At 73.4% G+C, this 56,691-nt stretch carries 49 protein-coding genes (1 of these 49 running past the window's edge); 19 read left to right on the top strand and 30 right to left on the bottom strand.

Annotated features, from left to right (window positions below):
* Together AC07FY_RS05500 and AC07FY_RS05495 are read right to left on the bottom strand one after the other, a co-directional pair.
* A protein-coding gene (locus AC07FY_RS05500; RefSeq protein ID WP_479000766.1) for a thiolase family protein crosses the window boundary here: on the bottom strand, positions 1–168 show its beginning. Its footprint begins 1,032 nt before the window's first position; the window shows 168 of its 1,200 coding nt (coding positions 1–168); its start codon is at positions 166–168; its stop codon lies off the left edge, out of view.
* 205 nt (positions 169–373) lie between these two features.
* Positions 374–1,387 (bottom strand): LacI family DNA-binding transcriptional regulator, encoded by a 1,014-nt coding sequence (locus AC07FY_RS05495; protein ID WP_479000764.1) that lies wholly within the window; start codon positions 1,385–1,387, stop codon positions 374–376.
* Positions 1,388–1,803: 416 nt separating this feature from the next.
* On the opposite strand from AC07FY_RS05495, the gene AC07FY_RS05490 reads away from it, so the two are divergent.
* Positions 1,804–3,180 (top strand): amidase, encoded by a 1,377-nt coding sequence (locus AC07FY_RS05490; RefSeq protein ID WP_479001591.1) that lies wholly within the window; start codon positions 1,804–1,806, stop codon positions 3,178–3,180.
* A gap of 73 nt (positions 3,181–3,253) precedes the next feature.
* Positions 3,254–3,718 (top strand): type II toxin-antitoxin system PemK/MazF family toxin, encoded by a 465-nt coding sequence (locus tag AC07FY_RS05485; RefSeq protein ID WP_479000761.1) that lies wholly within the window; start codon positions 3,254–3,256, stop codon positions 3,716–3,718.
* 71 nt (positions 3,719–3,789) lie between these two features.
* Here the strand turns inward: AC07FY_RS05485 and AC07FY_RS05480 are convergent, their stop codons facing one another.
* Positions 3,790–4,653, bottom strand: coding sequence for a TIGR02452 family protein (locus AC07FY_RS05480; protein WP_479000758.1), 864 nt, complete (start codon positions 4,651–4,653; stop codon positions 3,790–3,792).
* A gap of 122 nt (positions 4,654–4,775) precedes the next feature.
* Between AC07FY_RS05480 and egtA the strand changes: the two genes are divergently transcribed.
* The 4 genes from egtA to egtD are packed head-to-tail and all read left to right on the top strand — an operon-like array spanning position 4,776 to position 9,140.
* Positions 4,776–6,092 (top strand): ergothioneine biosynthesis glutamate--cysteine ligase EgtA, encoded by a 1,317-nt coding sequence (gene egtA / locus AC07FY_RS05475; RefSeq protein WP_479000755.1) that lies wholly within the window; start codon positions 4,776–4,778, stop codon positions 6,090–6,092.
* A complete protein-coding gene (egtB, locus tag AC07FY_RS05470) occupies positions 6,089–7,393 on the top strand; it encodes an ergothioneine biosynthesis protein EgtB (RefSeq protein WP_479000753.1) in 1,305 nt (434 codons plus the stop codon). The genes egtA and egtB overlap by 4 nt, the downstream gene beginning before the upstream one ends.
* The gene (gene egtC / locus AC07FY_RS05465; protein WP_479000752.1) at positions 7,393–8,169 is read left to right on the top strand and encodes an ergothioneine biosynthesis protein EgtC; all 777 of its coding nucleotides are present in this window, start codon (positions 7,393–7,395) and stop codon (positions 8,167–8,169) included. Before egtB ends, egtC begins: the two co-directional genes overlap by 1 nt.
* An 11-nt stretch (positions 8,170–8,180) precedes the next feature.
* Positions 8,181–9,140, top strand: a complete 960-nt coding sequence (gene egtD / locus AC07FY_RS05460) for an L-histidine N(alpha)-methyltransferase (RefSeq protein ID WP_479001588.1) — start codon at positions 8,181–8,183, stop codon at positions 9,138–9,140.
* Here egtD and AC07FY_RS05455 read toward each other — a convergent pair.
* The 3 genes from AC07FY_RS05455 to AC07FY_RS05445 all read right to left on the bottom strand — a co-directional run bounded on the left by AC07FY_RS05455 (position 9,023) and on the right by AC07FY_RS05445 (position 12,233).
* A complete protein-coding gene (locus tag AC07FY_RS05455) occupies positions 9,023–9,952 on the bottom strand; it encodes a lysophospholipid acyltransferase family protein (protein ID WP_479000749.1) in 930 nt (309 codons plus the stop codon). The two genes, egtD and AC07FY_RS05455, sit on opposite strands and share 118 nt — an antisense overlap.
* Entirely contained in the window at positions 9,949–10,692 is a 744-nt protein-coding gene (locus AC07FY_RS05450) for a GNAT family N-acetyltransferase (protein ID WP_479001585.1), read from the bottom strand. The genes AC07FY_RS05455 and AC07FY_RS05450 overlap by 4 nt, the downstream gene beginning before the upstream one ends.
* Before the next feature lie 278 nt (positions 10,693–10,970).
* Complete coding sequence (locus AC07FY_RS05445; protein ID WP_479000746.1) at positions 10,971–12,233, bottom strand: extracellular solute-binding protein; 1,263 nt, start codon at positions 12,231–12,233, stop codon at positions 10,971–10,973.
* A gap of 166 nt (positions 12,234–12,399) precedes the next feature.
* Here AC07FY_RS05445 and AC07FY_RS05440 point away from each other — a divergent pair, with 166 nt between their 5' ends.
* Complete coding sequence (locus AC07FY_RS05440) at positions 12,400–12,615, top strand: dodecin (RefSeq protein WP_382648100.1); 216 nt, start codon at positions 12,400–12,402, stop codon at positions 12,613–12,615.
* A gap of 16 nt (positions 12,616–12,631) precedes the next feature.
* Here the strand turns inward: AC07FY_RS05440 and AC07FY_RS05435 are convergent, their stop codons facing one another.
* Positions 12,632–13,123 (bottom strand): phosphatase domain-containing protein, encoded by a 492-nt coding sequence (locus AC07FY_RS05435; protein ID WP_479000742.1) that lies wholly within the window; start codon positions 13,121–13,123, stop codon positions 12,632–12,634.
* A gap of 47 nt (positions 13,124–13,170) precedes the next feature.
* Here AC07FY_RS05435 and AC07FY_RS05430 point away from each other — a divergent pair, with 47 nt between their 5' ends.
* Together AC07FY_RS05430 and AC07FY_RS05425 are read left to right on the top strand one after the other, a co-directional pair.
* Positions 13,171–14,181, top strand: a complete 1,011-nt coding sequence (locus AC07FY_RS05430) for an MsnO8 family LLM class oxidoreductase (RefSeq protein WP_479000739.1) — start codon at positions 13,171–13,173, stop codon at positions 14,179–14,181.
* 52 nt (positions 14,182–14,233) lie between these two features.
* Entirely contained in the window at positions 14,234–16,630 is a 2,397-nt protein-coding gene (locus tag AC07FY_RS05425) for an excinuclease ABC subunit UvrA (RefSeq protein ID WP_479000736.1), read from the top strand.
* Between the two features lie 29 nt (positions 16,631–16,659).
* Here AC07FY_RS05425 and AC07FY_RS05420 read toward each other — a convergent pair whose 3' ends face one another.
* The 4 genes from AC07FY_RS05420 to AC07FY_RS05405 form a co-directional block, all read right to left on the bottom strand.
* Positions 16,660–17,310, bottom strand: a complete 651-nt coding sequence (locus AC07FY_RS05420) for a hypothetical protein (protein ID WP_479000733.1) — start codon at positions 17,308–17,310, stop codon at positions 16,660–16,662.
* 190 nt (positions 17,311–17,500) lie between these two features.
* Positions 17,501–18,241: a succinate dehydrogenase/fumarate reductase iron-sulfur subunit gene (locus AC07FY_RS05415; RefSeq protein ID WP_479000730.1), complete on the bottom strand. Its 741-nt coding sequence runs from the start codon at positions 18,239–18,241 to the stop codon at positions 17,501–17,503.
* Positions 18,238–20,196 carry a fumarate reductase/succinate dehydrogenase flavoprotein subunit gene (locus AC07FY_RS05410; RefSeq protein WP_479000727.1) on the bottom strand — a complete coding sequence of 653 codons (1,959 nt, stop codon included), beginning with the start codon at positions 20,194–20,196 and terminating at the stop codon, positions 18,238–18,240. The genes AC07FY_RS05415 and AC07FY_RS05410 overlap by 4 nt, the downstream gene beginning before the upstream one ends.
* Positions 20,197–20,198: 2 nt before the next feature.
* Positions 20,199–20,903, bottom strand: a complete 705-nt coding sequence (locus tag AC07FY_RS05405; protein ID WP_479000724.1) for a succinate dehydrogenase — start codon at positions 20,901–20,903, stop codon at positions 20,199–20,201.
* 95 nt (positions 20,904–20,998) lie between these two features.
* On the opposite strand from AC07FY_RS05405, the gene AC07FY_RS05400 reads away from it, so the two are divergent.
* A complete protein-coding gene (locus AC07FY_RS05400) occupies positions 20,999–21,883 on the top strand; it encodes a LysR family transcriptional regulator (protein ID WP_479000721.1) in 885 nt (294 codons plus the stop codon).
* 193 nt (positions 21,884–22,076) lie between these two features.
* Here the strand turns inward: AC07FY_RS05400 and AC07FY_RS05395 are convergent, their stop codons facing one another.
* Positions 22,077–22,736, bottom strand: a complete 660-nt coding sequence (locus AC07FY_RS05395) for a TetR/AcrR family transcriptional regulator (RefSeq protein ID WP_479000718.1) — start codon at positions 22,734–22,736, stop codon at positions 22,077–22,079.
* A gap of 124 nt (positions 22,737–22,860) precedes the next feature.
* Here AC07FY_RS05395 and AC07FY_RS05390 point away from each other — a divergent pair, with 124 nt between their 5' ends.
* Positions 22,861–23,931, top strand: a complete 1,071-nt coding sequence (locus AC07FY_RS05390) for an FAD-dependent monooxygenase (RefSeq protein WP_479000715.1) — start codon at positions 22,861–22,863, stop codon at positions 23,929–23,931.
* 376 nt (positions 23,932–24,307) lie between these two features.
* Here AC07FY_RS05390 and AC07FY_RS05385 read toward each other — a convergent pair whose 3' ends face one another.
* Both AC07FY_RS05385 and AC07FY_RS05380 read right to left on the bottom strand, forming a co-directional pair.
* Entirely contained in the window at positions 24,308–26,512 is a 2,205-nt protein-coding gene (locus AC07FY_RS05385) for a putative bifunctional diguanylate cyclase/phosphodiesterase (RefSeq protein ID WP_479001582.1), read from the bottom strand.
* A 74-nt stretch (positions 26,513–26,586) separates the two neighbouring features.
* Positions 26,587–27,417 (bottom strand): SAM-dependent methyltransferase, encoded by an 831-nt coding sequence (locus AC07FY_RS05380; RefSeq protein ID WP_479001579.1) that lies wholly within the window; start codon positions 27,415–27,417, stop codon positions 26,587–26,589.
* A 1,290-nt stretch (positions 27,418–28,707) separates the two neighbouring features.
* Here AC07FY_RS05380 and AC07FY_RS05375 point away from each other — a divergent pair.
* Both AC07FY_RS05375 and AC07FY_RS05370 read left to right on the top strand, forming a co-directional pair.
* A complete protein-coding gene (locus AC07FY_RS05375; RefSeq protein WP_479000712.1) occupies positions 28,708–29,478 on the top strand; it encodes a bestrophin-like domain in 771 nt (256 codons plus the stop codon).
* Between the two features lie 192 nt (positions 29,479–29,670).
* Positions 29,671–30,279: a hypothetical protein gene (locus tag AC07FY_RS05370; protein ID WP_479000709.1), complete on the top strand. Its 609-nt coding sequence runs from the start codon at positions 29,671–29,673 to the stop codon at positions 30,277–30,279.
* Positions 30,280–30,430: 151 nt separating this feature from the next.
* Here AC07FY_RS05370 and AC07FY_RS05365 read toward each other — a convergent pair whose 3' ends face one another.
* Positions 30,431–30,931 (bottom strand): hypothetical protein, encoded by a 501-nt coding sequence (locus AC07FY_RS05365; protein WP_479000706.1) that lies wholly within the window; start codon positions 30,929–30,931, stop codon positions 30,431–30,433.
* A 385-nt stretch (positions 30,932–31,316) separates the two neighbouring features.
* Here AC07FY_RS05365 and AC07FY_RS05360 point away from each other — a divergent pair, with 385 nt between their 5' ends.
* Positions 31,317–31,979 (top strand): class F sortase, encoded by a 663-nt coding sequence (locus tag AC07FY_RS05360; protein ID WP_479000703.1) that lies wholly within the window; start codon positions 31,317–31,319, stop codon positions 31,977–31,979.
* 53 nt (positions 31,980–32,032) lie between these two features.
* Here the strand turns inward: AC07FY_RS05360 and AC07FY_RS05355 are convergent, their stop codons facing one another.
* The 3 genes from AC07FY_RS05355 to AC07FY_RS05345 form a co-directional block, all read right to left on the bottom strand.
* Entirely contained in the window at positions 32,033–32,914 is an 882-nt protein-coding gene (locus tag AC07FY_RS05355) for a polysaccharide deacetylase family protein (RefSeq protein ID WP_479000700.1), read from the bottom strand.
* 70 nt (positions 32,915–32,984) lie between these two features.
* Positions 32,985–36,287, bottom strand: coding sequence for a bifunctional lysylphosphatidylglycerol synthetase/lysine--tRNA ligase LysX (lysX, locus tag AC07FY_RS05350; protein ID WP_479000697.1), 3,303 nt, complete (start codon positions 36,285–36,287; stop codon positions 32,985–32,987).
* Positions 36,288–36,406: 119 nt separating this feature from the next.
* Entirely contained in the window at positions 36,407–37,600 is a 1,194-nt protein-coding gene (locus AC07FY_RS05345; RefSeq protein WP_479000694.1) for a CapA family protein, read from the bottom strand.
* A 291-nt stretch (positions 37,601–37,891) separates the two neighbouring features.
* On the opposite strand from AC07FY_RS05345, the gene AC07FY_RS05340 reads away from it, so the two are divergent.
* Both AC07FY_RS05340 and AC07FY_RS05335 read left to right on the top strand, forming a co-directional pair.
* Positions 37,892–38,431, top strand: a complete 540-nt coding sequence (locus tag AC07FY_RS05340) for a sigma-70 family RNA polymerase sigma factor (protein ID WP_479000691.1) — start codon at positions 37,892–37,894, stop codon at positions 38,429–38,431.
* Positions 38,432–38,666: 235 nt separating this feature from the next.
* Positions 38,667–39,167 (top strand): hypothetical protein, encoded by a 501-nt coding sequence (locus AC07FY_RS05335; protein WP_479000688.1) that lies wholly within the window; start codon positions 38,667–38,669, stop codon positions 39,165–39,167.
* Between the two features lie 12 nt (positions 39,168–39,179).
* Here the strand turns inward: AC07FY_RS05335 and AC07FY_RS05330 are convergent, their stop codons facing one another.
* The 4 genes from AC07FY_RS05330 to AC07FY_RS05315 all read right to left on the bottom strand — a co-directional run bounded on the left by AC07FY_RS05330 (position 39,180) and on the right by AC07FY_RS05315 (position 43,993).
* The gene (locus AC07FY_RS05330) at positions 39,180–39,581 is read right to left on the bottom strand and encodes a hypothetical protein (RefSeq protein ID WP_479000685.1); all 402 of its coding nucleotides are present in this window, start codon (positions 39,579–39,581) and stop codon (positions 39,180–39,182) included.
* Positions 39,582–39,607: 26 nt separating this feature from the next.
* The gene (locus tag AC07FY_RS05325; protein WP_479000682.1) at positions 39,608–40,468 is read right to left on the bottom strand and encodes an Fpg/Nei family DNA glycosylase; all 861 of its coding nucleotides are present in this window, start codon (positions 40,466–40,468) and stop codon (positions 39,608–39,610) included.
* 119 nt (positions 40,469–40,587) lie between these two features.
* Positions 40,588–42,651 carry a SpoIIE family protein phosphatase gene (locus AC07FY_RS05320; protein ID WP_479000679.1) on the bottom strand — a complete coding sequence of 688 codons (2,064 nt, stop codon included), beginning with the start codon at positions 42,649–42,651 and terminating at the stop codon, positions 40,588–40,590.
* A 7-nt stretch (positions 42,652–42,658) separates the two neighbouring features.
* A complete protein-coding gene (locus AC07FY_RS05315) occupies positions 42,659–43,993 on the bottom strand; it encodes a DUF6777 domain-containing protein (protein WP_479000676.1) in 1,335 nt (444 codons plus the stop codon).
* A 152-nt stretch (positions 43,994–44,145) separates the two neighbouring features.
* On the opposite strand from AC07FY_RS05315, the gene AC07FY_RS05310 reads away from it, so the two are divergent.
* The 3 genes from AC07FY_RS05310 to AC07FY_RS05300 are packed head-to-tail and all read left to right on the top strand — an operon-like array spanning position 44,146 to position 46,984.
* Entirely contained in the window at positions 44,146–44,994 is an 849-nt protein-coding gene (locus AC07FY_RS05310) for a YndJ family protein (protein WP_479000673.1), read from the top strand.
* Complete coding sequence (locus tag AC07FY_RS05305; RefSeq protein ID WP_479000670.1) at positions 44,991–45,524, top strand: DUF1990 family protein; 534 nt, start codon at positions 44,991–44,993, stop codon at positions 45,522–45,524. Before AC07FY_RS05310 ends, AC07FY_RS05305 begins: the two co-directional genes overlap by 4 nt.
* 20 nt (positions 45,525–45,544) lie before the next feature.
* Positions 45,545–46,984, top strand: coding sequence for a lipase maturation factor family protein (locus tag AC07FY_RS05300; protein ID WP_479000667.1), 1,440 nt, complete (start codon positions 45,545–45,547; stop codon positions 46,982–46,984).
* On the opposite strand, the gene AC07FY_RS05295 is transcribed toward AC07FY_RS05300, so the two are convergent.
* The 8 genes from AC07FY_RS05295 to AC07FY_RS05260 form a co-directional block, all read right to left on the bottom strand.
* The gene (locus AC07FY_RS05295) at positions 46,970–47,953 is read right to left on the bottom strand and encodes an NAD-dependent epimerase/dehydratase family protein (RefSeq protein WP_479000664.1); all 984 of its coding nucleotides are present in this window, start codon (positions 47,951–47,953) and stop codon (positions 46,970–46,972) included. The two genes, AC07FY_RS05300 and AC07FY_RS05295, sit on opposite strands and share 15 nt — an antisense overlap.
* A 148-nt stretch (positions 47,954–48,101) precedes the next feature.
* Positions 48,102–48,275, bottom strand: coding sequence for a hypothetical protein (locus AC07FY_RS05290; RefSeq protein ID WP_479000662.1), 174 nt, complete (start codon positions 48,273–48,275; stop codon positions 48,102–48,104).
* Between the two features lie 646 nt (positions 48,276–48,921).
* Positions 48,922–50,397 (bottom strand): SDR family NAD(P)-dependent oxidoreductase, encoded by a 1,476-nt coding sequence (locus AC07FY_RS05285; RefSeq protein ID WP_479000659.1) that lies wholly within the window; start codon positions 50,395–50,397, stop codon positions 48,922–48,924.
* A gap of 319 nt (positions 50,398–50,716) precedes the next feature.
* A complete protein-coding gene (locus tag AC07FY_RS05280; RefSeq protein WP_479000656.1) occupies positions 50,717–52,075 on the bottom strand; it encodes a transglycosylase family protein in 1,359 nt (452 codons plus the stop codon).
* Positions 52,076–52,593: 518 nt separating this feature from the next.
* Positions 52,594–53,238, bottom strand: a complete 645-nt coding sequence (locus tag AC07FY_RS05275; RefSeq protein ID WP_479000653.1) for an aspartate/glutamate racemase family protein — start codon at positions 53,236–53,238, stop codon at positions 52,594–52,596.
* On the bottom strand, positions 53,232–53,573 hold the full coding sequence (locus AC07FY_RS05270; protein ID WP_479000650.1) for a GNAT family N-acetyltransferase: 342 nt from the start codon (positions 53,571–53,573) through the stop codon (positions 53,232–53,234). Before AC07FY_RS05270 ends, AC07FY_RS05275 begins: the two co-directional genes overlap by 7 nt.
* A gap of 14 nt (positions 53,574–53,587) precedes the next feature.
* On the bottom strand, positions 53,588–54,007 hold the full coding sequence (panD, locus tag AC07FY_RS05265) for an aspartate 1-decarboxylase (RefSeq protein ID WP_479000647.1): 420 nt from the start codon (positions 54,005–54,007) through the stop codon (positions 53,588–53,590).
* Positions 54,008–54,481: 474 nt separating this feature from the next.
* A complete protein-coding gene (locus AC07FY_RS05260; protein ID WP_479000644.1) occupies positions 54,482–56,545 on the bottom strand; it encodes a SpoIIE family protein phosphatase in 2,064 nt (687 codons plus the stop codon).
* Positions 56,546–56,691 lie beyond the last annotated feature (146 nt).

Below are 56,691 nucleotides of genomic sequence, written 5' to 3'. Positions count from 1 at the left end.
GTCGTCGATGCGCGCCGGGTCGAGGTCGGGCGTACGGTCCACGAGCGCGCGGACCACGTGCGCGGCGAGGTCGTCCGGCCGGACTCCGGCGAAGGCCCCGCCGAACTTGCCGATGGGGGTGCGGACGGCGTCGACGACGTAGACGTCGCGGACGGTGCGGATGCTCATGGGCTCGCTCCTGGGCGGATCCGTACGGGCGGCGGCGCCGTGTGTGCGTGTGGGTACCGCGGACGCCGCCGGGCGCGCCCGGTGGGACGCGCCCGCAGTCTCCGTCCGCAGGTCACCGGCTGTCAACGGCCCCCTGGCGGCCGCGCCGGGAGCGACCGCCGCCGGGGCCGCCGTCCCGGACGGGCCGCGGCCGTTCCGGGGCTGGTCAGGTCGACTCGCGGTGCACGGCCGCGGCCGCCGTGAGGTCGTGCCTCCGCGTCGCGCCGGAGGGCTCGCGCACCGCCCGGTCCACGAGCGAGGCCAGGTGGTCCCCGCCCGGCATCTCGATCCGCACCGTGCTCAGCCGGGGCCGCAGCAGCCGGCCGATGAGCAGGTCGTCGGCGCCGATGACGGCCACGTCACCGGGGACGTCCAGCCCCTCGTCCTGCAGGGCCCGCATCAGCAGCATCGCGTACTCGTCGTTGTACGCGAAGACCGCGTCCAGGCCGAGTGCGCGCCAGCGCGCCGCGAGCGCGGCGGCGGACTCCTCGGTGTAGGCCAGCCGGAGGGCCTCGATCTCCGCTCCCGCGCCTCCCCCGCCTCCGGTCTCCCGGCGGGTCCGGGCGGCCGCCCGCGCCCCCGCCAGCCGGGGCGCGGAGAACAGCTCCAGGCCGTCCTCCTCGGGCACGACCACGCCGATCCGCCTCCGGCCGCGCTCGATCAGATGGGCGGCGGCCCGGGCACCGACCTCCTCCTGGTTCATGACCAGTGCGTGCGCGCCGGGCACGCCGGCGGGACCCATGGTGATCACCGCGCGGGCGCCGGCCCGCTTGAGCGTGGCGATGTTGTGCGCGGAGAGCGTGATCTCGCCGAGCGAGACCACGGCCACGGGCCGCAGCTCCGCCCAGGCGCGGGCGGCCTCGTCACCGCTGAGGCCGAGGCTGGCGTACTGGACGACGGTGTAGTCGAGCCTGCGCAGCGCCCACTGGAGTTCATTGAGAAAGGTGCTGTACAGCGGACCGACCGGCACGTGCGAGGTGGGGAGCAGCACGATCCGGGTGCGGCCCGCCCGCAGGCTCCGGGCGGCGGCGTGGGGCACGTAGCCGAGCTCTTCGGCCGCCTCGCGGACCTTGCGGCGGGTCGGCTCGCTGATGCGCACGGCTTCCGCGTTGTTCAGGACGTACGAGACCGTCGCGCGGGACACGCCCGCGAGCCGGGCCACGTCGGCGCTGGTCGGCACGGGCTGGGGCGGTGCAGGCTGCGGAGGCGGCGGCTCGGCCGGCCCGGAGGCGGCTCTCTTCGGTGGTTCCGGTGGTTTGGATGGTTTCGGCGGCTTCGGCGGTTTCGGTGACTGGGGCATGGCCGTGGCATCCTTCCAGACCGGTCACGGCCCGGGGGCGGCGGATGGCCGGAAAGCCCCGCTCGTCCGGCCGGAGCGGGCGGCGGTGCGCACGTGCCCTGCCACCAGGCCGTCGACGGGTTCGCGGCATGGCCGGAAAGTGGGATCTGGTCATCCCGCGCCGTTCCCCACTACGGTCTCCCTACCGACGGGTAAGGGGAGTGGTCGCGGTGTCCGATCGTTCAGCGCCGACCGTTCCACCGTGCGGTGGCTCCGCCGGCGTCCCGGGTTCCGGCGCGCTCTCGGGTCTCGCGGAGATGGTGGCCGCCCTCAGCGAGGGCAGCGTCAGCGCACGGGAGTTGACCGAACGCTCACTGGAGCGGATCACGGCCGCCCAGCCCCGGCTCAACGCCTTCCGGACCGTGCGCGCCGAGGCGGCCCTCGCGGAGGCGGACGCCGCGGACCGGCGGCTCGCCGCGGGTGAGAGGCTGCCGCTGCTGGGCGTTCCGCTCGCCGTCAAGGACGACATGGACGTGACCGGGGAGCCGACCTCCTTCGGCTGCGCCGGCGACTTCCCCGCCAAGACCGCCGACTGCGAAGCCGTGCACAGGCTTCGGGCGGCCGGCGCGGTCATCGTCGGCAAGACGCAGACGCCGGAGCTGGGCCAGTGGCCGTTCACCGAGGGCGGGGCCTTCGGCGACACGCGCAATCCGTGGAATCCGGCCTACACGCCCGGCGGTTCCTCGGGCGGCTCGGCCGCCGCGGTGGCCGCGGGGCTGGTCCCGGCGGCGCTCGGCTCCGACGGCGCGGGCTCGGTCCGCATCCCCGCCGCGTGGACGCATCTGGTCGGCGTGAAACCGCAGCGCGGGCGCATCTCCACCTGGCCGGACCCGGAGTCCTTCCACGGGCTCACCGTCAACGGGGTCCTGGCCCGCACCGTCGCCGACGCGGCGCTGCTGCTGGACGCCGCCAGCGGCCAGCACCCCGCGGACCTGCACCGTCCGGCGCCCATCTCGGCGACCGAGGCGGTCCGCCGCGCGCCGCGCCGCCTGCGCATCGCGCTGTCGTTCGCGATGCCGTTCACGGCGACGCCCAAGTCCCTGGACCCCGAGGTCCGTTCGGCGGTGGAGCGGCTGGCCGGGCGACTGGAGTCGCTGGGCCACGAGGTGGTTCCCGAGGATCCCCGGTACGGCCCGATCGGCCTGGCCTTCGTGCCCCGGGCGACGAGCGGCGTACGGGACTGGGCGGCGCGGGTCCCGGAGCCCCGCCTGCTGGACCCCCGTACGCACGAGGCGGTCCGGACGGGCCGGATCCTGGGCGGCCTGGCGCTGCGGGCGGCCCGCCGGGCGGAGCCGGTCCTGCGCCGGCGGGTCGGGGAGCTGTTCGGCCGCTTCGACGTGGTCCTGACCCCGACGACGGCCACGGCGCCGCTTCGGATCGGGGCGCTGGCCGGCCTGGGTGCGATGGCCACGGACCGCGCGATGATCGCCGCGTGCCCCTACGCCTGGGCGTGGAACGTCCTGGGCTGGCCGGGTGTCAACGTCCCGGCCGGGTTCACACAGGACGGCCTGCCGATCGGGGCCCAACTGCTGGGCCCGGCGGACTCGGAACCCACCCTGCTGGCCCTCGCGGCGCAGGTGGAGGCGGTGGAGGGGTGGGACCGCAGGTGGCCCGGGCACGTCGAGGGCGGGTAGCCGCGGGCTTGCCCGGCCGTCCGCCCCCACCGGGCGTCGGCGGGCGGATCCCCGAGCCGTTAACCTCACCCGGATGACGGCTCTCTCCCCCCGCGGCGACCACCCCGCCGACCAGCCCGGCCGCGACGGCCGCACCGCCACCACCGAGGCCGATCCGCGGGCCATCGGGCCCGTACGGACCTCTTACGCGCCCGACCCGGACGGCGATCCGGATCCCGGCGAGATCGTCTGGACGTGGGTGCCGTACGAGGAGAACGACGGCCGCGGCAAAGACCGCCCGGTACTGGTCGTGGCCCGGGAGCCGGGCGGGCGCACGCTGCTCGCGGTGCAGTTGTCCAGCAAGCGGCACGACCGGGACCGGGAGTGGGTGCCCATCGGCACCGGCCCGTGGGACGGCGCGGGGCGGGAGTCCTGGGTGGACGTCGACCGGGTCCTGCGGGTGCACGAGGGGGGCATGCGGCGCGAGGCCTGCGCGCTGGACCGCGGCCGCTTCCAGCTGGTGATCGGCCGCTTGCGCGAGCGCTACGGCTGGCATTAGGACCTAGGGCCTGCCCTTCCGCCCCGGCCCGGGCCCGGCGGAGCCGTGCGAGGGAGCCGGGCCGTGCGCGACTACGGGCAGGCGGAGCCGTGCTCTCCGGCGGCCGTCCCGAAGGCCCGCTCGAACGCCTCCCGGGTGTCGGGCTTCCGGTCCAGGATCCCGAACACCACCCGGTCGAACACCCCTGCGAAGCGCCCGTGCAGCAGGCCGCGGAAAGCCTCCGCCACCACCGCCGGGTCGTGTCGGAACACCCCGCACCCCCACGCGCCGAGCACCAGCCCCCGGTAGCGGTGCAGCGCGGCCACCTCCAGGACGAGCCCGGCCCGCCGGACCACGGCCGCGGGGATCTCGGCGGCCCGCTCCGGCTCCTGGCGGCGGATCGTTCCGGCGTTCGGCGCGGGCGAGGTCAGGAAGCCGACCCGGAACGGATCCTCCGACAGCACGCCCCGGTCGTCGCGGAAGACCGGGACCCCGGGCGAGTGAATCACCCGGTCGGTGTAGAAGGTGCTGCGCTCCGCCCGATGGACCTCGTAGTACTCCGGCGCCTCCAGCAAGGTCTCGTACACGGCCGAGGCGCGGCACAGGGCCTCCTCCTGGGCCTTGGCGCCGCGGAGGTAACCGCCCCCGGGATTGCGGGCCGAAGCGAAGTTCAGCACGGCCACCGGGGCGCAGCTCGCCGCGAGCCTGCGGGCCGCGGCCGTACTGCTCTCGCCGGTGACCTCGATGGCGCTGGTGGCCCCGGCGATCCTCCCGCGCCCGACACCGGCGATCACTTCGCCTGGAATGGCCGGGTTTGGTCCATATATTCTGGTTCCGGCCTTGGCTTCCGCCAGGGCGGCGGCAAGGTCGACCCACCGTCCCGACCGCGTCCGGTACCCGCCGGCCGCCACGATCTGCGCGTTCTCCCGCGCCGTCTCACGCAGTCTGCTGCTCACACCCGCATCCTGCGTGCCGAAGGCCCTACGGGTAAAAGGATTTTGCGCCGGCAGGAGGGGTAGGCACGGGTGATGTCACGACCGGCATCGCGACGGATGACTGCAGAAGAGGACCCGGTGTCATGCCCCAGAGCCCACCCGCTCCCCCACCCGATCCGCTCTCGGAGAGCCAGGCCGAGGACCTCGTCCACGGCATCTGTTTCAAGACCGGTCCGCCCCGCATCCTCGGCGCCGAGCTCGAATGGCTCGTGCTGGACGCCGAACGGCCGGACCGGCCGGTGTCACCCGAGCGGCTGCGGGCCGCGCACACCGCCGCGGGCGCCCTCCCCCTGACCTCGCGGGTGACCGTCGAGCCCGGCGGCCAGCTGGAGCTCAGCTCGGCCCCGGCGACCTCCCTCAGCGGTTGCGTGGACGCCCTCCAGGCCGACCTCACCGCCGTACGGGCCGCCCTCGCCGCCCAGGGCCTGCTCCTGGAGGGCCACGGCCACGATCCGCGCGTTCCCCACCGCCGGCTGCTGACCAGCCCGCGCTACGACGCGATGGAGACCTACTTCGACCGCACCGGCCCCGCCGGCCGCACCATGATGTGCGCCTCCGCCTCCGTGCAGGTCTGCGTCGACGCGGGGTACGAAGAGCCCGGCGTGCTCGGCCACAGCCGGCGCTGGCGACTCGCGCACCTGCTCGGCGCCGTCCTGGTGGCCGCTTTTGCCAACTCCCCCGCCCGCGACGGACCTTACGCCGGCTGGCGGTGCGCCCGGCAGGGCAACTGGGCGGACATCGACGGCCGTCGCTCGCTCGCCCCGCCGCTGGACGGCCCGCCGCGCACCGGCTGGACCCGGCAGGCCCTGGACACCGAGGTGATGTGCGTGCGCTCCCTCGGCGGCGAGCCGTGGGCGGTGCCGCGCGGCATGACCTTCCGCGACTGGACGCGCACCGGAGGGGACCCGGTCCACCCCGGGCTGCGGCCGCCCACCGCGGAGGACCTGGAGTACCACCTGACCACGCTCTTCCCCCCGGTGCGGCCGCGCGGACACCTGGAACTGCGGATGATCGACGCGCAGCCCGGCGACGACGGCTGGCTGGTCCCGGTGGCCGTCGTGCACGCGCTCTTCGACGATCCCGAGGCGGCGGAGACCGCGTACCGGGTGACCAAGGCACTCGCCGACACCTACGGCTCCGAGCCCGCGCCCCGCAATCCGCTGTGGCGGTCGGCCGCCCGGCGCGGATTGGCCGATCCGGAACTGCGGGCCGCCGCCAAGGCGTGCTTCCGGGCCGCCGCCGAGGCGCTCCCCCGGCTCGGGGCGAGCGACCACGTCCGGGGGACGGTCGCCGCCTTCACCGAGCGCTTCGTCCTGCGCGGCCGCTGCCCGGCCGACGACGCCCCCCAGCCGCCGACCGCCGCCGACGCCCCGGCCACCGGGAAGGGAACCCGCCGATGACCACCGCACCCGACCCCGGCCTGCGGGAGCGGGCGGCCGCCGCGCTGACCGCCGCACGGGCCCGCACGGCCGCGCTCACCGACCCGGTGACCGACCACGACCTGACCGCTCAGCACTCGCCCCTGATGTCCCCGCTCGTCTGGGACCTCGCGCACATCGGCAACCAGGAGGAGCTGTGGCTGCTCGGCCGTGTCGCCGGACGCGCGTCGATGCACCCCGAGATCGATCCCCTGTACGACGCGTTCGAGCACCCGCGCTCCGAACGGCCGCGGTTGCCGCTGCTCCCGCCGGCCGAAGCGCGGCGGTACGCGGCCGAGGTGCGCAGCCGGGTCTTCGACCTGCTGGAGAGCATCCCGCTGGAGGGCAGCGCGCTGCTCGACGACGGCTTCGCCTTCGGGATGATCGCCCAGCACGAGCAGCAGCACGACGAGACCATGCTGATCACCCATCAGCTCCGTCGAGGCGCGGCGGTGCTGACCGCCCCGGAGCCCGACGCCCCGTACGAAGCGCCCGGAGAGGCCGAAGTTCTCGTGCCGGCCGGTCCGTTCACCATGGGCACCTCGACCGAACCGTGGTCGCTGGACAACGAGCGGCCCGCGCACACCCGTGACACGGCTGCGTTCTGGATCGACACCGTGCCGGTGACGAACGCGGCGTACCAGGAGTTCATCGCGGACGGCGGCTACCGCGAGCCGCGCTGGTGGGCCGCGGCCGGCTGGGACCAGATCCGCGAACACGGCATCGGGGCACCCCTGTTCTGGCGCCGGGAGGCCGGCCAGTGGCTGCGCCGCCGGTTCGGGGTGACCGAGCCGGTGCCCGCCGAGGAGCCGGTGCTGCACGTCAGCTGGTACGAGGCGGACGCCTACGCCCGCTGGGCGGGGCGCAGGCTGCCCACCGAGACCGAGTGGGAGAAGGCCGCCCGGCACGATCCGGCCACCGGGCGCTCCCGGCGCTACCCGTGGGGCGACTCGGATCCTGGTCCGGCCCACGCCAACCTCGGCCAGCGCCACCTGCGTCCGGCCCGCGTCGGCAGCTATCCCGCCGGGGCGTCGCCCCTCGGGGTGCGCCAGCTCATCGGCGACGTGTGGGAGTGGACGGCGTCCGACTTCCTGCCGTACCCGGGGTTCCGGGCCTTCCCCTACCGCGAGTACTCGGAAGTCTTCTTCGGCCCCGAGCACAAGGTGCTGCGCGGCGGCTCCTTCGCGGTGGACCCGGTCGCCTGCCGGGGTACCTTCCGCAACTGGGACCTGCCGGTACGCCGTCAGATCTTCTCGGGCTTCCGCACCGCGAGGGACGCCTGATGTGCCGTCATCTCGCCTATCTCGGACCTACGGTGGCGCTGGGCCGGCTGCTGACCGACCCGGAGCACTCACTGGTGCGCCAGTCCTGGGAACCGCGCCGCCAGCGCAGCGGCACCGTCAACGCCGACGGCTTCGGCGTCGGCTGGTACGCGGGGGGCGATCCGGTCCCCGCGCGCTACCGCCGCGCCGGGCCGATCTGGTCCGACCTGACCTTCGCCGACCTCGCCCGCGTGGTGCGCAGCGGGGCCGCGCTGGCCGCCGTGCGCGACGCCACCCGGCCCGGGGCGGACGGGGAGGCCGCGGCGGCCCCGTTCGCGGAGGGCCCCTGGCTGTTCAGCCACAACGGCGCGATACGGAACTGGCCGGAAGCGGTGGCTCCGCTGGCGCTCGGCCTGCCGCCCGCGGAGCTGCTCCGTCTCGCCTCGCGCACGGATTCGGCGCTGCTCTGGGCCCTGGTCCTGCACCGGCTGCGGACCGGGGCGGCGCTCGGCGCGGCGCTGGCCGGGGCGGTCTCGGAGGCGGCCGCGGCCGCTCCCGGTTCACGGCTGAACCTGCTGCTGACGGACGGCGCGACCATCGCGGCGACGGCCTGGGGCGATTCGCTGTGGTATCTGGCCGATCCGGAGACCGAGCGCATGGTGGTGGCCTCCGAGCCCTACGACGAGAACACCCGCTGGTGCGAGGTGCCCGACCGGACACTGCTGACCGCCACCCGTACCCGGGTCGAGCTGACCCCCCTCGAGGACACCCCGCAGGGGGAGAAGGAGCGACCGTGACCGACTACCAGATGACCCGGACCCTCGACGAGCACGCCGCGGAGACGGCGCTGCGCGCGGACGTGCTGCACGGGCTGACGCGGACACCGAAGGTGCTGCCGCCGAAGTGGTTCTACGACGCCCGCGGCAGTGAACTCTTCGAGGACATCACCCGGTTGCCCGAGTACTACCCGACGCGCGCCGAGCGGGAGATCCTGCTGGAGCGGGCACAGGAGATCGCCACGCTGAGCGGGGCGCGGACCTTGGTGGAGCTGGGATCCGGTTCCTCGGAGAAGACCCGGCACCTGATCGAGGCGATGCCCGCCCTGGACACCTACATCCCGGTGGACGTGAGCGAGAGCGCCCTGGAGGGTGCGGCGCGGTCGCTGCTGGCGGCGCATCCGGGGCTGCGGGTGCACGCCCTGCTCGCCGACTTCACCCGGGCGCTGCGGCTGCCGCCCTCCCCCGGGCCCCGGCTGGTGGTGTTCCTGGGCGGCACGATCGGGAACCTGCTGCCGCCGGAGCGGGCGGAGTTCCTCGACTCCGTGCGGGCGATGCTCTCGCCCGGCGACATGCTGCTGGTCGGCACGGACCTGGTCAAGGACGAGGCCGTGCTGGTGGCGGCGTACGACGACGCCCAGGGTGTGACGGCGGAGTTCAACCGGAACGTGCTGACCGTGATCAACAGGGAGTTGGCGGCGGACTTCCCCACCGCCGACTTCAGCCACGTGGCGGTGTGGAACCGGGAGCGGGAGTGGATCGAGATGCGGCTGCGGGCGGGTAAGGAGCTGCTGGTGAAGATCCGCGCACTGGACCTGGAGGTGCCGTTCGCGGAGGGTGAGGAGATCCTGACGGAGGTGTCCGCGAAGTTCCGTCAGGAGGGGGTCCGCGGGGAACTGGCCTCGGCCGGCCTGGAGCTGGTCCAGTGGTGGACGGACGCCGCGGGCCGCTTCGCCCTGTCCCTGTCGGTCGCCGAGGGCCCGGAGCGCTGAGCGGGGAGGCCGGGAAGGGCTGAGGCGGTGGTGACCGCCGCCTGAGCCACGGCCGCGAGGTCCCGCCGGTGCGCGTGCCGGCCCGGCGGGATCCGCGGCAGCAGCGTGACCTCGGCCCGCACCCCGCGGGTCCGGGCGATCCGCCACAGCGAGGCGGTCAGGGGATCGTCCCCGACGAAGGCCGGCTCACCGGCGGGCTCCCCGTCACACCGCAGGTAGGCGAGCCGGACCGGCTGTACGGGGACCCGCGCGTCCAGCGCCGACTGGAAGACCGCCCTGCGGAAGAAGCCCTGGGCGCGCCCGCACCAGGTGGAGCCCTCGGGGAAGACCGCCACCCGATCGCCGTCGAGCAGCGCGCGGGTGAGGGTCTCGACGGTGGCGGGCAGGGCGCGGATCCGTTCGCGTTCGATGAACAGGGTGCCGGCCCGGCCGGCGAGACGGCCGAGGACCGGCCAGGCCCGGATGTCGCTCTTGGCGAGCATCCGGCACGGCAGGACGGCGGCGACGAGCGGGACGTCCAGCCAGGAGATGTGGTTGGCGACGATCAGGTGGCCGCCGTCCGGGCCCGGCCTGCCGCGCACGGTGATCCGCATGCCGAGCGCCCCGACCAGCGCGGCCGACCAGGCCCGCACCGCGGCGTGCCGGGACCGGGCCGGGAGCATCCGTACCGGCGGGGCGCCGAGGACGCCGGCGAGGAGCAGCAGGAGGGCGGCGGCGAGCCGGAGCACCGCCAGCGGAATGCTCGCCGTGCGCCCCGCGTGGCCGGCGCACGCCTTCGGGGTGCAGGGTGAGGTGGGCATCCAGACGCTCATGCGCCCGGGGCGAGCGAGAGGAAGTGCCGGAGGTAGCGCGGGTCGGTGCGGCGCAGGGAGAGCAGCACGTAGAGGTCGGCGCAGCCGAACGCGATGTCGAGGGCGGGCTCTCCGCAGACCCAGGCGCCCAGTCGCAGGTAGCCGCGCAGCAGCGGCGGCAGTTCGGTACGGGCGGGGAAGGCGATGCCCTCGGGGCTCCAGGGGCGGTGGGGGGTGACCCGGTACTCCTCGGGCGCGCGGGCGCGGGTCAGTGCGGCCTCGCGGGTGGCCGCGGCCAGTACCCCGCCGTCGCCGAGCGGTATCGAGCAGCAGCCGGCGAGCCAGTTGTGCCCGGAGCGGTCCATGTAGCGGGCGAGGCCGGCCCAGATCAGCGCGATGACGGCTCCGTTGCGGTGGTCTGGGTGGACGCAGGAGCGGCCGACCTCCACCAGGTCCGGGCGGATGGGGGCGAGGGCGGAGAGGTCGAACTCGCCCTCGGAGTAGAGGCGTCCGGCGACGGCGGCACGTTCGGGGGGAAGCAGCCGGTAGGTGCCGACGATCTGCCCGGTCTCCTCGTCGAGGACCAGGAGGTGGTCGCAGTACGCGTCGAAGGCGTCGATGTCGAGGCCGGGTTCGGGCCCTTCCAGGCGGGCGCCGAACTCGCCGGCGAAGACCTGGTGGCGCAGTCGCTGGGCGGCGCGCACCTCGGCCTCGTCCCGGGCGAGGCGTACGGCGTAGCGGGGGCCCGCGGCCGCGGTCAGGGCGGGGGTGGTCGCGGCGGGGGCCGGGGCGGGGGCGAGCGGGGAGGGGGACGGGGACAGGGGTGCGATGGTCACGGCGGCTCCTGATCCGGGCGCGGAGGGCCGGGCCGGCAGGTGCGCGGCCCGGCTCCTCTACTTCTTCCGTGACCGGCTGGATTCGACATGACCGCTCAACGGCACGCGGATGTGCGGACGCTGAACTCGCCGGTGGCGCCGAGGGAGCGGGACGGCGAGGGGCGCGGCGGCCCCGGGGCGGTGCGTCGACGGCTCCCGGGGGATCAGCGGTCGGCGCTGAGGACGGTGCTGATGGTCGCGGAGGCCGTCCGCGCGGCCTCCTTGGGGTCCTGCCCGTTCAGGACGGCCGTCATGAAGGGCTTGATGGGGTTGTCCGCCTCGACCTCCGCCCAGCGGGCCGACTTGGGGGTGGCTCTGCCCTGGGCGGCCCCGACGGCCATGGCGGCGACGCCCTCATTGCCCTCGACCAGGTGCGCGAGGGTGGTCTTGTTCGGTACGTAGCTCATGTTGCGGGCCAGTTCGGTCTGCCATCTCTCGCTGACCAGCGCCGTGATGACGTCGACCGCCTCCTTCCGGTGTCCCGTGCGCTCCGGGATGATCAGGTCCGATCCGCCGGTGAACACGGCGCCGGCCTTGTCGGAGGTCTTGCCGGGTATCGGGAAGTAGCCGAGCTTGCCCTTGAGCGCGGGGTTGGCGGCCTCGATCGCCGCGGCCTGACCGGGCGGGGCGATGATCTGGGCGATCCGGCCCCGGGCGAAGACCTCCGACTGCGGGGGCGTCTCCTCGTCCGCGTCCTTGGGGCCGTCGCCGAGTGCCTGGAGCTGCTTGTAGAACTCCATGCCGGCCAGAGCCTTCTCGTCGTCGAGGCTGCCGACCCACTTGCCGCTGGCCTCGACCGCGAGTTCACCGCCCTCGTCCCAGATGAAGCCGGCCAGGACGTACCAGTTCTGTCCGGCCAGGTAGATGCCCTGCTGGTCGGCGCGGTCGAGTCTCTGGGTGGTCTGGATCCACTCCGCGCGGTTCTTCGGGGTGCCCTTGATCCCGGCGTTCGCGAAGAGGTCCTTGTTGTAGATCACCACCCGGTTCGCGGCGTACCAGGGCACCCCGTACTGGGCGCCGTTGACGCTTCCCGGTTCGGACAGGCCCCGGAGCCAGTCCTTGCTGCCCCATGAGCGCAGCCCTTCGAGGGTGAGCTCCTCGATGCCGCCGGTCTCGACGTACTGCGCGACCTGGGTGTTGCCGACCTCGATGACGTCGGCGCTCTCCTTGCTCCTGCCCTCCAGCACGGCGTTGACCTTCTCGCCGATGCCCGTCCACTCCTGGATCCTGACGTCCAGGTCGACCCCGGGGTGCTCCTGTTCGAAGGAGGCGGTGAACCTGCCGATGAAGTCCTCGGAGGCGCTGCCCTTCATCAGCCAGAGGGTCACCTTCCGCGAGCCTCCCACCGGGTCACCCGATTGGCCGCATCCCGTCAGGGCGGTCGCGGCGGCGAGGGCGGTACAGAGGGCAAGCAAGCGCATCTTCACGAAAGGTCACCTTCTGGGGACGGATCTCGGATGGCTTGAAATTGGCATAGACCAATGGGCGGGTCAAGGGCATTTCGCTCAGGACTGTTCACTCAAAGTTCGCGAAGCCGGACTTACTGGGGCACCGTAGGACGAGGCAAAAGCCACCCAGCGTCCGGGAGACCCCATGTCCAACCACACGTACCGGGTGACCGAAATCGTCGGCACCTCCCACGAGGGCATCGATCAGGCCATCCGCAACGGGATCGCCCGTGCGGGCCAGACCGTGCGCAACCTCGACTGGTTCGAAGTCGTCCAGGTGCGCGGCCACATCGAGAACGGAGCCATCGCCCACTACCAGGTGGGGCTCAAGGTCGGCTTCCGCCTCGACGGCGAGGACTGATCCCCGCACCCCGTGCTCAGGTCCGCCCCTCACCCTCCTGGGCGGACTTGAGCTCCGGGGCCTCCGCCGCCCAGTCCGCCAGCACGACCCGGAATCCGGCGGCGCGGGCGGCCTGGCAGACGAGCTCGTCGTCGTCCACGAGCACGCGCACCTCGCGACCCCGGGCGATCCGCTTCAGCGCCTCCAGCTTGGTCGTCCGGGCCGGACGCCGGTCCTGGTTCCCCCGCATCCACACCCGCCCCTCGGGCAGGCCGTGCCGGGTGAGCCAGTCCACCGTGTCCGCCCGGCACCGCTCCGGGCGCCCGGTCAGGTAGACCACCTCGCAGTCGGCCGCGCTCTCCACCGCCATGGCCACCCCGCGCGCCATCGGCGGGTCGGCCGGCGCCGCGCCGAAGAAGCCCGTCCAGTCGCGGGGGCGGCGCTCGAGGAAGTGCTGGCGGTGGGCGGTGTCCGCCAGGGTGTTGTCGATGTCGAAGACGGCCAGCGCCCTGCGCGTGTTCTCGGTCATCCCGCAACCCTAGGGAATCCACCGGCGCCCTCGGTGTTGAGACCTGTGTGATCCGAAAACTCTCCCTCCTCGACCGCTCGCGCACCCGCGAGGGCCACCCGGCCGCCGAGGCCCTGCGGGACACCGTGCACCTCGCCCGGACGGCCGAGCAGCTCGGCTACCACCGCTTCTGGGTCTCGGAGCACCACAGCGTGCCCGGCGTCGCGGGATCCGCGCCGACCGTGCTGGCCGCGGCCGTGGCGGCGGCCACCCGGCGGATCCGCGTCGGCACGGGCGGGGTCATGCTGCCCAACCACCAGCCCCTGGTGGTCGCGGAGCAGTTCGGCGTTCTGGAGGCGCTCTTCCCGGGCCGCATCGACATGGGACTGGGCCGTTCGGTCGGCTTCACCGGCGGCATCCGGCGGGCGCTGGGGCGCGACACCGGGGACGCCGACCGGTTCGAGGAGCAGCTGGCCGAGCTGCTGGGCTGGCTCGACGGCACCCAGCGCGCCCATCCGCAGGTGCACGCCCGCCCGGCCGAGGGCCTGCGCATCCCGGCGTACGTGCTGGCCACGGGCGAGGGCGCCGGGATCGCCGCCCGGGCGGGCCTGCCGCTGGTGGTGGGCGACCTGCGGACGCGCGGACGGGTGCTGGACGTGGTGGCGGCCTACCGCAGGGAGTTCCGCCCCTCGGCGTGGGGCGCGCAGCCGTACGTGGTGGTCTCCGGGACGGTGGCGGTGGCCGCCACCACCGAGGAGGCCCGGCGGATCCTCCTCCCCGAGGCCTGGGCCGTCGCCCACTCCCGCACCCGGGGCAGCTTCCCCCCGCTGCGGCCGGCCGAGGAGGTCGAGGCCCTGGCGATGACCCCGAAGGAGCGGGAGCTGTACGAGGGCGCCCTCGCCGGGCACGTGCACGGGACGGAGGAGCAGGTCGCGGCGCAGCTCGCCGAGGCGGCCGAGCTGACCGGAGCGGACGAGCTGCTGGTCACCACCTCCACCTACGACCGGGCGGCGCTGCTGGACTCCCACCGCAGGCTGGCCCGGATCGCGGGCTTGCCGGCCACCGCCGAGGGCTCCTGAGGCACGTGGGCCGTGCGGACCCCGTGCGTGGTGCGGGCCTAAAATCGGCGGAATGCACCAGTCCGCGGATCTCCCGCCCGCCCCCGATGCGCGCGTGCGCGTCCGGGGTGCCAGGGAGCACAACCTGCGCGGCGTCGACGTGGACATCCCGCGCGACGCCCTGACCGTGTTCACGGGGGTCTCCGGATCCGGCAAGAGCTCGCTCGCCTTCGGCACGATCTACGCCGAGGCGCAGCGCCGGTACTTCGAGTCCGTGGCTCCGTACGCCCGCCGGCTCATCCACCAGATCGGCGCCCCGAAGGTGGACTCCATCACCGGGCTGCCGCCCGCGGTCTCCCTGGAGCAGCGCCGCTCCACGCCGGGATCCCGCTCCTCGGTCGGGACGGTGACCCTGCTGTCCAACTCGCTGCGCATGCTCTACTCCCGGGCCGGCACCTACCCGCCCGGCGCGGAGCGGCTGGACTCCGACGCCTTCTCCCCCAACACCGCGGCCGGGGCGTGCCCCTCCTGCCACGGACTCGGCCGGATCCACCACACCAGCGAGGAACTCCTCGTCCCCGACCCGGGGCTGTCCATCCGGCAGGGCGCCATCGCCGCCTGGCCGGGCGCCTGGCAGGGCAAGAACCTGCGCGACATCCTGGAGGCGCTCGGCCACGACGTCGACCGTCCGTGGCGCGAGCTGCCGGCGGAGGACCGCCACTGGATCCTGTTCACCGACGAGCAGCCGGTGGTGACCGTGCACCCGGTGCGGGACGCCGACCGGATCCAGCGCCCCTACCAGGGCACCTACACGAGCGCCCACCGCTACGTGATGCGGACCTTCTCCGACAGCAGGAGCGCCACCCTGCGCACCCGCGCCGAAGGGTTCCTCACCGACTCCCCCTGCCCGACCTGCGGGGGACGCCGATTGCGCCCCGAGGCCCTGGCCGTGACCTTCGCGGGGTACGGCATCGCCGAGCTGGCGGCGATGGCCCTGACCGCCCTGGACGGCGTACTCGCCGCCGCGCCGCTCGACGACGAGGCGGCGCGCGTGCTCGCGCGGGACCTGCGCGCGCGGATCGGGCCCGTGGTCGAGCTCGGCCTCGGCTACCTGAGCCTGGACCGGGCCGCGCCGACCCTGTCCGCGGGCGAGCTCCAGCGGCTGCGGCTGGCGACACAGCTGCGGTCGGGCCTGTTCGGTGTGGTGTACGTACTGGACGAGCCGTCGGCCGGGCTGCACCCGGCCGACACCGAGGCGCTGCTCGGCGTACTGGACCGGCTGAAGGAAGCCGGGAACACGGTCTTCGTCGTGGAACACGACCTGGCGGTGGTCCGGCACGCGGACTGGCTGGTGGACGTCGGCCCGCTGGCCGGGGAGCACGGCGGGCAGGTGCTCCACAGCGGACCGCCGCGGGAACTGGCCGGTGTGGCGGGGTCGGCGACGGCCCGCCACCTGTTCGCCGCTCCCGAGCCGGCCGGGGCGCGCCGCCCGGTCCGCACCGCCACCGGCGCGGTGCGCCTGACCGGGGTAGACCGGCACAACCTCCGTGCGGTGGACGTATCGTTCCCGCTCGGCGTGTTCACCGCGGTGACCGGGGTGTCGGGGTCGGGCAAGTCCACGCTGGTGGGACAGGCGCTGGCCCGGGAGGTCGCCGAGCGGCTGGCGGAACCGGGCTTCCCCGTACGCCGGCTGGTGGAGGTGGACCAGAAGCCGATCGGCCGCACCCCCCGGTCCAACCTGGCCACCTACACGGGACTGTTCGACGTGGTGCGCAAGCTGTTCACGGCCGCACCCGAGGCGCGGGCCCGCGGGTGGAAGGCGGGACGGTTCTCCTTCAACGTGCCGGGCGGCCGCTGCGAGCGGTGCCAGGGCGAGGGTTTCGTCTCCGTGGAACTGCTCTTCCTGCCCAGCACCTACGCCCCGTGCCCGGAGTGTGCGGGTGCGCGGTACAACGCCGAGACGCTCCAGGTCCGGTACGCGGGGCTGAACATCGCCCAGGTGCTGGGGCTGACAGTGGAGTCGGCGGCGGACTTCTTCGCGGACGTCCCGGCGGCGGCGCGCAGCCTGCGGGCGCTCCAGGACATCGGACTGGGCTACCTGCGGCTGGGCCAGCCGGCCACCGAGCTGTCCGGTGGCGAGGCGCAGCGGATCAAGCTGGCCACGGAGCTGCAGCGGCTGCGCCGGGACCACACGCTCTACCTGCTGGACGAGCCGACGACCGGTCTGCATCCCGCTGACGTACGGGTCCTGCTGGGGCGGCTGCACGGTCTCGTGGACGCGGGACACTCGGTGGTGGTCGTGGAGCACGACATGGCGGCGGTGGCGGGCGCGGACTGGGTCATCGACCTGGGGCCCGGCGGCGGCGCGGAGGGCGGCCGGATCGTCGCCTCGGGCACCCCGGAGCAGGTGGCGGCGGGCCCCGGCCGCACGGCGCCGTATCTGGCGCGGGCGCTCGGCGACGGGACCTAGCGCTGTGGGGCGCCCGCCGGCCGGTCCGGCTACGCGTCCCCGGGGAGCAGGCGCTGCGGAAGTTCACGGAAGCTCCACCGGCCCTGGCGGCGGCTGAACACCCAGACGAGGTCGTGGCGGTCGGGCCAGGTGGCGGGAACCTCCAGGACCTGATGGGCGCCGAGGGCGCGGACCAGGCGGGGCATGCCGCTGTGCTCCCAGCACACGAGCACGGGCATCGGGGCGCGCAGGGCGGCCTGCGCGAGCGCCGGCTCGGCGCCGAGGGCGAACTCGGCGCGTACGGGGGTGCGCAGCGCCGTGGCCAGGGGCGCGACGGTCTGCTTGCAGCGCGCGGGCGCCGCGGCCTTGCCGCCCGCCGCGAAGACGGTGGTGGGGCGGGGCAGCGAGGAGCCGCGGGTGGGCGGGAAGAGCCGGGGGAGCTCCTCGGCTCGTCGCCAGCCGCGGCCGGCGAGCGAGCCCGGGTCGTCCTCGCCCTCCTCGTCCCAGCCGATGTCACCGGCGTAGGGCTCCTCGGCATGCCGGATCACCATGACCAGGGCGTCGCCGGCCGCGGCCTGCGGACCGGATGCCGGCTGCCGCGCGGGTTCCTCCCCGGAGCAGCCGGCCACCACCAGCGGGGCGAGAGCCGCGGCCAGGAGGGCTCGGCGGCGCGGTCCGGACCCGGCGGGGGCATGTGGCATGCGTGCACTGTCCCCCACCGGGGGGAGCGCGCGGGGGCGCGGCGCGGCGTACGGCCCGTACGAGCGCCCGGTCGGCGGATCGGGTCAGCCGGTCGGCGGACGCGACCGGACGGCCGGCGGGCCGGGGCAGGCGGTGGGCCGGGGCGGCCGGCGGATGCGGCGGGAGGCCGGCCGACGCGGCGGGGGGAGGTCAGCCCTTGCGGACCGCCCGCAGCCACTCCTTGTTCATCGCGGCGATGGACGGGAGCGGGATGCCCTTCGGACACGCCGTGGCGCACTCGCCGGTGAGGGTGCAGCCGCCGAAACCCTCCTCGTCCATCGCGGCCACCATGTCGAGGACCCGCGATTCCCGCTCGGGAGAGCCCTGCGGGAGGACGTTGAGGTGGTTGATCTTGGCGGAGGTGAAGAGCATCGCCGAGCCGTTGGGACAGGCCGCCACGCAGGCGCCGCAGCCGATGCACTCGGCGTGCTCGAACGCGAAGTCGGCGTCCGCCTTCGGCACGGCCGTGGCGTGCGCCTCGGGGGCGGCGCCGGTGGGGGCCGTGATGTAGCCGCCGGACTGGATGATGCGGTCGAAGGCACCGCGGTCGACGACGAGGTCCTTGACCACCGGGAAGGCGGCGGCCCGCCAGGGCTCGACGTCGATGGTGTCGCCGTCGGCGAAGGACCGCATGTGGAGCTGGCAGGTGGTGGTGCGCTCCGGGCCGTGGGCGTCGCCGTTGATGACGAGGCTGCACGCCCCGCAGATGCCCTCGCGGCAGTCGTGGTCGAAGGCCACCGGGTCCTCTCCGCGCAGGATGAGGTCCTCGTTGAGGGTGTCGAGCATCTCCAGGAAGGACATGTCCTTCGAGATGCCGTCGACCTCGTACGAGGCCATGGCGCCGGGGGCGTCGGCGTTCTGCTGGCGCCAGACGCGCAGGGTGAGCTTCATGCGTAGCTCCGCTGGGTGGGGTGGACGTACTCGAAGACGAGGTCTTCCTTGTGCAGGACGGGTGCGGCGCCGCCGGAGAACTCCCAGGCGGCGGCGTAGGAGAACTCCTCGTCACGGCGTGCGGCCTCGCCGTCCGGGGTCTGGGACTCCTCGCGGAAGTGGCCGCCGCAGGACTCGGCGCGGTGGAGCGCGTCGAGGCACATCAGCTCGGCGAGTTCCAGGTAGTCGACGACGCGGTTGGCCTTCTCCAGCGACTGGTTGAACTCCTCGCCGCTGCCGGGCACCTTGACCCGTCGCCAGAACTCCTCGCGTATCTCGGGAATACGGGCGAGCGCCTTCCGCAGACCCTCCTCGGAGCGGGCCATTCCGCAGTACTCCCACATGAGTGCGCCGATCTCGCGGTGGAAGGAGTCGGGGGTGCGGTCGCCGCCGACGGCGAGCAGCCTCGCGAGGCGCTCCCGGGTCTCCCACACGGCTTCGCGGGCCTCGGGGTGGGTGTCGTCCACGGTCACCTGGTGCGGGTGGCGGGCCAGGTAGTCGTTGATGGTGGCGGGGAGCACGAAGTAGCCGTCGGCGAGGCCCTGCATGAGGGCGGAGGCACCGAGGCGGTTCGCACCGTGGTCGGAGAAGTTGGCCTCGCCGATCGCGAAGAGCCCGGGGACGGTGGTCTGCAGGTCGTAGTCGACCCACAGGCCGCCCATCGTGTAGTGGACGGCGGGGTAGATCCGCATGGGGACCTCGTACGGGTCCTCCGCGGTGATCCGCTCGTACATCTCGAAGAGGTTGCCGTACTTCTCGGCGACCTTGTCCCGGCCCATCCGGCGGATGGCGTCGGCGAAGTCGAGGTAGACGCCCTGGCCGCCCGGGCCGACGCCGCGACCCTCGTCGCAGACGTTCTTGGCGGCGCGGGAGGCGATGTCGCGGGGCACGAGGTTGCCGAAGGAGGGGTAGATCCGCTCCAGGTAGTAGTCCCGCTCCGCTTCGGGGATGTCGGCGGCCGGCCGGTTGTCGCCCTTCGCCTTGGGCACCCAGATGCGGCCGTCGTTGCGCAGGGACTCGCTCATCAGGGTGAGCTTGGACTGGTGGTCGCCGGTCCGCGGGATGCAGGTGGGGTGGATCTGGGTGAAGCAGGGGTTGGCGAAGTACGCGCCGCGCCGGTGCGCCCGCCAGACGGCGGTCGCGTTGGAGTTCATGGCGTTGGTGGAGAGGTAGAAGACGTTGCCGTAGCCGCCGCTGGCCAGCACCACCGCGTCGGCGTAGTGGGTGGAGATCTCACCGGTGACGAGGTCGCGGGCCACGATGCCGCGGGCCACGCCGTCGACGGTGATCAGGTCGAGCATCTCGGTGCGCGCGTGCATCTCGACGTTGCCGGCGGCGATCTGCCGGGACAGGGCCTGGTAGGCGCCGAGGAGGAGCTGCTGGCCGGTCTGGCCGCGGGCGTAGAAGGTGCGGGAGACCTGGACGCCGCCGAAGGACCGGGTGTCGAGGAGGCCGCCGTACTCCCGCGCGAAAGGGACTCCCTGGGCGACGCACTGGTCGATGATCTCGACGGAGATCTGCGCGAGGCGGTGGACGTTGGACTCGCGGGCGCGGAAGTCGCCGCCCTTGACGGTGTCGTAGAACAGGCGGTGCACCGAGTCACCGTCGTTGCGGTAGTTCTTGGCGGCGTTGATGCCGCCCTGGGCGGCGATGGAGTGGGCGCGGCGCGGGGAGTCGGAGAAGCAGAACTGGACCACGTGGTAGCCCTGTTCGGCGAGCGTCGCACCGGCGGAGCCGCCGGCCAGACCGGTACCGACGACGATGACCGTGTGCTTGCGGCGGTTGGCCGGGTTGACGAGCCTGGCCTCGAACCGGCGGCGGTCCCAGCGGTCCGCGATGGGCCCTTCGGGGGCTTTGGCGTCGGTGAGGGGCTCACCGGTGGTGTAGTGGGTGTAGTCGTATCCGATGTCGCTCATGGTCAGTTCACCACTCCGGTCATGACGGCCACGGGGACGGAGACGAATCCCGCGAAGAGGACGAGGGCCAGGGCGTTGGCCAGGAACTTCAGCGTCCGCTCGCGGCGGGCGTTGCCCGCGCCGAGGGTCTGGGCGGCGCTCCAGAAGCCGTGCCGGACGTGCAGTCCGAGGGCCGTCATCGCCACGATGTAGATCGTGTTCCCGTACCAGGTGGAGAATGTCGACAGGACGTTCTCGTACGGGTGGCCGGCCCAGGCGCGTTCGTTGACGGTGAGGGTCGTCAGGTCGAGCAGGTGCCAGACGATGAACAGACCGAGGATGATGCCGCCCCAGCGCATGGTGCGGGTGGCGTAGTCGGCCCGGCGGCGCTTGCGGGCGTACTTCACCGGGCGGGCCCGGATGCCGCGACGGCTGAGCTGGTACGCGCAGACGGCGTGGGCGACGACCGCGGCGAGCAGCGCGACGCGGACGATCCACAGCGCCCACTCGTGGTGCAGGAAGGGCGCGCCGAGGGTGCGCAGCCAGTGGGCGTAGCCGTTGAACTCGTCCGCCCCGAAGAAGATCTTGAGGTTGCCCAGCATGTGCACGACGAGGTAGCCGAGCATGATCAAGCCGGACACGGCCATCACGGACTTCTTGCCGACGGACGAGTCCCAGATCGTGCGCGTGGTGGACGGCCGTCGACCCGTCCGCGTTGCCAGTGCCATGCCTCGACCGTAAGGACGAACGTCCCGAAAGGTCCAAGACATGATGAGGCTGATATCCATAGGTACTCCCTATGACTCGGGCTATTCTGGTCACCATGCAGTTCCAGCAGCTCCTCTACTTCGTGGCCGTCGCCGACACCCGGCACTTCACCCGCGCCGCGGAGCGGGTGCACGTGGCCCAGCCTTCGCTGTCCCAGCAGATCAAGGCCCTGGAGCGGGAGCTGGGCGCCGAGTTGTTCAGTCGGGCCCGGGGCAACATCGCGCTCACCGACGCGGGCGAGGCATTGCTTCCGCTGGCCCGGCGGATCCTGGCGGACGCGGACACCGCCCGCCTCGAGGTGCAGGAACTGGCGCAGCTGCGGCGGGGGCGGGTCCGCCTCGGCGCCACACCGAGCGTCTGCACGGGCCTGCTGCCGGACGTGCTCCGTGCGTTCCACCGCGCACACCCGGGGATCGAGCTGCTGATCGAGGAGAGCGGTTCGCTCGATCTCGTACGGGAACTGGCGCGCGGCGCCCTCGACCTGGCCCTGATCGCGCTGCCCCTGCCACCGTCGGCCCCGGCACTGACGACGGTGGAGCTGCTGACGGAGGACCTGGTGGTGGTGTCCTCCGCGGAGCTGCCGGCGCCGGGCGGGGGCGGGGCGCTGGCCATCTCCGGACTGCGCGACGAACCGATGGTGATGTTCCGGCACGGCTACGACCTGCGGGAGCTGACGGTGGCCGCCTGTCGCGCGGAGGGCTTCGAGCCGGTGTTCACGGTGGAGGGCGGCGAGATGGACGCCGTCCTCGGTTTCGTCAGGGCGGGGCTGGGTGTGGCGGTGGTCCCCGCGATGGTGGTCGACCGTGCGACTCCCGGCCTGCGGGCGACACCCCTGGCGGGCTCGCCACTGCGCCGCACGATCGCGCTGGCCCACCGCACGGACGTGGCCCCTCCGCGTGCGGCGCGCGAACTGAAGCGGATGCTGGTGGGCGGAGACTGAGGGTCCGGACGGCCGACCGGACCAGGAGCGCGAGCCCCGGGGCGCAGCGCCGGACCAGGGCGGCGAGGCCGAAGAGCGCGGCGAGTACGGCGATGCCGGCCCAGGCCGACGGCCGCGCGGACGGGGGCCGAGGCGAAGGCAGGGGCAGGGGCAGGGGCAGGGGCGGCAGAACCGTCTTGCCGGCGAACTCCGCTCAGCTCGCCGACCCGGCACCGGGACGTATGGGCAACACCTGGTCGAGCCCGCCGGCCAGCATGCCGAAGGCGGCGTCGGCGTCCGCCCTGGCTGCCGGGTGGGCCGCGTCGGCGCTCTGCCCCGCCTCGATGCGACGCCAGTTCTCCCGGCCCAGCTCCTGGCGGGTCGCCACCAGGTGCAGTGCGGCCAGCCGGGCGGTGAGCGGCGGAGTGGATTCGCCCTCCAGCTCGGCAGCGAGCAGCTCGACCTCGCGGGCGGTGTAGCGGGCGAGGCGGGTCTCGAGGCTGGCGGTGGAGAAGACCAGCCGTTCGAAGGCGAGGACCGCGGGGTGGTCGCAGAGCCCGGTGATCGGGTCCCGCCGGTCGAGCGCTGCCAGGAAGTGCTCCCGTAGGGCGCCGACGGGGCCTTGGCCGGCGGGCCGCTCGCGCACGATGCGCGCCGCCTCGCCCTGGTGGTCGGCGAAGCCGTCCAGGACGAGGTCCTCCTTACTCGGGAAGTACCGGAACAAGGTGGGTTTGGAAACCTCCGCCGCCGCGGCGACGTCCGCCACGGAGACGGAGTCGAAGCCGTGCTCCAGGAAGAGTTCGAGCGCCGTGGCCGCCAATCGCCGGCGGGTCCGGAGCTTCTTGTTCTCGCGCAGTCCAGTCGTCTCGTTCATGTGCCCACCCTAGCACCTCTTCGTTACTCGGTCACTATTCTTTCTCGGTCATTTTCTTGACCGGGTTGCTTTTTGGTGGAGGAGCCGCTTTCCTTGAGTCAACGACACGACGAGAGGACTTCCGATGACCGATGTAGTGATCGCGGGCTCCGGCCCCACCGGACTCACCCTGGCCTGCGAGCTGGCCCTGCGCGGCATCGCCGTCCGAATCCTCGAACGCCGTCGCGAACCCCACCGGGAGTCGCGGGGCAAGGGGCTGAACCAGGACAGCCTGGAAGTCCTCGCCCGCCTGGGCGTCCTCGAAGAGGTCCGCGCCGTAGGCACCTTCGAGGTGATCCTGCGCAAGTACTTCGACGGGGCTCACATCAAGGACACACCGGTCGACGGCGGGGGCCTCCTGATCGGGCAGTGGCAGGTCGAACAGGTTCTGCGCGAGCGCCTGGCCGGCCTCGGAGTCCCCGTCGAGTACGGCGCGGAACTCGTGGCGCTCTCCCAGGACGCCACCGGGGTCACCGCACAGCTGGCCGACGGCCGTTCGGTCCGTGCCGGCTATGCCGCGGGGTGCGACGGCGGGCGCAGCACCGTCCGGGAACTCCTCGCGATTCCCTTCGAAGGGCAGACGGAGGAGAAGCCCTCCATGGTGGTCGGGGACGTGCGGGCGCCGGGGCTGAGCCGGGACTACTGGCACCAGTGGTTCACGTCGGACGGCGGCGGGATACTGCTCTGCCCCATACCGGGGACCGACACCTTCCAACTCCAGGCCGCGCCCGAGCAGGACGAGCGGGAGCAGCCGGTCCCGCCCTCGCTGGAGAGCTTCCAGCGGCTCTTCGACCGGTACGCAGGGGTGCCGGGAATCCGGTTGGAGGCGGCCGGCTGGCTCTCGTCATGGCGGGCCAACGTCCGCAAGGCCGCCCGCATGCGCGAGGGCCGGGTCTTCCTCGCCGGGGACGCGGCGCACGTCCACCCGATAGCCGGCGGCCTGGGCATGAACACCGGGATCCAGGACGCGGCAGCCCTCGCCCGGGCCCTCGCCGCCGCCACCACCGACCCGGCACCCGGCGGTGTGCTCGACGCGTACGAGGCCGAGCGCCTGCCGGTGGCAGCGGAGCTGCTGGCCGACACCACCCGGCGGATGGAGCGGGTGCTGGCGGCGGTTCGCGAACCGGGGCGCGGAACGGAGGCGGGCATGGACTGACGAGACGGGGAACCCCTGGCGGGACGGGGATACCGCCTGACGAGACGGGAACTGCCTGACGGGGCGGGGACCACCTCACGCGACGTAGCCGCCTCGCGGGACGGGGACGCCTCACAAGACGGGACCGCCTGGCGGGGCAGGCCGCCGCCTGGGGGGATGCGGTTGCTGCTCGACGGGACGCGGTTGCTGCCTGACGGGGCGGGGCCCCCTGACGGGACGTGCACGGGCGGCGGCCGGGGTGGTTGGAGCCCGGGAGGGCAGCCGGGGTGGTTGGAGCCCGGGAGGGCAGCCGGGGTGGTTGGAGCCCGGGAGGGCAGCCGGGGTGGTTGGAGCCCGGGAGGGCAGCCGGCGGCTCGACAGGAAGTGGCGCAGCAGGTCAGGACGGTGCGGGCACGGCGTCCGAGAGGGAGAGGGTGTGGATGCGGTCGGGGGCGCCAGGCCGGGCGTAGTACCAGCCCTGGGCGGTGTCGCAGCCGAGGTCGCGCAGCTGGGCGGCCTGGGCTCCGGTCTCCACGCCCTCCACGGTGACGGCGAGTTCGAGGCTGTGGGCGAGGGCGACGATCCCCTCCACGATCTTGACGTCGACCGGGTTGGCCGGGCTCTGCTGCATCCCCTGGGTGAAGGAGCGATCCAGTTTCAGGACGCTGACCGGCAGGCGGCGCAGGTTGGCCAGGTTCGAGTAGCCGGTGCCGAAGTCGTCCAGGGCGATGTCCACGCCGAGGGCGGCGAGCCGGCGCAGTGGTTCGAGGAGTTCGTCGTCGGCGCCTATCAGGGCCGACTCGGTCACCTCCAGGCACAGCGCGCCCGGGGCGAGGCCCGACTTCTCCAGCACGGCGACGGTGTCGGCGACCAGGCCAGGGTGGTGCAGCTGGGTCGGCGAGAGGTTGACGTTGACGCGCAGGGACGAGCCGCCGTGCTGGCGCTGCCAGTTGCGGGCCTGGCGGACGGCCTCCTCCAGAACCCAGCGGCCGAGCGGCACGATCAGCCCGGTCCGTTCGGCGAGCGGGATGAAGCGGTCCGGGCCGAGCACCCCGTACTGGGGGTGTGACCAGCGCACCAGCGCCTCCGCCCCGTGCACGCTGCCGTCGTGCATGTGCACCAGCGGCTGGTACTCGATGAAGAACTCCCCGCGCTCCAGCGCCGCGGGCAGGGCGTTGGTCAGCCCGTGGCGGGTGATGGCCCGGGCGTCGGCCTCGGCGTCGGCGAACTCGAAGCGATTCCCGCCGGCCGCCTTGGCCCGGTACATCGTGATGTCCGCGCTGCGCAGCACCTCCGCCGGGGTGCGCTCGCGGGCCGGGCCCTCCACGATGCCGATGCTGCCCCTGACCGACAGTTCACGACCCTCCAGCCGGATCGGCGTCGACAGGGCGGACAGGATGCGGACCGCCAGGTCGGTCACCTCCTGCTCGGTGTCGGGGCCGGTGGTCAGGGCCACGAACTCGTCCCCGCCGAGCCGGGCCACCACCTCGCCGGGGCCGGTCGCGCAGCTCTGCAGCCGGTCCGCGACCTCCACCAGCAGCCGGTCGCCCGCCGAGTGGCCGAGGCTGTCGTTGACCGCCTTGAACCCGTCGAGATCCAGGTAGCACAGGCCGAAGCGGCTCGCCCCCGGTCCGTTCAGGGCCTTCTCCAGCCGTTCGAAGAACAACGTCCGGTTGGGCAGTCCGGTCAGGGCGTCGTGGGTCGCCTCGTAGCGCAGGCGCAGGTTCAGCAGCCGGCGTTCGGTGGTGTCCTCCATCAGCGCCAGCTGGTAGCGGGGCACGCCGTCGGCGTCGCGCAGCAGCGACACCGTCAGGTTGGTCCAGAGCACGGTGCCGTCGTGCCGGTAGTACGGCTTCTCCACGCGGAAGTTCTCCCGCTCGCCGCGCACGAGCTCGCCGTACATGCGCCAGACGTGCGGGGTGTCGTCCGGGTGCCCCCACTCACTGACCTTCCGACCCCGGACGTGCCCCTCCAGGCCGCCGAACATCTGCAGCAGCGCGTCGTTGACCTCGAGGATGTTCCCGTCCAGGTCGGCGATGCCGATCCCGACGGCCGCTCCTTCGAAGACCGCCCGGAAGCGCTCCTCGCTCGCGTGCAGCGCCTGCTGGGCGTCTATGCGGGCGGTCAGCGCCGAACGGGCGATGGCCTCCTGCTCCTTGAGGGTGCGTTCGCGCAGGGCCCGGGCGAAGCCCGCGGCGATGCCGTGCTGGAGGCGGGCGCAGCGGGACCGGTACTCCTCGGTGTCCTCGGTGCCGGAGCCCGAGCCGGGTCCGGGTCCGTGCCAGCCGGGCCCGCAGTAGAGCACCAGGTACGACTCGATCACCCCGAGGGTGCCCGACAGGGCGTCGGGGTCGGTGCAGTGCACGGCGACGAGCTCCGCGCCGATCCGCTGGGCGACGGAGGCGTCGAAGGGGCGGGCGTGCAGGGCCTCGGCGAGCGTCCGGGTGAGCGGGACCAGGTGGCGTTCGAACTCGGCGCGGGTCAGTGACGTCGCGGTGACCGGGAAGATGGCCCGTCCCCAGATGGTCGCGAAGCGGGCGATCCGGTCCTCGATACCCCCTTTGGGAACCGCCGGTTGCCCGGAAATCGCGGTCCCCGCCACCCCGGCGCCGGGGACCGGAGCCGCGGCGCGGGCCGCGGTACCGTCCGGCGCGCCTGCCGTCTGTGCCGGAAGTCTCACGCCTTGCGTCCCACGCCGCCGAAGCCGGAGAAGGCGTACGGGTCCTCGGGAACGGCGCCGTCCTCCGCGGACTCCGCTCGGTCCGGCCGCCAGTCGGGCATGGACACCAGACCCGGCTCGAGCATCTCGAAGCCGTCGAAGAACCTGCGGATCTGGTCGCCGCTGCGCATGACGAGGGGGTTGCGGATGTCGCGGTAGACCCCGACGGTGCCGCCCGCGACCTCTTCCGTGAGCGGGATCCCCTCGAACGAGGCGTGCGTGAGGATCAGCAGGCTGCCGGGGGCCAGCGCGTCGCGCAGCTCGGCCACGGCGGTGTACGGATCGTCCGCGTCCTCCAGGAAGTGCAGGACGGCGACGAGCAGGAGCGCGACCGGCCGGTCGAAGTCGAGCAACCGCAGTACCTCGGGGGCTTCCAGGATGTCCTGCGGCTTGCGCAGGTCGGCGGCGACGACACCGCTGCGCTCGTCGCCGGCCAGGACGGCCTGGCTGTGGGCGACGGCCACCGGGTCGTGGTCGACGTAGACCACGCGCGCCTGGGAACTGGCGGCCTGGGCGATCTCGTGGACATTGCCGAAGGTGGGGATGCCGGAGCCGATGTCGAGGAACTGCGTGATGCCCTCGGCGACCGCGTGGCGCACCGCGCGGCGCATGAATGCCCGGTTGGCCTGCATGATCTTGGGCAGGCCCGGCATGAATTCCATGGCCCGGCGGGCAGCCTGGCGGTCGATCTCGAAATTGTGGGAGCCGCCCAGGTAGTAATCGTAGATGCGGGACACGCTCGGCACCGATATGTCGATGCCTGGCGGGGCCCAGGCGGGGCGCTCCATCGGGGTCTCCAAGCGTTGTTCCTGCGGCGGTCCGTCAGCGGTCGGACTCCTGTCCGAGCCGAATGTACTGATCATTGCCCAACAGGGCGAGCAAAAGCGGAAATTGGCGGTCCGTTCTTCGTCACACACCAAACACGCCCGGCACACCCACACCTGGGATTGATCGATACCGACACATCCCTTTTGGGAATTGCGCGATGAGTGCCCGAACTCGCCCATCCGACGACCCGCGCGTGGCTCAAACCTTTCCGCTCGGCACTCCATCCGTTCAGGCGAACCGGCTCGGACCTTCGCGTGCGCGGGCGTGCACGACCCCATGCTCGCCGGGTGAACAAAGCCTGTGCCCGACGCCTGATGGCGGTTCCGGTCCTGCTGTGGGCGGCCCTGTCCATCACACCGGCCGTGGCTGATAGCGATGCCTCGGTGACGACCGGATCCGGCAGCGGCCCCTCCGCACGCGCCCTGGTCACCTCGGCCGCCGGCGGGGTCCGCGGAGAGGGTTCGGGTGGCGGACATCACGGCGGCCGATCCGACGGCCGGCCCGCCAGCCGATCCGGTGAGCGACCCGACGGCCGACCCGGCGGACAGCATGGCGGAGACGACGCACGAGGCCGTCCCGACCGAGGAGACCGACCAGGCCGGCACGACGGCCGCGCGGGCCGCGAGAACCGCGGCGAACCCCACGAGCGCGACAGTCCCCACGGACACGACGGACACCAGGGGCACGGCGGGCACCCCGGGCACGGCGGACACCACGGACATGGTGGTCACCCCGGGCACGGCGGACACGGCGGGCACCACGGACACGGCGGGCACCACTGTCCTCCGCCGCCACCCCCTCCCCCGCCGTGCCCGCCGAAGCCCTCCCCCACCCCGCCGCCCCCCGAGCCCACGCCCCCGCCCCCACCCACCCCGAAGCCGCCGCTCCCTCCGGCACCCGCCCCGCCCAAGCCCACGCCCAAGCCCACACCATCGCCGCCCCCGCCCCCGCCCCCGCCCCAGCCGGCACCGAGGCCGGCGGCCGTCGTCCCGAAACCCGCGCCGCCCGCACCCGCCCCGCCCCCGGTCCGCACGGCGCCCGTCCCTCCCCCGCCCGCCCCCGTGTCCCCACCGCCCGCGGCCAGGCCGGTAGCGCGCCCCATCTACCACGCGCCCGCCCGCAAACCGGTCGAACACCACATCTCGCCGGTCACCTTCACCCTGCTGACCGCGGCTCCCGCAGTCCTCGCGATCGTCGCGTTGCGCCCCCGGTAGCCCTTCCGCCCCACCAGTAACCGATTGGGAGTCATCTTGTCGGAATGGCTCGTCCTGACCCTCGCGATGGCCGCTGCCTGTGCCGTGGTGCTGTCCATCGCCTTCCTCCACCACCGCAGGATCGGCGAGGACGACGATCCGAACGAAACCCCCGACGTCATCGAGTACATGACGATGATGATCGGCGTGATCTACGCGATCGTGCTGGGCCTGGCGATCGCCGGCGTCTGGGAGGGCCGCGGCGCCGCCCAGGAGTACGTCCGCCAGGAGGCGCAGGCCCTGCACGAGATCAGCGTCCGCTCCGAGGTCTACCCGGCCGAGGTCCGCAAGGCCATCCGCTCCGACGTCGACGCCTACGTGACGCACGTGGTGGGCACGGAGTGGCGGGAGATGGGCGACCACGGCCGGCTCACGGACCGCGGCGGGGAACTGCTGGAGCGGATCCGCCGGGACGTCACCGACTACGAACCGCAGACCGATCACGAGGGGCAGGCCTACCAGCCGCTGGTCGACCAGGTCGCCGTGGTGGACGACGCCCGCAGTGCGCGCGGGCTGAGCGCCGGGGCCACGATGCCGGGAGTGGTGTGGTTCGGGCTCATCGCCGGGGCCCTGGTGACAGTGGGCCTGATCTTCACCCTGCAGATCAGGCGCTCCTTCCGGGAGCTGCTGCTGGCCGGCCTGTTCAGCGCCCTGATCGCCTTCCTGCTGTTCCTGATCTGGGACTTCGACGCGCCGTTCGGGCGGGGCATCTCGGCCACCGCCGAACCGTTCCTCTCGCAGTTCCCGCATCTGGGCCTCGAAGACTGAGCGCCGCCCGGCCGCGCGCAAACCGGGGGTGGGCCTTCCGTCCCCGGTTCGGCCCAGTCACATGCCCCATTCGCCCGTTCCTGATCGCGGGCGCGGCCCCCCGCGCCTAGCGTGGCGGACATCGAGGCGCACGACACCCCACGTGCGGAAACCCCTTCCGCGGCTGCTCCTCGGGGATCCGGAGAATCAACCATGGGTGCGATACGTACCTCCGCCACCGCCCTGCTGATCGCCGGCGCCACGGGCGCCGTACTCGCGCTCGGCCCGCCCGGCACGACCGCCCGCAGCACCGCGAACGCCGCGGAGCCCCGGCAGGTCACCTCGTTCGGCTTCTCCCTCACCCCGTCCACGGTCGCCCGGGGCGGCCAGACGGTGCTGTCGGTCACCGGCTGCAACGCCGCCTACGCCACGGTCAACTCCGGGGTCTTCGACACCGTGAGCGTCGCCCGTGGCCAGGCCGTACGGGTCACGGTGGACAGCGACGCCCGGCCCGGAGCCGTGTACTCCGTCTCCTTCACCTGCAACGGGGAGACCGGCTCGGCCGATCTGACGATCGCGGGCGGCACCAGCAGCCCGACCACCAGCTCCACGCAAACAACCACCCCCGTGGCCCCCACCCCCGGGACCGCAACCCCCGGGACCGCCGTCACCGGCTCCGCCCGGGGCGTTCAGGGCGGCGTCGGCGGCAGTGCGGCCGGCATGAACCTCGTGCAGATCAGTGCGGGGGCCGGCCTCCTCCTCGCCGCCGCGGCCGGGACGGTGTACACCGTGCGCCGCCGCGTCAGTCGTCGCGGTCACTGAAACCGCCTCGGCGCCCCCTGCCCCGCCCGGCCGGTCGCCCCGGGTCCTGGCCAGGACCCGGGGCGACCGGCGGAGGGGTGTGTTCCCCGAAGGCACCCTGGTAGGAACCCCGGAAGGCACCCCGGAGGGTCTGACCGGGGAGGCCGGCCGGTCAGACCCGGCCGCGGAGCGGGCGGCGACGGCGCACCACGTGGGCGCCGGCGCCCAGGGCCGCAGCGCCGACGAGGCTCGCGCCGATGGCGGTCTCGGCGGTGGACGGCCCCAGGGAGCCGCCGATGCCGCCCTGCGAGGGCCGGCCCTCGAGGATCCGGAAGCGGGCCGTGGCGACCAGGCTGTTGTCGTTGCACTTGACCGACAGCGTGTGGTTGCCGGGCGAGGCGTGGTTGAAGATCCGGACGGTGGCGAAGCCGATCGACCCCGCGGACAGGTTGGCCGGCGGAAAGTTGCCGTGCGAGGTGACGATACCGCCGTGTCCGCAGCCCGAGGCGCTCACCTGCATCGTGGATCCCTGGTGCACGGCGAACGGGTTGACCGAGACGTTGCTCGGTCCGCCACCGCCGCCCAGCGGGGGGTTGGCGGAGGCGAACGGAACACTGAGGCCGATCGCGGCGCAGGTTGCCGCCGTCACGGTGAGAGCGCGCAAGACACGCATGGTGGAACCTCCAGCGGAAAGCGCCCCGGAGCGTCGGCCCCGGATGATCGACGAGAACGCCTCCCATCTCGAACCCTCGGGGCGGCCCGCAACCTCCGCATGTCCGCCTTTGGGCCGCCCGGTTGAGCGACACGCCGACGCGCGCTCGCCGGAACTGACGGATCCGCAGGTCACGACCCGTCAGGCGTTTGTGTGACGATTACCTGTATGGGCGCACCCCGTCCGGCCCCATCCCGGCCCCGCCCCGGCCCCGTCCCGGCCGCACCACCCGTTCGCCCCTCCCCCCTCGCCGTCCCGCCGGGGCGGCCTTAGCGTGCGTGAAGTAGGGCGTACAGGGGTGGGACAGGATCGCGGGTCGGGACCCCCGCGTCGGGAAGGGAGAACGATGGGCGAGGACGAGACCGCGCAGTCACGCAAGTTCTCACCGTGGGGCGTACTCGCCCTGGTCATGCTCAGCGGCCTCGCGATGGTGCGCAACGGCGTGGACGTCGACGACGGGCCGCCCCAGCCCACCGCGGCCTCGGCCGTCGCGGTGACGGCGGACCAGCTGCCGGTGAACCCGCCGCAGGCGCCGGCGGACCTGGAGGTGCTGGAGCACTCGTCGGTGCAGCGCATCCGGATCCCCACGATCGGCGTGGACGCGCCGGTGATGACGGTCGGCCTGGACGCGGAGGGCTGGATCGACGCCCCGCCGCCGCAGGACCGCAACCTGGCCGGCTGGTACCTCAACGGCATCTCGCCGGGCCAGCGGGGCTCGTCGGTGATCGTGGGCCACGTGGACAACGCTCAGGGCCCGGCGGTCTTCTACGGACTGGGCTCGGTCAAGCCGGGCAACCACGTCGAGGTGGAGCGGTACGACGGGCGCACGGCGGTGTTCGAGGTGTACGGGGTGGAGGTGTTCTCCAAGGACGCCTTCCCCGGAGCCCGGGTGTACGGCGACACCGGGCACGCGGAACTCCGGGTGATCACGTGCGGCGGGGGCTATTCGAAGTCCCGGGGCTACGAGGGCAACGTCGTCGTCTTCGCCCGGATGGTGGAGACCCGCTGACCCGGACCGGCCGCCACCCCGCGCCCCGCTGCGCCCCGAGCGCACGGCACGGGTCAGCGGGGCGGCAGCGCCGGCAGGGTCATGCGGTAGCCGCGGGCCAGGAGCTGGGGCAGGTAGGAGCCGATCGCGCGGACGCTCTGCGAGCGGTCGCCGCCCGCGTCGTGCGACAGCACGATGACCCCGGGGCCGGCGCCCTCCAGGACCCGGGAGATGATCGTCGTGGTCCCGGGCTCCTTCCAGTCCAGGGTGTCCACGGTCCAGGCCAGCGGTTCCATGCCGAGTTCGGCTCCGATCTCGAAGGCGGCCCGGTTCCATGCCCCGAACGGCGCGCGGAACCACACCGGGGCCTCGCCCACGGTCTCCTGGACGACCTCGCTGGTGCGGCCGATCTCGGAGACCAGGGCGGGCCGGCCGAGGGTGGGGATGAGCGGGTGGGTCCAGGTGTGGTTGCCGATGACGTGCCCCTCGGCGGCCATCCGGCGCAGCAGGTCGCGGTTCTCGGCGGCCATCTCCCCGCAGACGAAGAACACGGCGCGCACCCCGTAGCGGGCGAGGGTGTCGAGGATTCCGGGGGTGTAGCGGGGGTCGGGCCCGTCGTCGAAGGTGAGCACCATGGAGTTCCCGGAGGCGGCGCCGGGCGGCAGTTCGAGGATGGGGCGGGTGCGGACGGCCGGTTTGGCCAGGGGCGGCCGGGCGGGGGCCTCGGCGGTCATCGGGCGCAGCCGGTAGGTCTTCTCGAGGCCCTCGGGGAGCATTCCGGGAGGTCCCGCGACCGGATGCGGGCCCGGTCCGCCCGCGGGGGCGGGGCCCGGCCCGGGGTGGGGGCCGCCGCCCTCGGTGCCGGCGTCGATCAGCCCGGCGGCGGCCGCGACTCCGAGGAAGACGGCGGTGCGCAGGAGCACGCGGCGTCCGACTGTCGGCTCGTCATTTGTCATTATTACTACGTATCAACGACATCATCACGGATGTCGAGAGGCGCGGACGCGCCCCCTGCCCCTCACCCGATCAGCCGCGCCTCACCAGGGGGAACGGCAGCGTTTCACGGATCGTCAGGCCGGTGAGGAACATGACGAGGCGGTCCACGCCGATGCCGAGGCCGCCGGTGGGCGGCATCGCGTACTCGAGGGCGTCCAGGAAGTCGTTGTCGAGTTCCATCGCCTCCGGGTCGCCGCCGGCCGCCAGCAGGGACTGGGCGGTGAGGCGGCGGCGCTGCTCGACGGGGTCGGTCAGCTCCGAGTAGGCCGTGCCCAGTTCGGTGCCGAAGGCGACCAGGTCCCAGCGCTCCGCGAGCCGGGGGTCCCTGCGGTGCTGGCGGGTGAGCGGGGAGACGTCGGTCGGGAAGTCCTTGTAGAAGGTGGGCAGCCCGGTCTTCTCCTCCACCAGCCGCTCGTACATCTCCAGGACCACGTCGCCGCGGGTGTCCTCGGGGGCGTGCGGGACGGACGCCCGGTCGCACAGCCGGCGCAGGACGTGCTCCTCGGTGTCGGCGTCGACCTCCTCGCCGAGGGCTTCGCTGATCGCCCCGTACATCGTCTTGACCGGCCACGGTCCGGAGATGTCGTGGACGACGAGCTTCCCGTCCGGCCCCGCCTTGTGGGCGACCGGCGAGCCGAAGGCGGCCGTGGCGGCCGCCTGGATGAGCTCGCGGGTAAGGTCGAGCATCACGTCGTAGTCGGCGAAGGCCTGGTAGGCCTCCAGCATCGTGAACTCGGGGTTGTGCTTGTAGGAGACGCCCTCGTTGCGGAAGGTGCGGCCCATCTCGAAGACCTTCTCCATGCCGCCGACGCACAGCCGCTTGAGGTACAGCTCGGGCGCGATGCGCAGGTACAGGTCCAGGTCGTAGGCGTTGATGTGGGTGCGGAAGGGCCGGGCGTTGGCACCGCCGTGGATCTGCTGGAGCATCGGCGTCTCGACCTCCAGGTAGCCGCGCTCCAGCAGCCCCTGGCGCAGGGCCTGTACCGCGCTGGAGCGGGCCCGTACGACGTCCCGCGCCTCGGGGCTGGCGACGAGGTCCAGGTAGCGGCGCCGGACGCGCGCCTCCGGGTCGGCCAGGCCCTTGCGCTTGTCGGGGAGCGGGCGCAGGCACTTGCCGGTGAGCTGCCAGGAGCGGACGACGAGGGACGGCTCGCCGGTCCTGCTGGTGCCGGCCTCGCCGGTCGCGATCACGTGGTCGCCGAAGTCGACCTGGGAGGTGAAGGAGTCCAGCACTCCGGCCCCCGCCTCGTCCCGGGTGAGCACCAGCTGCACGTCCCCGGACCAGTCGCGCAGCACGGCGAAGACGACGCCGCCGAGGTCGCGTACCACCATCACCCGTCCGGCCAGGGTGGCCCGCTCCCCCGAGCGGACGCCGGGCCGGCGGTCGGGCAGGACGGCGCGCAGCTGCGCGGTGGTGTGGGTGCGGGGGCGGATGCCGACGGGGTAGGGGTCGGTGCCGGCCGCCCGGATGCGCTCCATCTTCTCGTGGCGCACGCGCACCTGGTCGGGGAGCCGCTCGGCCCGTGGGGCCGCCGCCTGCTCGCCCACGGCGTGCAGGTTCAGGGAGGCGAGGGAGGGCAGCCCCTCGGTGCTGGCGGGGGCGGTGAGCCCTTTGGGGTGGCCGTTGCCCCACAGGGTGCGCAGGCTCGGCACCGAGACGAAGCCCTCGGCGATGCCGGAGGCGAGGCTGACCCGGGCGAGCGAGCCGGCGTCCTGGTAGCAGAGGAACCGCGGGTACCACTCGGGGCCGTACTTGACGTTCGAGCGGTAGAGCGCCTCCAGCTGCCACCAGCGGGAGAAGAAGAGCAGGAGCTTGCGCCACAGCTTCAGCACGGGGCCGGCGCCGATCCGGCCGCCCTCCTCGAAGGCGGAGCGGAAGACGGCGAAGTTGAGGGAGATCCGGCGCACGCCGAGGCCGGGGGCGGCGGCGCAGAGCTGGGCCACCATGAACTCCATGACCCCGTTGGGGGCGGTACGGTCGCGGCGCATCAGGTCGAGGGAGATGCCGTCCTTGCCCCAGGGGACGAAGGAGAGCAGGGCGATCAGCTCCCCTTCGGCGTCGAGGGCCTCGACGAGCAGGCAGTCCCCGTCGGCGGCGTCGCCGAGCCGGTCCAGGGCCATGGAGAAGCCGCGCTCGGTCTCGGTGTCGCGCCACCGGTCGGCCCGGTCCACGATCATCTGCATCTCGTCCTCGGAGAGGGCCGAGTGACGGCGGATGCGGGTGGTGGCTCCGGTGCGTCGGACGCGGTTGACGGCCTGGCGGGTGACGCGCATGTCGCGGCCGTCGAGGTCGAAGTGGGCGACGTGCAGGATCGCCTCGTCGCCGAGCTGGAGGGCGCTGAGCCCGGAGCGGGCGTAGGCCGTCGCGCCGTCCTCCGAGGCCCCCATGACGGCGGGCGGCCAGCCGTGGCGCCGGGCCACCGCCAGCCAGGCGTCGATGGCCGGGGTCCAGGCGGAGGGATCGCCCACCGGGTCACCGCTGGCGAGGCAGACGCCGGCTTCGACGCGGTAGGTGACGGCGGCCATCCCGTTGGGGGCGAAGACGACGGCCTTGTCCCGCCGGGTGGCGAAGTAGCCGAGGGAGTCGCCCCGCCCGTAGGCGCCGAGGAGGGCGCGGATGCGCAGTTCCTCGTCGCCGTGCAGGGCGGCGGTCAGGCGCTGGGAGCGGAAGAGCGTCGCGGCCGCGTTCAGCAGGGCGAGGGCGCCGAACAGGCCGAGCAGGAAGTACAGCGCGCGGGGCGGGCGGCCGTCGAACTGGCGGGCGGAGAAGAGGCCGCCGAAGACCTGCTTGGCGGCCCAGTCCAGCCACTGCCCCTTCGGCAGGGTGCCGGGGAAGAGGGCGACGAGCCCCCAACCGGCGAGGACGGCCGCGAGGAGGCCGAGGCCCAGCACCGTCAGGGCGCGCCACAGGGCTCCGGGCCGGGAGGCGGCGTAGAACTCGTCGCGGGCGGCGATCAGGAGTCCCGTGGCGGCCACGGCCACCGCGAGCGAGCTGAAGCCGGTCCCGTAGTCGCCGACGGCGATGTCGATGACGTCGTCGAGGATCAGCAGGGCCAGATAGGCGACGACGATCCACCAGGCGACCTTCTTGCGGGTGCCGAGTGCCGCCGCGAGCAGGAAGAGGAAGACGGCGTAGGCGAGATTGGCGCTGACCGGTACGACGATGAGGTCGAGGAAGCGGACGATGTGCCTCAGCAGCCGCCGCAGTGCCGGGGAGAGCGACAGCAGCGCGCACAGCAGACCGAGCGCTCCGAAGAACGCTCCGAACCCGTCGGGTACCCGGTTCAGGAAGCGGTTCCGGGTCCCGCGCGTCTGCTCCACGGTGGCACTCATGGTTCGCACTGTAGAGAGGGCGGCGCCGGTCCGCGCGCCGGGGCGCCCGGACCGCCCGGGGCCGAGCGGCGCTGAGCAACCTGCGCTGCCCGGCGTACGCGGCGTGCCCGGCGGGGGCGCTACTTCGCCGTCGTCAGCCCGTCCTTGGCCGCGCCGCGGCTGAGGACGGCCTCGGTGATGGCGTCGCGGGCCGTCTCGTACGCGCCGTGGCCGGGGTCCTCGGCGAGGGCCGCGGACAGGTTGACGACCCGGCCGGTGGAGAGGTCCATCATCTGCGGGACGAACTCGGCCTTGGTGACCTGCCAGCGCTGACCGGCGGCGGCCGGCGGCGCGAAGGTGAAGCGGCCGATCGAGCCGTAGTTGCCGCGCATGTCGCGCGCGCCGCTGTGGTTGAACATCTCGCCCGCGACCTGGTCGCCCATGCCGTAGACGATCCAGGTCCCGTTGACCTTCTCGTAGGCCTGCGGGATGTGCGCGTGCGTGCCCAGGATCAGGTCGATGTCCGGGCGTCCGCCGGTCTGCGAGGCGGTGAGCGCCTTGCCGAGGGAGAGCTGGGTCTCGTCCGGCTCGGTCTGCCATTCCGTGCCCCAGTGGAGGCTGACCAGGACCACGTCCGCCCCCGCCGTGCGGGCGGCCCGCGCATCGGTGATGATCTTGTCCGGCTCCATGAGGGCGACCGCCCACGGCTGCCCCTGCGGCATCGGGTTGCCGTTGGTGTCGTACGTGTACGCGAGGTGCGCGACCTTGGCGGAGCCGGCGGTGTACGTGGTCACCGCGGCCGCCTCCGCCGCCGTACGGGCCGAGCCGGCGTGCTTGAGGCCCACCGTGTCGAACCGGTCCAGCGTGCGGCGCAGCCCGTCGGCCCCGTCGTCGAGGGTGTGGTTGGAGGCGGTGGAGCAGCCGTCGTACCCGGTGGCCTTCAGTGCGTCGGCGACGCTCGGCGGGGAGACGAAGGCCGGGTACCCGGAGAAGGGGCCGCCCTCCTCCCCGTAGATGGTCTCCATGTGGCACAGGGCCAGGTCGGCGCCCGAGACCAGGGGCTTGACGGCGGAGAACATCGGCCGGAAGTCGTGTCCGTCCCCGTCGGCGTCGTCGGCGGCCCGCTGGATGACCGAGGTGTGCGGCAGCACGTCGCCGCTCGCGACCAGGGTGAACCCCTTGGCGGCGGGTGACCCGGCGGCGCTGGAGGCCGCGGCGCCGCCGCTTTCCCCGCGGCGCGCCGCGGCCGGTTCCCCCGCGGCGGAACAGCCGGCGGCCGCCGCCAGCAGGAGGGTCGAGAGGAGGGCGGCGGCCCGTCTGGTGCGCTTGGTCATCTCGGACCCGGCTCTCATTCAGTATGACTATCCGATTTCCCGCTAATGCACCCAACATGACGCCGGGAGTCAAGGAACGGATCCGTCCGCCGGCCGCGCTCCCACCCGATCGGATGCTGCCGTTCGCCGCGCCGTTCGACCGTTCACCGCCCGGCCCGGCCGCCCACCGGATGACCGGGGTGCTTGGGCGCAGCGGCCGGACCGGACGGTTCCCGGCGGGGCTCCGTGCAGGTCAGGGTGGACGCACCGACGTCAGCCACGGACCCGCGCGGATCCCGGAAGGAGCCCCACGTGCCGCTCTCCCCCACCCTTCGGCGGACCGACCCCGAGACACTGGCCGAACTCCAGCGCGACCACGGGCGGGCCCTGTTCGGTCTCCTCGTCGGACTCACCGCCGGGGACGCCCAGCGTGCGGAGGACCTGGTGCAGGAGACCCTGGTGCGGGTCTGGCAGCACCCGGAGGCCCTCTCCAGCCGGCACGAGTCCCTGCGCCCCTGGCTCTTCACCGTGGCCCGCCGGCTCGCGATCGACGCGCGGCGCGCCCGCCTGTCGCGCCCGCAGGAGGTGGCCCCCGAGGGCCTGGAGCACGCGCCGGCTCCGCAGGACGCGGTGGCCGGCTCGGTCACGGCGATCGACGTCCGGCGGGCGGTCGGCTCCCTGGGGCGGGAGCACCGCGAGGTGCTGATGCAGGTGTACTTCCAGGACCGCTCGGTGGCCGAGGCCGCGGCCGAACTCGGCATCCCGGCCGGGACGGTCAAGTCCCGCACGCACTACGCGCTGCGCGCCCTGCGCAAGGACCTCCAGGGGTACGGCTACGGCCTCGGCGCCTGAGCGCGCCCGGCCCGCGCCCCTCGGAAGGCCGTGCGCCTCGGGCCACGGGCCGTCGCGAAGAGGGCCACTACCGCCCTGAAAGCGCGCTAACCGGACAGAAACCGCATGGAATCAGGCATCAGACCGTGCAAGTTCCGTAAACATCCCCCGCTCGGTGAGCCGGTCGGTGAAGGCTCAGGGCTGACGGTGGGACGCGGAACGCGCGGGAGAAGGTGGGACGGTGCAGCCCGAGGGTATGAACGGCACCAGTGACGGCGGGCTCGCGGTGCCCATGGCGTGGCTCTACGCCGAGTACATCGCGGACGAACTGCTGCGCACGGGCCGGCTGATCCCGGTCAGCACGCTGGAGTTCCGGGCCGGGCGGGACACGCTGGCGCTGACGATCTACCTCTCGGACGCGGCCGGGGAACTCTCCGGGATCCGGGTGGTCTCCCAGCTCGACGAGTGGCTCTCGCTGACGGCGTACGGCCACCCCTGGCGCGACTGGGTCCACACCCGGTTCCTCGCACTCGGCGAGGAGGCGCGCGAGCGCGGCCGCGCGGTGGAGCCGGACCTCGAACTGGCCCGGGCAGCCTGGCGCTGGCTCGACCGCACGGAGCTGTTCGCCACGAACCTCGACCCGGGACAGCACGGCCACGACGAGATCCCACCGGGACTGGACGAGAACGCCCGGGTGTGGACTCCCGCCTGGCAACTCGGCCTGCCGCTGGGCCACTTGGCCATGCACCTGTTCTGAGGCCGGGCCCGCTCAGGCCGGGCGGCGCGGCCCCGGGGCCTCGCCCGGCTCCATCACCAGGCCGCTGAAGTCCGCCTCGTTGCGCTCGGCGCGCAGCACGTACCAGCGGGCGATCAGCCACATCACCGGATACACCAGCGGGCCCAGGGCCAGCCACACCAGCGGCCCGCGCGCCGCCTGCGGCAGGAGCAGCACCAGCGGCAGCGTCCCCACGGTCAGGGCCAGTACGGCCAGCGCGGACAACCCCGCGCGCAGCTGGCTGCGCATGAGGGCCCGTACGTAGGTGGCGCCCAGCGTGGTCTGCTCGGAGATCTCCGAGCGTGCCGGGGCGTGCGCGGGCGGCCGGCGGCGGGCGGCCCGGGGCACCCCGGTGACGATCTCGCGCCGCGGCGCCTGCTGCTGGTCCTCGGCCATGGAGCCGGAGTCTACGCAGCGGCCGCCTACTTGAGGAGGCGCGAGAGCCGCCGGTCCGCGAGCGGCTTGCCGCCGGTCTGGCAGGTCGGGCAGTACTCCAGGGAGGAGTCGGCGAAGGAGACGGAGCGGACGGTGTCCCCGCACACCGGGCAGGGCTCCCCGGTCCGGCCGTGCACCCGCAGCCCGCTCTTCTTCTCCGCCTTGAGCTCGCCGGCGGCCACTCCGTGCGCCCGGGCCACGGCCTCGCGCAGGGTGTCCTGGACGGCCCCGTACAGCCGGGTGGTCTGCTCCTCGTCGAAGGAGGCGGCCAGCTTGAAGGGCGAGACCTTCGCACGGTGCAGGATCTCGTCGCTGTAGGCGTTGCCGATCCCCGCGATGACGCTCTGGTCGCGCAGGACCCCTTTGATCTGGCGCCGCTCCCCCGCGAGCAGGGCGGCGAAGGCGTCCCGGCCGAAGGCGCCGCCGAGCGGATCGGGGCCGAGGCGGGCGATGCCGGGCACCTCCTGGGGATCGCGCACGACGTACACGGCGAGGCGCTTTTGCGTACCGGCCTCGGTGAGGTCGAAACCGCCGCCGCCGGCCAGGACCACGCGCAGCGCGAGGGGCCCCTTGCCGGGGCGGGGCGGGGTCTGGGGCAGGGCGTCCTGCCAGCGCAGCCAGCCGGCCCGGGCCAGATGGGTGACGAGGTGGAACGCGCCGATGCGCAGGGCCAGGAACTTGCCGTACCGGGTGGTGGCACCGGCCGTCTGCCCTTCGAGGGCGGTCAAGGGCGGGTCGTACGTCTTGAGCACGCTCACGGCGAGCGGGAGGACGCGCTCCACCACCCGCCCCGTTAGGTGCTCGTCGAGGTACTCCCGCAGGGCCTCGACCTCGGGCAGCTCCGGCATGCTCCCAGCCTGCCCCCACCCCGCGGGAAACGCGAACCGTGCGCGCCACGGCCGCCGCTCCGCCCCCACCCCGCGGCTCCGCCCCCAGCCCGCCGCTCCGCCCCGGCCCGGCGCCGTCGTCAGCCCATCGTGAACTCGCACCACACGCACTTGCCGCTGCCGCGCGACTCCACGCCCCACACGTCCGCCAGCCGGTCCACCAGCATCAGCCCGCGCCCCGACACCCCCGCCTCCCCGGCTTCGCGGCGCCTCGGCAGTGCGCTGGAGCGGTCCTCCACCTCCACCCGCAACCGCCGTTGCGGGCCGTTCAGCACCCGCAGGGTCACGATCGCCGGGCCGTCGGTGTGCATCAGGGCGTTCACGATCAGCTCGTCCGCGACGAGCTCGATCTCGTCGGACCGCTCCCGCGCGCCCCACGCCCGCACCGCCGCGCCGATCATGTGCCGCGCCGCCACCAGGGCCTCCGGGTCCCCCGGCGCCACGTGCTGCCGGAACCGGCCGCCGCCCTGCGGGGCCTCCTCCACCTCGCGGCGCAGCAGGAGCAGCGCCATGTCGTCGTCCCCGCCCCGCTCGTCGACGACGCCGCACAGCCGGTCGGCGAGGAGCTGGAGGTCGGCGGGGCCGCTGCGGACCAGGGAGGTGAGCAGCCCGATCCCGTCGTCCAGGTCGGCGCCGGGCTGCTCCACCAGCCCGTCCGTGCACAGCAGGATCGTTTCTCCCTGGTCGAGCTCCACGGTGGTCACCGGATACTCCAGTCGGCCGAACTCCGCCGAGAGGCCCAGGGGCATCCCGCCCGCCACCGGGAGCCTGCGGCAGTCCCTGTCACGGGTGCGCAGCAGCGGGTCGATGTGTCCCGCGCGGACCATCTGGAGCACTCCGGTCGACAGGTCCGCCTCCGCGTACGTGCACGTCGCGAAGCGGTCGGTGTCCAGTTCGTGCAGGAAGACCGAGGCCCGTGCCATCACCGTGCCCGGCGAGTGGCCCTCGGCCGCGTACGCCCGCAGCACGATCCGCAGCTGGCCCATGACGGCCGCCGCGTGCGTGTCGTGGCCCTGGACGTCCCCGATGACCGCCCCGACCCGGCCGCCGGGCAGCGGGATGACGTCGTACCAGTCGCCGCCGATCTCCTGGCCCAGTCGGGCGGAGCGGTAGCGGACGGCGATCTCCGCGCCGGGCACCGAGGGGATCCGGCGCGGCAGCATCGCCTGCTGCAGGCCCTCGGCCAGGTCGTGCTCCTGCTCCAGCAGCATGGCCCGCTGCAGGCTCTGCGCGATGCTGCTGCCCAGGGCGACGAGCAGGTTCCGCTCGTCCTGGGTGAAGCCGTCCTTGTCCTGGTAGAGCAGCCCGATGGCGCCGATCGGCCGGGCCTGCGCGATGAGCGGCAGGTAGGCGGCCGCCGAGATCCGCATGTCCTCGATCTTCGCCCAGAGCCCGGGATAGTCCACGGCGAACTCCTGCGCGGAGTTGAGGAACCGCGGCTGGAGCGAGCGGACGACCTCGCTCATCGGGTACTCCTCGTCCACACGGGTGTACCGCGTGCCGGGGACGAAGCTGCCCTGCGGCCCCTCGGCGACGAGGTGGATCCGCCCCGCCTCGACCAAACCCATCACCATGCCCATCGAACCGAGCCGCTCCAGGCCGTGGGCGTCGCCGAGCGCGTCGATGACGTCCCGGACGGTACGGGCGTGGGCGAGGGCGGCGGTGGTGCTCTCGACGACCGAGGTCTGGCGGCGCCGCTCCTCGTCGAGTCCGAGGCGTTCCGCCGAGTGGCTGAGCTCCTCGGTGGCGTCGCGGACGATGCCGATGATCCGGTACGGGCGCCCGTCCGGGCCGCGCATGACGCGGCCCTGCGTGTGCGTCCAGCGCAGCCGCCCGTCACGGCAGCGGATCCGGAAGTAGGCGCCGTAGCTGTCCTCGCGGCTCTTGAGGGCGCTGGAGACGAGCGCGTCGAGCCTGGCGGCCTCGACGGGCGGCACGCGCGGCGACAGGGCTTCGGGCCGGCCGTCGTACTCCTGCGGCGCCGTGTCGAAGACGTCCAGGGCCGCCGCGTCCAGGTGCATGAGCCCGGTGACCAGGTCCCAGTCGAAGCTGCCCATGCGGTTCAGTGCCAGCGACCGGTCCGGGTGCGCGGGCCAGTCGTCCGGCAGTGATACGGAGCTCGGCACCGGTCCACCATGACACACCGACCGGTCAGGCGCTCTCCAGCGAGTGGCCGGGGTCGGAGGGGTCCGGCGCCTGTTCCTCCGGGATGACGTAGGGGTCGGACGGGTCGCCGGGGGCCATGGGGTCGGTGGGATCGCCCGGGACGGAGGGGTCGCCGGGATCAGCGGGTCCGAAGGGGTCGGTGGGGGCACCCGGGTCCTGCGTCCCGTCGGAGGGGGCGTCCGGCGGCAGGTCGGTGGGGCCGTCGGGGGGCAGGTCGAAGGGCCCGTCCGGCAGCGGCGGCTGCGGGGCGGCCGGATCCGACGGCACGCCCGGGCTCTGCGGCGGGGTGTCGCCCGGAGCGGACGGCGGGACGGGCGTGCTCGGCGCCGACGGCACGCCCGGCGGGCAGTCCGTGACCGGCGGCGCCGGGACGCCCTGCCTGCCCTCGCCCGGGGCCGGGACGCCCCGCTTGCCGTCGCCCGGCGCCGGCGGCGCGGTGCGGGCGAGGCTGTTGCTGGAGGGGCTCGGGCAGGGCTCGGCGGAGGTCCCGGGCGGGATGGCGGGCCCCTCGGGGATGCCGTCGGCCGGGTCGAAGGGAGGCATCACCTGCGGGGCCCGGTCCTGGGCGCCGTCGTCGCCGCGCTTGCGCTCGATCCAGGTGTTGTCGGCGGTGTTGACGATGACCAGGTTGTCGATCACGTGCACGGTCGGCTCGATGACCACGACCTGATGGGGCTGGTAGCCGTTCCACGGTTCGCCCTTGGGGACCGGGGAGCCCTTGGGGGCGCGGGGCGCGAGCAGCGGGTTGCCGCAGGCGCAGCGGACCCGGGGCATGCCGTGCCCGTCGACGAGGACGGCGGTGCCGGCCTGGAGCACGGACTGGAAGCTGTCGGCGGCGCCCTCGCGGAAGCCGTGGCTGGTGACCCGGGTGTCGGCCCGGAGCACGACGGGGGTCAGGCCGCGCAGGAAGTCGGGGATCTCCCCCTGTTCGATGTCGGCGGCCTGGGCGAAGGCGCGTGCCTTGGTGGCGTCCTCGGTCAGGGAGTGGACCTGCTGTTCCACGTCGCAGCTGCCGAGCCGCTGGGTTCCGCCGTACAGGCCGGGGGTGGCCGCGTTCACGGTGCGGATGCCCCGTCCGGTGGGGTTGGGCAGCGGGGGCAGTACGGGGGCGGACTCGGCGGTGGCCGAGGAGGCGGTGAAGGGGGCGGGGCCCGCCGCGGCCACCGGCTGCAGGTACAGCTCCTGGCTCTCGGCCCCCGCGGCCCCCGGCTTCTCCTCGGAGCCGCCGCAGCCCGCCGCGAACAGGCCGAGGGCGGCCAACAGCGCGGCGCCGGCCGGTGCGTGACGACGCGGCGCCTGACGAGGTGTCGGTGCGTGCACGTGGATCTCCCTTTTCGCCCCGGTTGCTCCCTCTTGTCTGCCGCATCACGGCGCATGCCGCAACCGGAGAATTTCTTGAACATGTTCAAGGAACCCCGTACAGTCGCATCTGCGAGTTGAACACGTTCAACGCGCTGCGGAGGGGAGTCGTCGTGACGGTACTGGTGAACGTGATCGTCACCTTGGGCATGCTCTACGTGGTCCCGGCGGGGCTGCGCCTGATAGATCCGGCCGCGTTCGGCCGGGCCGCCCGCCTGTGGCCCCTGCCCGCCGCACTCGGAGCGGTGAGCCTGTGGCTGCCGCGCGGGCTGCCCGCCGCCCTGCCGGCCGCACTCTACGCGGCGGCCTGCCTGGCGCTCGCCGCACGAGCCCCCGCCGCGCTTCCGCGCGGCCGGCGGCCCGGACCGGCCGACATCGCCGTGGCCACCGCGCTGGCCTCGCCCGCGGTCGCCGGGACCGCCCTGGTCGCCGAACGCGCCGGCCACCGGCTCTTCGGCTTCGACCTCGACGTCCTGGCCCTCACCGTGCCCCACTTCCACTTCGCCGGGTTCATGGCCGCCCTGGTCGCCGGACTGGTCTGCCGGGCCGCGGCGCCCGGGCCGGGCGCGCGGTGGGCGGCCTGCAGCGTCCCCGCCGGCACCCTGCTCGTGCTCGTTGGCTACTTCGTCGACGACTGGGCCGAACTGGCGGGCGCGGTGGTCCTGACCGCGGGGATGTGGGCCGTGGCCCTGGCGACCTGGCGGGAGATCCGTCCCGCCGGACGCGACCGGACCACGCGCGCGCTGCTCGCCACCTCGGCGGTGGTGCTGCCGACCACCATGCTGCTCGCCCTGTGGTGGGCGGTCGGCGAGGCCACGGGGATCGCGCACCCCACCCTGACCTGGATGGCCGCGACCCACGGCCTCGGAAACGCCCTCGGATTCGCCCTCTGCTCGGTGCTCGCCTGGCGCCGGCTCACCGCAACGCTCCCGCAGACCGCCCGACAGGAGACCACACCATGACCCGCCCCATCAGCGCCGGCCGGGACGCCCTCAGCTACCCCGACCGGGGTGCGACGGCCCGCCTCCCGCTGCCCGCCGGCTACCACCACCTGCACCACCGGGCCCGGATCGGGCAGGGGCGGGCCGCCTTCGAGGCCGCCGGAGTCGCGGTGACGACCTTCCGCGCCCACCGGACCTCCGGCATGAGCGTGGAGGCGGACGCCGGGGCCGTCCGCCCCGGCAGCCGCGCGGTGGTCGGCATCGGCATCGGCCCGCTGCGGATCAGCGCTCCCTGCGAGGTGGTCTGGACGGCGTACGAGCCCGCGCGTGTGGGTTTCGCGTACGGAACGCTGACCGGCCACCCCGAGAGCGGGGAGGAGTCCTTCGTCGTGGACATGGAGGCCGACGGCACGGTGTGGTTCACCGTGACCGCCTTCAGCCGCCCGGCCCGCTGGTACACCCGCCTCGCGGGCCCGGTGGTCCCCGTCCTCCAGCTCGGCTTCGCCCGCCGGCTCGGCCGCCAGGTGCGCGGGCTGGCCGCCGGCGCCTGACCGGCCCGATACTGGAGGCGATGGACTGGTTCACGGCGCCCGGGTACTGGCTCGGCCGGCTGGTCTTCCAGCGGGCCCTGGCCGGTGTCTACCTCTTCGCCTTCGTCGGGGCCGCCTTGCAGTTCCGGGCCCTGATCGGCGCGAAGGGCATGCTCCCCGTGCCGCAGTACGTGCGGTACGTGCCCTTCCGGCGCGCCCCCAGCCTGTTCCAACTGCGCTACTCGGACCGGCTCTTCGCGAGCTGCGCCTGGGCCGGGGCGGCGCTGGCCGCGGCGCTCGCGGCGGGCGCCGGGGACGAGGTGCCGCTGGCCGTCGCCATGGCGATGTGGGCGGCGCTGTGGCTGCTCTACCTCTCCATCGTGAACGTGGGGCAGACGTGGTACTCGTTCGGCTGGGAGTCGTTGCTGCTGGAGGTCGGCTTCCTCGCCGTCTTCCTCGGCAACGCGCGCACCGGCCCACCGGTCCTGGTGCTCTGGCTGCTGCGCTGGGTGCTGTTCCGCGTGGAGTTCGGGGCCGGACTGATCAAGATGCGGGGGGACTCCTGCTGGCGCGGGCTGACCTGCCTGTACTACCACCACGAGACGCAGCCGATGCCCGGTCCGCTGAGCTGGTTCTTCCACCGCCTGCCGAAGCCCGTGCACCGGGTGGAGTGCGCCGCCAACCACGTCACCCAACTGGTGGTGCCGGTGCTGCTCTTCACCCCGCAGCCGGTGGCCTCGTACGCCGCGGGGCTCATCGTGGTGACGCAGCTGTGGCTCGTGGCGTCCGGGAACTTCGCCTGGCTGAACTGGCTGACGATCACCCTGGCACTGTCCGCCGTGGACTTCACCGGGCTCGCGGGGGCGCCCCCGGCCGCCGCCTCGCGGGCGGCGCCGGTGTGGTTCGCGGTGCTGGTCTGCGCCGTGACCGTGCTGGTGCTGGTGCTCAGCCGCCATCCGGTGCTGAACATGATCTCGCGCCGCCAGGTGATGAACCGGTCCTTCGACTCCCTGCACCTGGTCAACACTTACGGCGCGTTCGGGACGGTGGGCCGGATCCGCGAGGAGGTGGTGGTCGAGGGCACCGACGACCGGGTCCCGCACCCGGACGGCGCCTGGCGGGAGTACGGCTTCAAGGGGAAACCGGGGGAACCGGGCCGGATCCCGCGCCAGTTCGCCCCGTACCACCTGCGCCTGGACTGGCTCATGTGGTTCGCGGCCCTCTCCCCCGGCTATGCGCGGGACTGGTTCGGGCCGTTCGTGGAGCGGTTGCTGGCGGGTGACCGGGACACGCTGCGGCTCCTGCGCCACAACCCCTTCCCGGACGCCCCGCCGCGTTACGTCCGCGCCCTGCTCTACCGCTACCGGTTCACCACTTGGCGGGAGCTGCGCGAGACGGGCGCGTGGTGGCACCGCACCCTGGTCCGCGAGTACCTGCCGCCCACCCGTCTCGCGGGCGCGGCCGGGTCAGAGCCCGAGTAGGGCCGCTTCCCGCTCGGCGTCGAGGCCGGGCGCGGGCCGGTCCGGACGCTGCGGGGCCACCCCGTCGAGCGACCGCAGCCACGTCCAGGTGTCGGCCACGGTCTCCTCGACCGGGCGGCATTTCAGGCCGGCGGCCAGGGCCTTGGAGACGTCACCGCCGTGCATGTGGTCATGGCCTTCGCCGGGCCCGGTCCAGATCGGGAGCTCGGTCCAGGGCTGTATTCCGGCCGCCAGGATGTGCGCCGGGTCGGTCCAGCGCAGTTCGGCCGCGCCGCCGGTGGTGGCGGCGCATGCCTCCAGGAGACTTCCCATCGTGGCGTGCCCGACCGGGGACACCGCGTTGAAGGGCCCGTGGTGGCCGGCGGCGGCCGCGTCGAGGGTCCAGCGTGCGAGGTCGCGGACGTCGATGTACTGGAGCGGCAGTCCGCGCGGGCCGGGGGCGAGCACCGGGCCGCCGCGGGCGGTGCGGTTCAGCCACCAGGGCAGCCGGCCGACGTTCTCGTACGGGCCGAGGATGAGCCCGGCGCGCGCCAGCAGGGCCCGGTCTCCGAAGGCGTCCAGGACGGCGAGTTCGGCGCCGCGCTTGTCCTCGGCGTAGGCGGTGGATCCGGCATCGGGTGAACCCTCGACCAGGGGGCCGTCCTCGCCCGTTCCGGCCGGCGCGGGATAGGCGTGCACCGAGCGGCTGGAGACGTAGGCGTACCGGCCGGCCCGCTCGCGCAGCAGCCGCGCGCTGTCGCGCACGGCGGTGGGGGCGCCGCCCCACGTGTCGACGACGAGGTCCCATTCCCCGTCGGCCAGGGCGCCCAGGCCGCCGGGGGCGGTGCGGTCCCCGTGCAGGGCCGCGGTGCCGGGTGGGGGCGCGTGGTGGCCCCGGTGGAAGACCGTCACGTCCCAGCCCCGGTCGAGGGCGTCCTCGGTGATCGCGCGTCCGACGAATTCGGTTCCGCCCAGCATCAATAGCTTCATGCGCCTCAGCCTGCCCCCGTGACCCGGGGCGGCGGAAGCCATGATCGCCGTCAGCGATGACGCCGACGGCGTAGGCGGTCGGGGAACCGCGGGCGCGGCGGCGCCCCGGTGCGGGTGGGCACAGGGGCGCGCGTACCGCTCTTGCGGGTCAGTCGATACCGGGCAGGATGTGCGATTCCGCCAGGTCGTCCTCGTATCCCGCCAGCCGGATCGGGGCGGACCGCGCCCAGACCTCCAGGCTTCCGAGCTCGTCGGTCCGCGGTTTGGTCCGCGTCCCCGGTCGCTCCAGCAACGTCGGTTCGGGCTTCGTCGTTTCAGTCACCGCGCACTCCTCATGTGTCGCGTAACCCGGCAGGCGTGCCGCCCCGGGCTGGGAGGAAAGGGTTTCCGGACGCGGTGGCGCCTTGGTGGAGCGAGGCCCGGGTGGGGCCGTCTGATGCACCAGAGTACACATATGAGCGGGGCCCCGCTCGATAGCAAGGCAAAAACCACGCCACCCTCTCCATTTCTCCGCGAGTTCGGGAAGTCGCCGGCCCGCGGATGCGACCAGCATGGTGCGCTCGCCGCCGAACGCGCGCGGGAGCGAGGGGGCGAGGGCGCGCGCGGGGCCCGGAGGACGGGCGAGAAGCTCCGGTTCCCGGGCCTGGTACGGGACTTCGGGGAGCTGCTCCGTCCGGGTGACGCTGCGTCCCCGCACGATCACGAAGGGGCAGGGATCGCGCGGGCGTTGTCGCGGCGGAGGCGTGCCGGTCCCGGCGGCGGCCGTTCGTCCCCGTAAGCGCGAGCGACCCCCTCGGGATGCCGAGGGGGTCGGTCGGTGGTCGGGGGGCGCGGCCCGGGCCGCGCGGGCACGGGCTGCCGCCGGTGCACGGGCTCCCGGCGCATGGGCTCACCCGGTTCGCGGGCCGCGCCGGCTTCGCGTGATGCACCGCTTCGCGCGGTTCACCCGTTTCGCCGCGCCGTGGTGGCTACCAGTTCGCGGGGGCGTAATCCTTCAGGAAGACGCCGAACAGGTCCTCGCCCGCCTCACCGCGGACGATCGGGTCGTAAACGCGGGCCGCGCCGTCGACCAGGTCGAGCGGGGCGTGGAAGCCCTCCTCGGCCAGGCGGATCTTGTCCGGGTGCGGACGCTCGTCGGTGATCCAGCCCGTGTCGACGGCGGTCATCAGGATCCGGTCCGTCTGGAACATCTCCTGGGCACTGGTGCGCGTGAGCATGTTCAGCGCGGCCTTCGCCATGTTCGTGTGCGGGTGGCCGGCGCCCTTGTAGCCGCGGCTGAAGACGCCCTCCATCGCCGAGACGTTGACCACGTACCTGCGGTCGGCCGCGGCGGCGGCCATCGCCGGGCGGAGCTTGCTGATGAGGATGAACGGCGCGGTGGAGTTGCACAGCTGGACTTCCAGCAGCTCGATCGGGTCCACCTCGGACACCGTCTGGATCCAGCTGTTGGTGTCGTGCAGGTCCGGCACCAGGCCGCCCGCGTCGATGGCGGTGCCGGCCGCGATCCGCTCCAGGGAGGCGGAGCCCGAGACCAGCGCGAGCTCGGTGATGTCCTGGGCGCTGAGCTTCTCCCCCCTGCCGGTCGGCAGCGCGGCCACGCGGTCGACGCTGCCGCTGCCGAAGGTGCCGATGACCTCGGCGGAGGGCAGCTCACCGGCCGGGAGCGGGGCGTTCTCGGCGGCGACGAGCTCGCTGTAGGCGCCCGGGGAGCGGCGTACGGTCTGCGCGGCGTTGTTGATCAGGATGTCGAGCGGGCCCTCGGCGGCCACCGAATCGGCGAGCGCGACGACCTGGGCCGGGTCGCGCAGGTCGATCCCGACGATCTTCAGCCGGTGCAGCCACTCGGAGCTGTCGGGCATGGCCTTGAAGCGGCGGATCGCGTCGTTGGGGAAGCGCGTGGTGATGGTGGTGTGCGCGCCGTCGCGCAGCAGCCGCAGCGCGATGTACATGCCGATCTTGGCGCGCCCGCCGGTCAGCAGGGCACGGCGGCCGGTCAGGTCGGTGCGGGCGTCCCGCCGGGCCCGGTTGAAGGCCGCGCAGTCCTGGCAGAGCTGGTGGTAGAAGGCGTCGACCTCGACGTAGCGCGTCTTGCAGACGTAGCAGGAACGGGGGCGCTGGAGTATCCCGGCGATGGGGCCTTTGGTGGCGGCGGTCAGGGCGTTGCCCTGGGTCTCGTCGTCGATGCGCTCGGCGGATCCGGTGGCGGTGGCCTCGGTGACGGCCTTGTCGTTCGCTGTCTTGGCGGCGCGCCGCTCCTGGCGGCGGCGCTGCTTGACCGTGCGGTAGAGGCCGGCGGTGGCGCGGCGTACCGCGATCGCGTCGGGGTGGTCGATGTCGAGCTTGTCCAGCTCGTCGATCACACTGAGGCAGAGCGCCAGTCGCTCGGGGTCGATGCCCGGTCCGTAGGCGTACCCGTGCGCCTGGCTGTCTTCGGTCACCGTCATGGCCGCTGCCGTTCCTTGCTCACTCGTCCGCATCCGCCTGCTGCGGAAGTCCTCAAAAGAGGAACTGTACGGATCGGACGCGCCCGGGTCCAAACCCGGTGGCCCACCCCTCACGCACCGCGAAACGGCCGCGACTCAGCGCCACTGCGGCGGCTTTTCGGCGAGCGGGCTCGCAGGCGGCCGACCACCGGGGTGCCGGCCTGACCGCCCCACCGGCCGCCGTGACCCTGGTCGACCCCGTGGCCGCGGCGACGGCCGGCGCCGCGGTGGCGGCCGCCGGACTCGTCGCACTCACCGTCGCGCCCTCGCACGCCCGGGGTCAGATGCGGACCCCGTGGGCGCGGAGGTACTTCAGCGGGTCGATGTCGGTGCCGTAGCCGGATCCCGTGCGCATCTCGAAGTGCAGGTGCGGTCCGCTGGAGTTGCCGGTGGAGCCGGACCGGCCGATCCGCTGGCCCCCGGACACCTGCTGGCCGGCCTTCACGCCGAGCGCGGACAGATGGGCGTACTGGGAGAACCGGCCGTCGGTGTGCCGGATGACGACCTGGTAGCCGTAGGCACCGGCCCAGCCGGCGGAGACGACGTGCCCCTGCGCGACGGACTTCACGGCGGTGCCGGTCGCCACGGGGAAGTCGACCCCCGTGTGGTAGCCGCTCGACCAGGAGGAGCCCGCGACGCGGTAGGCGGTGCCGAGCGCGCCGTCGACGGGGGCGAAGAAGCCTCCGGAAACCGGCTTCTGCTGCGGTGAGGCAGGCTGCTGCGCGGGCTTCGCGGCCGGCTTCGCAGCGGGCTTCGCGGCGGATTCGGCAGCGGGCTTCGCGGCGGGTTTCGCGGCCTGGTTCTGCGCGGGCTTGGCCGCGGGTCCGGTCGGCTTCTGCGCCGCCGGCTCCCCGGGCTTCACGGGCTCGGCCGTGCGCGGGGGCTTCTCCGGGTTCTGGGCGGGCGGTGCGGCGGTGATCCGCAGGGTGAGGCGCTGCCCTGGGAAGATCAGGTTCGGGTTGCCGCCCACCGTGGCCCGGTTGGTCTCGTACAGGGCCTGCCAGCCGCCGTCGACCTGCTGCTCGGTGGCGATGGCCGAGAGCGAGTCGCCGGGCGCGACGACGTAAGGGTTCGGCAGGACGGGCGTCCCGGTCGGGCGGGGCGTGCTCCCCTGCTGCCCGGTGGCCGTTCCGGCCTGCTGCGGCCGGACCTGCCTCTGCGCCTGCGCCGGGATCTGCGCCCGGGTCTGCTTCTGCGCCTGGGCGGGGATCCCCACCTGCTTCTGCGCCGGCTTCCCCGGCGCCACGGCGGGGGCCGGGCCGCTGCGGCTGAGCCCGGCCTTCTTGCCGCACTGGGGCCACGCCTGGGGCCCCTGGCCCTTCAGGACCTTCTCGGCGACCGCGATCTGCTGCTCCTTGGTGGCCAGGTCGGCGCGGGGCGCGTGGGCGCCGCCACCGAAGGCGCGCCAGGTGCTGGGGCTGAACTGCAGGCCGCCGTAGTAGCCGTTGCCCGTGTTGATGTGCCAGTTGCCGGTGGACTCGCAGGCGGCGACCTTGTTCCAGGTGTCCACGGACGCGGCCTGCGCGGTTCCGGCGCCGACGAACGGGAGCGCGAGCCCGGCGCCTCCGGCGGTGACCGCGAGCGAGGCCCGGTTGATACTGCTCGGCTGATACCGGCGGTGCCGGCCCCGTACACCCATTGGGAGCCCCCCTGGAAGACATCAGGAACCGCACAACCTAACGGCCTCACCAAGGCATGACAAGGGGCGCAACCGGGCGCACGCCAAAGGCATTTGACATCACGTCGGAGGGAGGAGCCACCGCGGGGGCGTCGACCCGGCGCGGGCGGGGGTGTCTGCGCACATCAGGCGCACGGGAGCGGCCGGGAGCACGGGCCCGGGCGATCTCCGCTCGGGCTCAGCTCCAGGGGCCGGGCTGCGGCACCGGGGCGGGTCCCGGCGGCGGGGGCACCGGGTCGGGCTCCGGGACGGGGCCGGGGACGGGGGGCGTGGGCCGCGGCATCGGAGCGGGATCCGGGAAGGGGGTGGGATCCGGATGCGGCTCGGGTTCGGGGACGGGCGGCTGCGTCTCATCTAGTTCTCGCACCATATGACCCAGTTTCCCGCGCCGGCGCGAGGAATGCGCCTTCACGAGGAAATGCGCGCAGGCACGTGCACCCGCGCAGGGCACCTGCGCGAGGAAGGCCCCGGCGTTCCCGCTACAGCGCCCCCGCCTGGCGCAGACCTGCGGCCAGCCCCGGGGCCGGGCTGGACAGGACCGGGATCCGTGTGGTGACGAGATCCGCGGCGCCCGCCATCGAGACCTGGGCCAGGACGATCACGTCCGCGTCCGCGTGCGTGAAGGCGTCGGCGACCGCGGCCACCCGGGCCAGGTGTCCGGCGCTGTCGCCCGCCGCGAAGCGCTCCCACGCCCCATCGACCAGGTGCGCGCTGATCACCGGCTGCCGTCCGCCCGCTTCCTCGGCGAGCAGCTCAGCGGTCGGCGCGAAGGTCGACTCCACGGTGGCCAGTACGGCGATCCGCGCTCCCGTGCGCACCGCGGCGGCGGCCATCGGCCGGTCCACGCGCAGCACGGGGCTGCCGAGCGCGGGGGCCAGGGCCTCCGCGACCGCCCCGATCGTCGAGCAGGTGACCAGTACGGGCCCGCGTACGGCCGCGGCGAGCACCTCCAGCACCGCCGGAGCCACCGCCTGCGGCCCTTCGGCGCGGGCCCGCTCCAGCAGTTCCGGAACCACCAGGTGGCGCAGGACGGCCCCCGGGTGGTTCCGGTCCCGCAGCGCGTCGAAGACGGGGACGTGCGCGGACGACGTGTGCAGCAGGGTCAGGCCGGGGGCCGTCACCACAGCGTGCGGTCCCCCTTCAGCTGGGCCTTGGCCGCCGCCACCACCTCGGCCGGGGCCTCGGGTGCCTTCTCCGGGTGCTTCGCGGCCCAGCTCGCCGCGTACGGGCAGAGCGGCACCACGGGCACGCCTTCGGCGGCGGCGATCCCGTAGAAGGTCTTCACCAGCCCGCCGGCGATACCGCGGCCCTCGTGCTCCGGTTCCACCACCGTGTGCACCGCCACCAGGGCGTGGGGCTGCTCGGCGAGCACGAAGTAGGCGATGTACCCGACCACCGCCCCGTCCTCGACGGCCAGCAGCCGCCCGGTCTCGCGCGCGTCCTCGAACTCGATCGCCACGGCCCCGCTCCTCTTCAGACAGCCACTGCGTGGGGGCTGCGCTCCTGATCCGTACCGGGGACCGGAGCGGAGGGGTCGGCGCCGAGCGCGACGATGCGGTTGTCCGCGTCGACGTGCACGATCCGCGGCTCGAACCCCCGCGCCTCGGCGTCGTCGACCTGCGCGTAGCTGATGAGGATGACCAGGTCGCCGGGGTGCACCAGATGGGCGGCGGCGCCGTTGATCCCGATGACCCCGGATCCGCGCTCCCCCTCGATGACGTAGGTCTCGAGCCGGGCCCCGTTGGTGATGTCCACGATGTGCACGAGCTCCCCGGGCAGCAGATCAGCCGCGTCGAGCAGATCGGCGTCGACGGTCACGGACCCGACGTAGTGCAGGTCGGCCTGGGTGACCGTGGCCCGGTGGATCTTGGACTTGAACAGAGTGCGCAGCACTTTGGACTCCTCGAAGACGGCTCCCTGCCTGCTTTCTGCAGGTCAAGGGCAGCCCCGACTTTACACCGACACCCCCGACCGATGGTTGTGAAAAACATCGCTCTGCCCGGGCGATACGGCCCTCACCTGAGCTTTCACGCCATCCTTCGGGACGCGTACGCCAACGACGCCACGGACCCGGACCTGTTCGACCACCGGTAGGTGCTGGGTGAGCCGGGCGCGGCCCGGGCGCCCCGAACGGCCACACCCACCTCTTGACCGCCAGGGAGCCGGAGGTTGCGGGCCGCACGATCGAGGCCCAGGGGTGGGCCGGTGAAGGCCGCCGACCAGCCCCGGAAGGGCCGGTAGGGCGGCTCGGTGCTGGTCGACGCGCACAAGGGTGTCGAGCTGGGGACGAGCCAGGCTCGCCGTCCTGAACGGAGCTGCACACGAGCGATGAAGCGGCTGCCAAGACACACCGGACTCGACGCCTCCTCAAGGGGCGCGGCGGACGCGGGCGAGGACCAGAACCGCGTCGTCGGCCGGCGGGGCGGGCAGCAGGCTCGCAAGGATGCGGTCCGCCATTGCTTCCAACGGGCCTGAGGTCCTGCCCAGTTCGGTGCGCAATGCCTTCAGACCGACCTCGAGGTCCGCGCCTCGCGTCTCGATGAGGCCGTCGGTGTACAGGGCGAGACTCGCGTTCCCGGGGAGTTCGATCTCGATCGTCCGGAAAGGACAGCCGCCGACGCCGAGAGGGACTCCCAGGACGTCGTCGATGGTCTCCACTGTGCCGTCCGGCCGGAGTACCAGGGGCGGGGTATGGCCGGCGCTGGCGATGCGGGCTACTCCGCTCTTCGGGTCGTAGACGATGTACAGGCACGTCGCCAGCTCGATGCCGGCCTCCTGGGCGCATGCGTCGAGCTCGGTGAGGAGGTCGTCAGGCTCGCTGTCGTGCCTGGCCAGAGCCTTGGTGGTGATACGAAGGCGGCCCATGGCGGCGGCGGCCGACACACCGTGCCCCATCACGTCGCCCACCACGAGAACGACTCGGCCGTCGGGCAGGCTGATCACGTCGTACCAGTCGCCGCCGACCTCGGTGATCCGACTGCCGGGTACGTACCGGTGGGCCACGTCCACGTACGGGCTGGTCGCCAACGCGCTGGGCAACAACGCCCGCTGCAGAGTGAGGGCGATGTCCTGGACGCGGCTGTACAGACGGGCGTTGTCCAGGCAGATCGCAGCCCGTGAGGCGAGCTCACTGGCCAGGCTGACATCGTCCCGGGTGAAGGCCGGCCGGCCCGTAGACCGGCCGAACATGGCGATTCCCTGGACCGTACCCCTGGCGATGAGCGGGGCGACGAGGACGCAGGCCAACCCACTCTCGGCGAAGAGCCGGGCGCGCGACTCGATGAGGACGGTCCGGGCCAGGAACTCCTCGTTCACCACGGCGGAGATGGCGCGACCGGTCCTCAGCATCTCGTGGATGACGGAGCCGGGCGGATACCGCACCGTCTCCACCCCACTCACGAGTTCGGTGGCCGGAGGGGGCAGGATCGTCCCGGAGGCGATTCTGCGGGTGAACAGCGGTCGCGCCGGGTCAAAGACCTCTGCCTCGTCCATCCACTCCACGACTTCGACCACGGCGCCGTCGCAGAAGTCCGGCACTGCGGCGTCGACCAGCTCCTGGGCGGTGACGTTCACGTCCAGGGTGGTCCCGATGCGAGTGGAGGCCCCGTCCAGCAGAGCCAGCCGTCGACGGCTGGCGGTGGCTTCCAGGATGGCCTGTTCCCGGTCGGTCACGTCCAGCATCAGCCCGCCCACTCCGGGGCGCGAGCCGACCGCCTGGCTCAGGGGGAAGAAACTCACCGACCGCACCTGGTCACGGTCCGGGTGCCCCCGCGGACGCATGCCCACCAGGGTCCCCACGACCGGTGCTCCGCCCAGGGCGACGCCGCGGAGCATGCGCTGGTATTCACCATCGTCGGACATGATCATGATTTCGTCCATGCGCCGCCCGAGGTGGGCCTCGATCGGCAGACCGTCCATGTCGGCGAGCGCCTGGTTGAGATGGACGTACCGGAGGTCCTGGTCGAGCATGACCAGGCCGATGGGGCACGTCTCGAAGAGGGCGTCGAGGAAGGCGAGGTTGGTCTTGACCCGATCGAGCTCGTCACTACGGCTCGCCAGGACCATCACCACCGAAGGTCCGCCGGATCCGGTCACGGAGAAGGCCCGGAAGCCGCAGTCGAAGACGGTGCTGTCCCGATGCCGGACCGGCAGCCGCCCCCTCCAGTAACCCTGAGTCCGGCCGCGCTCGGTCAGCCGGGCGCACGGATCGGGGGCGCCCCGGGGCCCGTCGGCGAAGAGAACGGCGCCGGGCCTCGACAGGACGGCGGTGGCGTCATATCCGAAGAGGTCCCGCGCGCCGGGCCCCCAGTAACAGACGAGGTCCGCGTCATCGAGGCCGAAGACGGCCACCGGCACGTGCTCGAGCAGCGTCCCCGGCTCGGACCAGAACGGGCCGTGGGTCTCCTCGCCCCCCGGCCGAGCCGATGGCACGAGATGTCCCCTTCCACTCGCCGTTTCCATCCATTATCCGGACACCTCGGGCATTCCGCGGCGCGAAGTGCGCCGTGGCGAGGATCGAGCCAAGGGAAACGCCCCGGCCGCCGGTGGCCGGCTCAGCGCAGCAGGGCGGTAACGGC

It is taken from the genome of Streptomyces sp. NPDC045967 (genome assembly GCF_056430495.1).
The sequence above is the reverse complement of the archived record's forward strand: the minus strand, read 5'-3'. Positions and strand labels throughout refer to the sequence as shown.

Coding starts and splice junctions, on each gene's coding strand:
- AC07FY_RS05490 (WP_479001591.1), top strand. CDS start 1,804: ATGGTGGCCGCCCTCAGCGAGGGCAGCGTCAGCGCACGGGAGTTGACC.
- AC07FY_RS05485 (WP_479000761.1), top strand. CDS start 3,254: ATGACGGCTCTCTCCCCCCGCGGCGACCACCCCGCCGACCAGCCCGGC.
- egtA (WP_479000755.1), top strand. CDS start 4,776: ATGCCCCAGAGCCCACCCGCTCCCCCACCCGATCCGCTCTCGGAGAGC.
- egtB (WP_479000753.1), top strand. CDS start 6,089: ATGACCACCGCACCCGACCCCGGCCTGCGGGAGCGGGCGGCCGCCGCG.
- egtC (WP_479000752.1), top strand. CDS start 7,393: ATGTGCCGTCATCTCGCCTATCTCGGACCTACGGTGGCGCTGGGCCGG.
- egtD (WP_479001588.1), top strand. CDS start 8,181: ATGACCCGGACCCTCGACGAGCACGCCGCGGAGACGGCGCTGCGCGCG.
- AC07FY_RS05455 (WP_479000749.1), bottom strand. CDS start 9,952: ATGAGCGTCTGGATGCCCACCTCACCCTGCACCCCGAAGGCGTGCGCC.
- AC07FY_RS05440 (WP_382648100.1), top strand. CDS start 12,400: ATGTCCAACCACACGTACCGGGTGACCGAAATCGTCGGCACCTCCCAC.
- AC07FY_RS05435 (WP_479000742.1), bottom strand. CDS start 13,123: ATGACCGAGAACACGCGCAGGGCGCTGGCCGTCTTCGACATCGACAAC.
- AC07FY_RS05425 (WP_479000736.1), top strand. CDS start 14,234: ATGCACCAGTCCGCGGATCTCCCGCCCGCCCCCGATGCGCGCGTGCGC.
- AC07FY_RS05420 (WP_479000733.1), bottom strand. CDS start 17,310: ATGCCACATGCCCCCGCCGGGTCCGGACCGCGCCGCCGAGCCCTCCTG.
- AC07FY_RS05415 (WP_479000730.1), bottom strand. CDS start 18,241: ATGAAGCTCACCCTGCGCGTCTGGCGCCAGCAGAACGCCGACGCCCCC.
- AC07FY_RS05410 (WP_479000727.1), bottom strand. CDS start 20,196: ATGAGCGACATCGGATACGACTACACCCACTACACCACCGGTGAGCCC.
- AC07FY_RS05405 (WP_479000724.1), bottom strand. CDS start 20,903: ATGGCACTGGCAACGCGGACGGGTCGACGGCCGTCCACCACGCGCACG.
- AC07FY_RS05400 (WP_479000721.1), top strand. CDS start 20,999: ATGCAGTTCCAGCAGCTCCTCTACTTCGTGGCCGTCGCCGACACCCGG.
- AC07FY_RS05395 (WP_479000718.1), bottom strand. CDS start 22,736: ATGAACGAGACGACTGGACTGCGCGAGAACAAGAAGCTCCGGACCCGC.
- AC07FY_RS05390 (WP_479000715.1), top strand. CDS start 22,861: ATGACCGATGTAGTGATCGCGGGCTCCGGCCCCACCGGACTCACCCTG.
- AC07FY_RS05380 (WP_479001579.1), bottom strand. CDS start 27,417: ATGGAGCGCCCCGCCTGGGCCCCGCCAGGCATCGACATATCGGTGCCG.
- AC07FY_RS05370 (WP_479000709.1), top strand. CDS start 29,671: ATGGGTGCGATACGTACCTCCGCCACCGCCCTGCTGATCGCCGGCGCC.
- AC07FY_RS05365 (WP_479000706.1), bottom strand. CDS start 30,931: ATGCGTGTCTTGCGCGCTCTCACCGTGACGGCGGCAACCTGCGCCGCG.
- AC07FY_RS05360 (WP_479000703.1), top strand. CDS start 31,317: ATGGGCGAGGACGAGACCGCGCAGTCACGCAAGTTCTCACCGTGGGGC.
- AC07FY_RS05355 (WP_479000700.1), bottom strand. CDS start 32,914: ATGACAAATGACGAGCCGACAGTCGGACGCCGCGTGCTCCTGCGCACC.
- lysX (WP_479000697.1), bottom strand. CDS start 36,287: ATGAGTGCCACCGTGGAGCAGACGCGCGGGACCCGGAACCGCTTCCTG.
- AC07FY_RS05345 (WP_479000694.1), bottom strand. CDS start 37,600: ATGACCAAGCGCACCAGACGGGCCGCCGCCCTCCTCTCGACCCTCCTG.
- AC07FY_RS05335 (WP_479000688.1), top strand. CDS start 38,667: ATGAACGGCACCAGTGACGGCGGGCTCGCGGTGCCCATGGCGTGGCTC.
- AC07FY_RS05330 (WP_479000685.1), bottom strand. CDS start 39,581: ATGGCCGAGGACCAGCAGCAGGCGCCGCGGCGCGAGATCGTCACCGGG.
- AC07FY_RS05325 (WP_479000682.1), bottom strand. CDS start 40,468: ATGCCGGAGCTGCCCGAGGTCGAGGCCCTGCGGGAGTACCTCGACGAG.
- AC07FY_RS05305 (WP_479000670.1), top strand. CDS start 44,991: ATGACCCGCCCCATCAGCGCCGGCCGGGACGCCCTCAGCTACCCCGAC.
- AC07FY_RS05300 (WP_479000667.1), top strand. CDS start 45,545: ATGGACTGGTTCACGGCGCCCGGGTACTGGCTCGGCCGGCTGGTCTTC.
- AC07FY_RS05295 (WP_479000664.1), bottom strand. CDS start 47,953: ATGAAGCTATTGATGCTGGGCGGAACCGAATTCGTCGGACGCGCGATC.
- AC07FY_RS05285 (WP_479000659.1), bottom strand. CDS start 50,397: ATGACGGTGACCGAAGACAGCCAGGCGCACGGGTACGCCTACGGACCG.
- AC07FY_RS05280 (WP_479000656.1), bottom strand. CDS start 52,075: ATGGGTGTACGGGGCCGGCACCGCCGGTATCAGCCGAGCAGTATCAAC.